Below are 56,109 nucleotides of genomic sequence, written 5' to 3' on the forward strand. Positions count from 1 at the left end.
ACCGATCGGACGGGATCTCGCCAACTCCCCAAGTTCCCTTGGAAAGTCGTTGCTGTGGACCTGAGGGGATTTGAACCCCTGGCCCCCTCGATGCGAACGAGGTGCGCTACCGGACTGCGCCACAGGCCCTTGCAACGAGTGAAACTTTAGCACCCCGATCGGGCTGCTTGGAAATCCGTTCCTGGTGGGCCGCACGGCCCACCACCGGCGCGACCGGCTACTCGTTCGCAGCGCGCGGCCGGTCGCCGTCCTCGTACTGGTCGAACAGTGGCGTACGGCCCCGCTCACGCGCCCGGCGGGCGGAGGCGGCGCGGCGGGCGTCGCTGCGGCCACCCCCGTCGCCCTTCTCATCACCGTGAGCCGCGTCCGCCTGCTCCGCACCCCGTGCGGCACCGTCGCCCGCGTCGGCGCCCGCGTCCCGGTCCCGGTTGACGGAGCTGGACCGGGCCGAGCTCCACGCGTCCGGCGCCCCGAGGTCCACGTCGGAGGTGGCCCGGGGAGCGACCGGCGCCGTCACATACGTCGGCAACGGCACCGGGACCGGGTCCCAGCTGTCCCCGTGCCCGGGCCGCCGCTGCCGCTCGCGCTGCTGGTCGACCCACTCGGCGTGGTCGGTCTGCTCGACGAGGGCGCGGCGGTCCGCGGCGAGCGCGGACGTCCCGGTGTCGGTACCTGGTTCGGGCCTCTCGTCGGGCTCGTCGACGCCGTCACCGGCGTCGGCGATGCCGCGTCGGCGCGACTGGCGGGCGTGCTCGCGCAGCCGCTGGGCGGCGGCCTCCGCCTGGCGCCGGTCCATCTGGTACGCGAAGCGGCGGCGCTCCTGGGAGCGCAGGTACGCGATGTACCCGCTGAGCAGCACGGCGGGAACGCCGGGCGCCCACAGGAACGCGAGCCCGCCGACCGCGGCGACGATCGCGCCGAGCGTGAAGGCGAAGAAGAGGACGACAGTGGTGCGCCTGCGGCGCGCGAGCGCCTTGGAGCGCCGCGCACGTGCCACGGCCGCCTCCTCCGCAGGGGGGCGCCGGGCGGCGGGCACCCGCCCCGGCGCCTTGCGGGCCGGGGCCGAGCCCTGTTCGGGGACGGGCGCCGTGCCGCGTTCGGGTGCCGGCCTGGACGCCTGTTCAGGCGTCGGCTCCGGGCGTCCCGGCGGTTGCGCCTGGACCGTTGCCTGGGTCTGCGGACGGGTCGGAGGCATGGCGAAGGCCCGGACGTCCACCGACTCGGTGACGTCGCCCGGATCATCGGCGCTGGGCTCCCCCTCCTCGGTGGAGCGCGCGCGCAGGTCCTTGGCGTACCGGCGCTCCATCCCCGCCCGTCCGGACAGCAACCGGATGGCAGTGCTGAAGCGTTCCGTCGGACGGGCCTCGTTCAGCTCGTCCTGCCTACGGAGCCACATCGGCACCAAGTAGGCGGCCCAGGCCCCGACAATGACTGCGTAGATGAGGCCGCTGCTGCTCACGCCTCACACGGTAGAGGGGTTTGCGTGAGGCCATCTGCCAATTGAGCCGGTGTGTCGCACGATCTGGCTGATATTTCGAACTTTTTTTGTGACGGATGCGATCAGCAGCCCACCGAGGGGGCGAATTTATTGCCCCGAGCCGGTCATCGGGCGATCAATTTCGAACACTTATTCAATTTCCGGGCTACGCGGGATTCCCCTGGGTGTTGTGCCGGGTGTTCGGTCGGGTGTCCTGCGGGTTCGTGCGCGGCGTCTTCTGCGAGCGTGCCCGCTGCCAACGGCTCAGCAACCCTTCCGGCACCTCTTCCGCCGTGAGCGCGAAGACGAGATGGTCGCGCCAGGCTCCGTCGATGTGCAGATAACGCGGACGCAGCCCCTCCTCGCGGAATGCGAGTTTCTCCACGACCCGGCGGCTGGGCCCGTTCTCGGGACGAATGCAGACCTCGATGCGGTGCAGACCGACGGTCCGGAAACAGTGGTCCACGACGAGCGCCACGGCGGTCGGCATCACCCCGCGGCCCGCGACCGCCTCGTCCACCCAGTAGCCGACGTGCCCCGAGCACATCGAGCCCCAGGTGATCCCGGCGACCGTCAACTGGCCGACCAGCCGCCCCTGGTACTCGATGACGAACGGCAGCATCCGGCCCGCGTTCGCCTCGGACCGCAGGTGGCGGACCATCTGGCGGTAGGTCGGCCGGTGCGCGATCGGCCCGCTGGGCGTGGGCGGCGGAATGGTCGCCTCCCAGGGACGCAGCCAGTCCCGGTTGCGTCGGTTGACCTCGCGCCAGGCCCGTTGGTCGCGCATCTTTATCGGCCTGAGGACGACATCGCCGTCCCTCAGCACGACGGGCCAGGATGGGCTGTTCAGCACGCACCCCCGCTGCTGGGTCTGGGGTGGTCGCCGCCGCGGATCTGGTCGACGGCGTGGATCAGGAGGGGTTCCAGGACGGCCAGTCCGTCCTTCACCCCGCCGCTGGAACCGGGCAGGTTCACGATCAGGGTGGCTCCCGCCACTCCGGCCAGGCCCCGGGACAGTGCGGCGGTCGGCACCTTCTCCCTGCCGAACGCCCTGATGGCCTCCGCGATGCCCGGCACCTCGTATTCGATCACCGAGCGGGTTGCCTCGGGTGTGCGGTCGGTGGGCGAGATGCCGGTGCCGCCGGTGGTGACGATGACGTCGTAGCCGGCTTCGACGCCCGCGCGCAGGGCGGTCTCCACAGGGTCGCCGTCGGGGACGACCTGCGGGCCGTCGACCGCGAAGCCGAAGCGCCTGAGGCCCTCGGCGATCAATGGGCCGCCCTTGTCCTCGTAGACCCCGGCGGCGGCCCTGTTGGACGAGGTGACGACCAGTGCGGCGTAAGGCGCGGTGAGCGCGAACAGCACACCGCCCGTCGAAGCGTCGGAAGTCATGCCCGGCTCCAGTCGCCCGACTTGCCGCCTGTCTTCTGCTCCACCCGCACGTCCGTGATGACCGCTCCCTTGTCGACCGCCTTCACCATGTCGATCACGGTGAGCGCGGCGACGGAGACCGCGGTGAGGGCCTCCATCTCGACGCCCGTACGGTCCGTGGTCTTCACGGTGGCCGCGATCTCCACGGCGTCGTCCGCGACCGACAGGTCCAGTTTCACACCGGACACCGACAACGGGTGACAGAGCGGGATCAGGTCGGGGGTGCGTTTGGCGCCCATGATCCCGGCGATGCGCGCGGTCGCGAGGGCGTCGCCCTTGGGAACCCCCTCGCCGCGCAGCAGCTCGATCACACGGGGCGAGACCAGGACGCGTCCGCTGGCGCGGGCCGTGCGCGCGGTGACGTCCTTCTCGGATACATCGACCATGCGGGCCGCGCCCGCGTCGTCGATGTGCGTGAGGCGGTCCTGGCTGGGTGGGTCCTGCGTGCTCATGCTGGTCTGGCGCTCCCGGTCCGGGCCCGTCGCGGTGCGGCGCACGGGCCTGCTGTGCGCGACACGGTACCGCCAACCAGGGCCGCTCAGCCGAGCAGGACCACCTCGACCTCGGTGCCGGGCTCGACGCTCTCCACGTCCTCGGGGACGACGATCAGCGCGTCCGCGTGCGCGAGGGCGGCGATGAGGTGGGATCCGGCGCCGCCGACGGGCCGGACCTCGCCCTCGGTGTACGTCCCGCGCAGGAACTGTCTGCGCCCCTTGGGCGAGCTCAGCGCCTTGTCGGCCGTCAGGGTCGCGGTCGTCCGCGTCCGGTGAACGTCCTCCAGGCCCATCAGCGTGCGGATGGCGGGGCGCACGAAGACCTCGAAGGAGACGTACGACGACACCGGGTTGCCCGGGAGCGCGAGCAGCGGGGTGTGGTCGGGGCCGATGGAGCCGAAGCCCTGGGGCTTGCCGGGCTGCATGGCGAGTTTGCGGAACTCGACGCCGCTGCCCGCCTCGTCCTCGTCGCCGACGTGGGACAGGGCTTCCTTGACGACGTCGTACGCCCCGACGCTCACTCCGCCGGTGGTGACCATGAGGTCGGCGCGGACGAGCTGGTCCTCGATGGTGGACCGGAGTGTCTCGACGTCGTCGGCGACGGCGCCCACGCGGTACGCGATGGCGCCGGCGTCACGGGCGGCCGCGGTGAGGGCGAAGCTGTTGGAGTCGTAGATCTGGCCGCTGCCCAGGGTCTCGTCGGGCTGGACGAGTTCGCTGCCGGTGGACAGCACGACCACACGCGGGCGCGGGCGCACCCGTACCGTGCCCCGGCCGATCGCCGCGAGCAGGGCGATCTGCGACGGCCCGAGGACCGTGCCGGCCTCCAGGGCCCGGTCGCCCGACTTCACGTCGCTGCCCTTCGCCCGCACATGCGCGCGTGCCTCGGCCGGCCGGTAGATGTGCACATCGCCCCGGTCGCCCTCGGGGGCCAGGCCGCGGGCGCGCATGCCGGTCACCGGGCCCTCCCCGAGCCCTCCGTCGGTCCACTCCACCGGAACGACGGTCTCGGCGCCGGGCGGCAGCGGGGCGCCGGTCATGATGCGGGCGGCCTGGCCGGGGCCCACAGGGAGCAGTTCGGCCTGGCCCGCCGCGACGTCCCCGACGACCTCAAGGACGGCGGGGAACTCCTCGCTCGCGCCCGCGACATCCGCGACCCGCACCGCGTACCCGTCCATGGAGCTGTTGTCGAACGGCGGCAGGGAGACCGGCACCGTGACGTCGTCGACCAGGACGCAGCCCTGGGCGTCGAGCAGTTGCAGCTCGATGGGTTCGAGGGGGCGGACGGTCGCGAGGATGTCCTCCAGGTGTTCGTCCACCGACCAGAGGTGGTCCTGGTCGGCCGGGCGGGTCGCGGCGGTGCTCACAGCGCTACATCTCCTCGGCTACGTAACTGCGAAGCCAGGTCCGGAAGTCCGGGCCCAGGTCTTCACGTTCGCATGCGAGTCTGACAATGGCACGCAGGTAGTCGCCGCGGTCACCGGTGTCATAGCGGCGGCCCTTGAAGACGACGCCGTGCACCGGGCCGCCGACCTTCTCGTCCTGCGAGAGCTGCTGGAGGGCGTCGGTGAGCTGGATCTCGCCGCCGCGGCCCGGCTCGGTCTTGCGCAGTATGTCGAAGATGTGCGGGTCGAGGACATAGCGGCCGATGATCGCGTAGTTCGACGGCGCGTCCGCCACGGCCGGCTTCTCGACCAGGTCGTGGACCTTGACCACGTCGCCGTCCTCGGTGGGGTCGACGGCCGCACATCCGTAGAGGTGGATCTGCTCGGGCGCGACCTCCATGAGCGCGATGACGCTGCCGCCGTGCTGCTCCTGGACCTCGACCATCCGCTTGAGCAGCGGGTCGCGCGGGTCGATCAGGTCATCGCCGAGGAGGACCGCGAAGGGCTCGTGGCCGACGTGCGGGGCGGCGCACAGGACGGCGTGACCGAGGCCCCTGGGGTCGCCCTGGCGGACGTAGTGCATGGTCGCGAGGTCGCTGGACTCCTGGACCTTGGCGAGCCGTTCGGCGTCGCCCTTCTTCTGCAGGGCGGACTCGAGTTCGTAGTTGCGGTCGAAGTGGTCCTCCAGGGGGCGCTTGTTGCGGCCCGTGATCATGAGGACGTCGTCGAGGCCGGCGGACACGGCCTCTTCGACCACGTACTGGATCGCGGGCTTGTCGACGACCGGCAGCATCTCCTTGGGAGTTGCTTTGGTGGCCGGCAGGAAGCGGGTACCTAGGCCCGCTGCGGGGATGACAGCCTTGCTGATCCGAGGGTGCGACTGAGTCATGCCCGCCACCTTATCCGGTGCCTTTGTAGGGAATCTGAGGCTCCGGTTATTTGGAACTCATATGAGCCCATTGGGAAGGGTACGGAAGCGACTGGTGAGTCACATCGGACGTCCGGGCGACACTGGCAAGCGAATGTTGCGGCGAGAGTTCCTCACGGTGAGAAGCAGGTTGACGCCGGATGACGTGCGGGCATCCGCGGCCGCGCTGGCCGAACGGGCCCTGGACCTGCCCGAACTGGCGCACGCGCGCGTGGTGGCGGCGTACGTCTCCGTCGGCACCGAACCCGGCACGCTCGCCCTGCTGGACGCACTGCGCGCGCGGGGCGTGCGCGTCCTGCTCCCCGCCCTTCTGCCCGACAACGACCTCGACTGGGGGGCGTACACCGGGGAGGACTCCCTCGCCCGGGTCCAACACGGCGGCAGGATGGCCCTCTTCGAGCCCAGCGGGGAACGCCTCGGCCCGGACGCCGTGACCGACGCCGACGTGGTGCTGCTGCCGGGCCTCGCGGTCGACGCGCGCGGGATGCGGCTGGGGCGCGGCGGTGGGTCGTACGACCGCGTTCTGGCCCGTCTGGAACGGACGGGCGCCCGTCCCTCTCTGGTGGTGCTGCTGTACGACTCCGAGGTCGTCGAGCGCGTCCCCGAGGAGCCGCACGACCGTCCGGTGCACGCGGTGGTGACGCCGTCGGGTGTGCGCCGCTTCCGGGAGCCCTGAGTCGCGTCCCGTCATGCGAACTCATGCGAAGGGGCCCTCACGCGTGCGCGTGGAGGGCCCCTTCGGTCGTTCGGCGTCAGCGGGTCACGGCCTGAGCACCAGGGTGTCCTCTGTGCTCTCGTCGACCGCGCCGTCCGAGAAGGACCAGTCGAGCAATTCGCCGTCGGCCCACTTGTCCGTCTGGTCGGTGTAGTGGGCGTTGTAGGCGTGCCCGGAGGCACCGGTGAGGTTGATCCACTTCGACTTGTCGAGGTCGCCGAGGTTGACCACCATCCGCATCGACGGCACCCAGACGACGCCGTAGCCGCCCGCGGCGTTCCAGCCGGTGGCGTTGACCGTGCCCTCGCCGCCGCTGAGCTTCCAGGGGCCGCGGTTGAGGGCGTACTGCAGGAAGCCGGGGCCCTCGGTGCCCAGGGTCTGGTTCTTCAGGAACAGGCGGTGCAGCCGGCCCCAGCTCCAGGTGTCGATGTCCTTGCCGAGCTTGGCGGTCAGCTCCCAGCGGGCGTCGATCATGGCGCGCTTGAACAGGTCGTCGCGGTTGGCGGCCCCGGGGCGGGTGCCGTTCTTCGGCGTCGTCCACCAGTCGCTCTTCTCGTCGTCCATGAGGCTGCGCACGACCTCGAACCAGCGGTCGCCGCCGTCCGGCTGCGCCTGGTCGGCCTCACGCTCGCCGCACTCGCGCACCTTGTCCCTCTGGTCCGCGGGACCGGTGGTGTTGACCGGGTCGACCCACAGGCACTGGCCCTTGACCCGCAGCTCCTTGGGGAGCTTGTTACCGAAGGCGAGCTTGAGGATGTTGCGCCAGACCGAGTTGAAGTAGGCGGCCGCCGCAGAGTCGGCGTCCTGGGTGTAGTCCCAGCCCTCCAGGAGCTCCTGCGCGTCCCGGACGTTCTTGTCCGCGATGTCGATCTTCAGCAGCTTGGGCACGAGCAGCTTGGCGATCTCGCTGCTGTTGTCGAGCTGCATCTGACGCATGTCCTCGGTGGAGATCTTGCCGCCGTCGTCGATCTTCGACTGGATCAGGTCGTTGATGCGCTGGCTGCGGCTGCCGTAGCCCCAGTCCGTGGTGAGCGTGTAGGGGTACTTGGTCCTGTCGACCACGGCCTGGTTGGCGGTGACGATGTAGCCGCGGGCCGGGTCGTACTCGTACGGCAGCTCGTCGTCGTCGATGTAGCCGGTCCAGCGGGACTTGGAGTCCCAGCCCGGCGCAGGCACGGAACCGTCGTAGCCGCTCGCGCGCGTGGGGATCTTTCCGGGCAGCGTGTAGCCGATGTGGCCCTTGGTGTCGGCGTAGACCAGGTTCTGCGAGGGCACGTCGAACAGGGTGGCCGCGGCACGGAAGTCGTTCCAGTCGGCCGCCTTGTCCATGGCGAACACGGCGTCCATGGAGGTGCCCGGGTCCAGCGCGGTCCAGCGCAGTGAGATGCCGTAGCCGTCGCCGCGGTCGGGCGCCGCGGTGTCGACGGAGGCCTTCTTGCCGACCTTCACGAGCTCGGGGCTGCGGTCGGACAGCAGGGGGCCGTTGTTGGTCTCACGGACGACGATCTTCTTCGGCTCGCCGCCGGCGACGTTGATGGTCTCCTCGCGCGTCTTGAAGGGCACCGTCTTGTCGTCGTACAGGTAGCCGTCGCCGGAGAGCTTCTCCAGGTAGAGGTCGGTGACGTCGACGCCGGAGTTGGTCATGCCCCAGGAGATGTTCTGGTTGTGGCCGATGATCACGCCGGGCATGCCCGCGAAGGTGTAGCCGCTGACGTCGTACTGGCACTTGCTGGAGACCGCGCGGCAGTGCAGGCCCATCTGGTACCAGACGGACGGCAGCGAGGCCGACAGGTGCGGGTCGTTGGCCAGCAGCGGCTTACCGGTGATGGTGTGCTTCCCGGCGACCACCCAGGAGTTGGAGCCGATGCCGTTGCCGTTCACGCCGACGGCGGTGGGGAGGTCGTCCAGGACGTCCTGGAGGCCCGCCAGCTGGCTCTGCAGGCCGCTGGTGGACGAGGAGGAGGCGGTGCCCGTCGAGCCGCTCGTGGAGCCGCCGGCGGACGAGCCCGCGGTGGACGCGGAGCCGCTCTGCTCGAACGTCTTGGTGACCTCGTCGTACTGGCCGGCCTGGACGATCGTCTTGTTACGGCTGTACGGATACCCCGGGTACAGGTCCGCGATCTCCTTGGGGCCGAGGCGGCTGGTCATCAGGGCGCGGTCGATCTCGTCCTGCATGTTGCCGCGCAGGTCCCAGGCCATCGCCTTGAGCCAGGCGACCGAGTCGACCGGGGTCCACTTCGCCGGCTTGTAGTCGTTGGCGAACCCGAGCGCCGCGTACTCCAGGGAGATGTCCTTGTTGTCCTTGCCGTCCAGGTAGGCGTTGACGCCCTTGGCGTAGGCCTGGAGGTACTTCTTGGTGGAGGCCGACAGCGTCTTGTCGTACTCCTCCTGCGCGATCCGGTTCCAGCCCAGGGTGCGCAGGAACTCGTCGTTCTCGACCTGGCCCTCGCCGAACATCTCCGACAGGCGCCCGGAGGTCATGTGCCGGCGCACGTCCATCTCGTAGAACCGGTCCTGCGCCTGGACGTAGCCCTGCGCCATGAACAGGTCCTCGTCGGAGGACGCGTAGATCTGCGGGATGCCGTAGTCGTCGCGCTTCACGTCGACGGGCCCGGACAGGCCGTCCAGCGAGATCGAGCCCTTGGTCTGCGGGAAGGAGGCACGGACGGTGCTGATGGACCAGTAGGCACCGCCGGTGACGCCTGCGATCAGGGCCAGCGCCAGCACCAGGACCATCAGACGGGCTCTGCGCCCCTTCTTCCTGCCGGACTTGCCGGGCTGCTGACCCGTGGAGGCGGTGGTATTCGGGGGCATCGCTGTCCTTGCTGTCCTAACGCGAGCGGCAGGGCTGGCTGTCCTTTTGAATGAGCGCTGGAGCAACCATAGGCGCAGGGCCTGGTCCCACTTGACGCGGAGTGGTGATCCAACGCGGACGGGCGTTCGATCATGCCTCGCCGATCGTCAAGAAATCGTCAAGAGTTAGGTAAGGTAACGAAGTAGTTGGGTGCGAAGAACGCTACTTCGTGTCCTATGTACGTGAGCCCACGCGCGCGTGTGCGCGGGCCAGGGAAGGGAACGGCCGCTGACTGTCCACGACCTCAACCAGCTCTTGCTCGTCTGCTCGCTCGTCCTGCTCGTCGCAGTCGCCGCGGTCCGGATCTCCTCGCGCAGCGGGCTCCCCAGCCTGCTCGTCTACCTGGGCATCGGCGTGCTCATGGGCCAGGACGGCATCGGCGGTATCCGCTTCGACGACGCCGAGCTGACGCAGGTCATCGGGTACGCGGCCCTGGTCGTGATCCTGGCCGAGGGTGGTCTCGGCACGAAGTGGAAGGAGGTCAGGCCGGCCCTTCCGGCCGCCTCCGCGCTGGCCCTGGTCGGGGTCACGGTGAGCGTCGGGGTCACGGCGACGGCCGCGCACTACCTGGTCGGGCTGGATTGGCGGCAGGCGCTCATCATCGGGGCGGTCGTCTCCTCCACCGACGCCGCCGCGGTCTTCTCCGTCCTGCGGAAGATCCCCCTCCCCTCGCGCGTGACCGGCACCCTGGAGGCCGAGTCCGGCTTCAACGACGCCCCAGTGGTCATCCTGGTGGTCGCGTTCTCCCAGTCCGGCCCCATCGAGCACTGGTACGCGCTGCTGGGCGAGATAACCCTGGAGCTGGCCATCGGCGCGGCCGTCGGCATCGCGGTGGGCTTTCTGGGCTCCTGGGGGCTCAGGCACGTGGCCCTGCCCGCCTCCGGGCTCTACCCGATCGCCGTCATGGCCATCGCCGTCACCGCGTACGCGGCGGGCGCGATGGCGCATGGCAGCGGCTTCCTCGCCGTCTATCTCGCCTCGATGGTCATGGGCAACGCCAAGCTGCCGCACTGGCCCGCCACGCGTGGATTCGCCGACGGGGTCGGCTGGATCGCCCAGATCGGCATGTTCGTCCTGCTCGGCCTCCTGGTCACCCCGCACGAGCTGGGCGACGACATCCTGCCCGCGCTGATCATCGGGCTGGTGCTGACCATGGTGGCGCGCCCGCTGAGCGTCGTCGTGTGCCTGTCGCCGTTCCGGGTCCCCTGGCGCGAACAGGCGCTGATGTCCTGGGCCGGGCTGCGCGGTGCCGTGCCGATCATTTTGGCGACGATCCCCATGGTGGGCGGCGTCGAGGACAGCCGCCGCATCTTCAACATCGTCTTCGTCCTGGTCGTCGTCTACACCCTGGTCCAGGGGCCGACGCTGCCCTGGCTCGCCCGCGTACTGCACCTCGGCAACGGCCCCGGGCCCGCCGACCTCGGCATCGAGTCGGCGCCGTTGGAGCAGCTGCGCGGACACCTGTTGTCCTTCGCGATCCCCGAGGGCTCGAAGATGCACGGCGTCGAGATCAACGAGCTGCGGCTGCCCGCCGGAGCCGCCGTCACCCTCGTCGTCCGCGACGGAAAATCGTTCGTTCCGCTGCCGACGACGGTGCTGCGGCTCGGCGACGAACTGCTCGTGGTCGCCACGGATCCGGTACGGGACGCCGCCGAGAGCCGGCTGCGGGCCGTGGGGGCCGGGGGCAAGCTGGCCGGGTGGCTGGGGACGAACGGGGCGAACTGACGGGGCCGGGCGGGGCCTGGAAGGGCTTGGAGGGGGCCTGGCGAGGCGCCCCATTCGCAGGTGATGCGCCGGGAAGTGCTCATTTTCACAGGATCATCAGGCGCTTCCCCCTGTACTATGCAGGCGTTACCCAGATCAAACCAACTCTGCCTGACGCAGAGCTGGCGCGACCGTATGGCGGCCGGGACGTCCTTCCTCAAGAGGCGCCGGCATCTACCGCAGTTCCGCGCAAGAGGACAGCTCTCGGCACCGCCCCTCCACCCGACGGGGCCGCGCTACCAGGCGGCAGAAAGGCACGGACCGTGGCGTCCACGGTCACCACCGAGCCGTCGAAGGACTCGCCGACCTCCTCCCGCCCCGGATACGGACAGCTGCTGCGCACCCGCGGCGCCTGGACGTTCCTGCTCCCCGGCTTCGCCGCACGCCAGCCGTTCGCGATGCTGACCATCTCCATCGTGCTGCTGGTGCAGCACACCACCGGTTCGTACGGTGCGGCGGGCGCCGCCGCGGCCGTCACCGGCGTCTCCATGGCGCTGTTCGCGCCCTACAGCGGCCGGCTCGCCGACCGTTACGGGCAGCGCGCCGTGCTGATCCCCGGCGTCCTGGTGCACGTCCTGTCCGGCCTGACCCTGACCGCGCTCGCGCTGGCCGACGCACCCCTGTGGGCGCTGTTCGCGGCGGCCGTCCCGACCGGTGCCTCGGTGCCGCAGATCGGGCCCATGGTGCGCGCCCGCTGGGGCGTGAAGCTCCAGGGCTCGCCTCTGATGACCACGGCGGCCGCCTTCGAGTCGGTCACCGACGAGCTGACCTTCGTCTTCGGCCCGCTGCTGGCCACCGCCCTGTGCACGGCCGTCGACCCGGCCGCGGGCCTGGTGACGGAGGCCGCGCTCACGCTGCTGGGCGGTCTGCTGTTCGCCGCGCAGAAGAGCACACAGCCCTCGGTCACCGCCGTCGGGCACGCGCGCGTGGAGCACGCTTCCGCGCTGCGCATCCCCGGGGTGCGCGTACTGATCGTGACCTTCCTGGGCATCGGTTCCGTCTTCGGCGGTATGCAGGTCTCGCTGGCCGCCTTCAGCGAGTCGATCGGCGAGCCCGGCCTGAACGGCGTCCTGTACGGCACGTTCGCGGCGGGCAACATGCTCTCCGGCATCGTCTGCGGAGCCATCGCGTGGAAGGTGGCCCCGCAGCGCCGCCTCCTCGTCGGATACGCCGCCCTCGCGCTGGCCGCGTCCGGGCTGTGGGCCGCGCACTCGGTGCTCGTCCTGGCCGCCCTCGGCCTGCTGGTCGGTATGTGCATCGCGCCCGCGCTGATCACCGGGTACACGCTGGTCGAGAGCCTGGTCCCGGCCGGCGCCCGCACCGAGGCGTTCACCTGGCTCACGGGTGCGGTGGCGCTGGGCCAGGCCGCCGCCGTCACGGCCGCCGGGCAGCTGGAGGATCGCTTCTGGGGCGGCGCCGGGTTCCTGGTGCCGATGGGCGGCACGCTGCTCGCCCTGGCGACCCTGGTGGCGCTGCGCTCACGGCTGGCGGCCCGGCCCCGCGGTCGTACCGTCGCACGTGGCGTCGGTCACCGCGTGCCGGTGGCGGTGGACTGAACGGCTGGAATACGACACACTTGACCGTCGTTAGCACTCATCGAGTGAGAGTGCCAGGAGGAAGACAGTGCCGACCTACCAGTACCAGTGCACCGAGTGCGGCGAGGGCCTCGAGGCGGTGCAGAAGTTCACCGACGACGCCCTGACCGAGTGCCCCAGCTGCCAGGGCCGCCTCAAGAAGGTGTTCTCCGCGGTGGGCATCGTCTTCAAGGGCTCCGGCTTCTACCGCAACGACAGCCGCGGCTCCTCGTCGAGCAGCTCGCCGGCGTCGTCGAAGTCGTCGACGTCCACGTCGTCCGACTCGACCTCCTCCGCCACCACCTCCTCTTCGACCTCGTCCTCCTCGGACTCGAAGTCGTCGAGCACCGGCACCTCCTCCAGCAGCTCGGCCGCGTAACACCCACGGCTCGCGGGACCCTGTCGTCTTACGGCGACGGGGTCCTCGGCGTTTTTCGGGTGCGGTTAGGGTGCGGGCATGGCGAACAAGGCGAACACCGAAATCGGCGTGATCGGCGGCTCCGGCTTCTACTCGTTCCTCGACGACGTCACCGAGATCCAGGTGGACACCCCTTACGGGCCGCCCAGCGACTCCCTCTTCCTCGGCGAGATCGCCGGCCGGCGGGTCGCCTTCCTGCCCCGGCACGGACGCGGCCACCATCTGCCGCCGCACCGGATCAACTACCGGGCCAACCTCTGGGCGCTGCGCTCGCTCGGCGTGCGCCAGGTCCTCGGCCCGTGCGCGGTGGGCGGTCTGCGTCCCGAGTACGGGCCGGGCACGCTGCTCGTGCCGGACCAGCTGGTCGACCGTACGAAGTCCCGGGTGGGGACGTACTTCGACGGGCTGCCGCTGCCCGACGGCACCGTGCCGAACGTGGTGCACGTCTCGCTGGCCGACCCCTACTGCCCCGCTGGGCGCGCGGCCGCGCTGAAGGCGGCGCGCGGGCAGGACTGGGAGCCGGTGGACGGCGGGACGCTGGTGGTCATCGAGGGCCCACGCTTCTCGACCCGTGCCGAATCGTTGTGGCACCAGGCCCAGGGCTGGTCGGTGGTGGGCATGACCGGCCACCCCGAGGCGGCGCTCGCCCGTGAACTGGAGCTCTGTTACACCTCGTTGACGCTGGTCACCGACCTCGACGCGGGCGCCGAGACCGGCGAGGGCGTCTCGCACGACGAGGTGCTGCGGGTGTTCGCGGCGAATGTGGACCGGCTGCGGGGGGTGCTGTTCGACGCGGTGGCGGGGCTGCCGGGGAACGGGGAGCGGGACTGTCTGTGCGCCAACGCGCTGGGTGGGATGGATCCGGGGTTCGTGTTGCCGTAGGGCCTCGCCGAGCAGCTGTCGCGCCTGGCCGAGGAGCGGAACTCCTCGTTCGGGTGGGGGAGTTTTCCACAACCGGCCAGTAGTCCACCGGCGTCTGCGGGCGGCGGCGAGATGCCTGATCGTGGCGTCGCAAGCCGTTCCGTCGTCGCAGGTGGTGGTCCTCATGTCCGTTGCTCCGTCGTCCCCCTTTTCGTCTGCTCCGTCGTCGCTTTCTTCGTCTTCTTCGTCGGTCGTTCCGCTCCCGCCGGGCTCGGGCTCGGACGCCCCGGCCACCTGCGAGGTGCCGCACTTCGCGCCGGTCCGGGTGCGCGGCGGGCGGTATCGACTACGTCGGCTCGTACGGCACCGGAGGCGGGCCGTGGCGGCGGGGCTCGCCGTGACCGCGGCGGCGCTCGTGGCAGCGGGGCCGCGGGAGGCCGACCGGGCGCGTGGGCATCCGGTGGCGGAGCCGGTGCGCCAGCAGCGGGCGGTCGAGCGAGTGTCCGCACCGGTGCGGATCGCCGACGGGGCCACGGTGCGGCTGCTGCGGCCCGGCGACCGGGTCGACGTGATCGCAGCGGAGGAGACGGCGACGGGCGGGGACGCCCAGGTGGTCGCGCGCGGGGCGCGGGTGACGAAGGTGCCGGAGCCGCTGGATGCCGCGACCGACAGCGGGGCGCTGGTGGTGCTGTCGGTGCCGCGTTCCACAGCGGCGCGCCTCGCGGGGGCGAGTGCTACGGCGCGGTTGGCGGTGACGGTGTGCTGAGCCGGCTCCAGCGTGCGGTGAATATCGCCCGAGATCTCCTGTCAAGCCCCTCGTTCAGGTGGCCCCATTGGACAGGATGGCCTAACCCTGCCGTAGGTTGCGGAGCTGTTCGTTCCACAACCTGTGCATGCGAGGAGAGGCTCCGCGGTGAGCGAGAAGAAGGAACCGAGCGTCTGGGACGGCTTCAAGGCCTTCCTGATGCGCGGGAACGTCGTCGATCTGGCAGTGGCGGTGGTCATCGGTGCCGCGTTCACCAACATCGTCAACTCGGTGGTGAAGGGGATCATCAATCCGCTGGTCGGAGCGATCGGCACCAAGAACCTCGATCACTACAGCTCGTGCCTGAGCTCGTCGTGCGCGGGCGATCAGGGCATTCGGATCCTGTGGGGTTCGGTCCTCGGCGCGGCCCTCAGCTTCGTGATCACCGCGGGCGTCGTCTACTTCCTCATGGTCCTGCCCATGGCGAAGTACCTGGCCCGAGTGGAGGCCCGCCGCAAGGAGAAGGAGGGCGCGCATGAGGTCATCGAGGTGACCGAGCTGGAGGTGCTGAAGGAGATCCGCGACGCACTGGTCGCCCAGCGCGGGTCGGGGCACAACGAGCAGTAACGGCTCAGATGTGGTGGGGCGGCTTCTCGTCGAGGAACCGCTTCAGGTCGGCCGCACTGTCGCCGCCGGTGCCCGGCCGCTCGCCCCATCCGCGGTCCGTGTCGTCCGAGGACTGCTGGTCCAACGGGTCGTCGAAGATCAGCACGGGCTTCGGCGCACCCGGCTCGGGGGCGGGGACGGGGGCGGTACTCATGCGTCCAGGGTACGGCCCTCGGGGCGGGGGCATGCCGGGCCACGGGCGTCGGGGCCATGGGCGTCGGGGCCACGGCCGCTCAGCCCCGGCTCCCCACCCCCCACCCGCCGCCCGCGGTCTTGCGCGCTTGTGAATCGTCGGGCAAGAAATTCCGCGCCTCATCTGCTGTGCTTGACACCATGACGTCCAGTTCGACTCCCGCGCCGGACTCACCCCGCGCACACGAAAGCCACCGCCCACTGCGCAGACTCACGGCCCGTGGCCGTGGTGAGGCGCACCGGACCGCCACCCCGCTCGAGCTCTTCTTCGACCTGTGCTTCGTCGTCGCCATCGCCCAGGCCGGGATCCAGCTGGTGCACGCCGTCGCCGAGGGACACGCGGGCGAGGGGATCCTCAACTACGCGATGGTCTTCTTCGCCATCTGGTGGGCCTGGATGAACTTCACCTGGTTCGCCTCGGCGTACGACAACGACGACGTCCTCTACCGAGTCGTCACCCTGGTGCAGATCGCCGGTGTGCTGGTCCTGGCGGCCGGGGTCTCCTCCGCGTTCGAGGACCACGACTTCCTGGCGGTCTGGCTGGGCTACGTGATCATGCGGCTGGCCATGGTCACGCAGTGGCTGCGCGCGGCCAAATCATGTGAGGGCGCGGAGAGAACGATGGCCCTGCGGTACGCCGGCGGCGTGCTGGTGTGCCTGATCGGCTGGCTGGGTCTGGTGGTCCTGCCCGAGGGAGCCAGAGTCTGGGTGTTCCTGGTGATGGCGATCCTCGAACTGTGTGTGCCGCCGTTCGCGGAGAAGGACCACCCGACGTCGTGGCATCCGCGCCATATCGCCGAGCGGTACGGCCTGTTCACCATCATCGTGCTCGGCGAGACCATCGCCGCGGCCACGGTGGCGATGAAGGCCGGCATCGACGAGAGCGACGAGCTGAGCGACCTGCTGCCCATCGCCATGGGCGGGCTGCTGATCATCTTCGCCGCGTGGTGGATCTACTTCGTGGTGCCGATCCACGGTCACCTGCGCTCCAACCGACAGGCGTTCCTCTGGGGTTACGGCCACTACCTCGTCTTCGCCTCAGCAGCCGCGATCGGCGCCGGACTGGAGGTGGCGGTCGAGCAGGTCGTCGGCAAGGCGCACATCTCCACGCTGGCCGCGTCGGCCGCGGTGACCCTGCCGACGGCGCTGTATCTGCTCACCGTCTGGGCACTGCACTCGCGCCACTTCAAGTTCGGCATCACCCAGCAGCTGGTGCTGCCGACCTCGGCCCTGCTGGTGATCTGCTGCACGTTCCTGGGCGAGTGGGCCGTGCTGGCGGCCGGCCTCGTGTCGGCACTGACGGTGGCGACCGGGACCACGCTGACGGCGCGCATGACGAGACGGGAGAACGGAAAGCGGATGAAGGTGCCGGTCACCTAGGGAGGGGTCTGCGGAACGGTCTATGAGGGGCAGAAGACGAGGGGCATAGGACGACGCCGGTCACTGGACGATGCCGGTCACTGGACGAGACTGGGCGCATGACAGTTGACGCTCTGACAGACGTCGCGGGACTGCGGGTGGGGCACGCGACGCGCACCGGCGGCGGTTGGCTCACCGGCACCACGGTCGTCCTCGCGCCCGAGGGCGGCGCCGTCGCCGCCGTGGACGTACGCGGCGGGGGCCCCGGCACCAAGGAGACCGACGCGCTCGATCCGCGCAACGTCGTGGAGAGGGTCGAGGCGATCGTGCTGACCGGGGGCAGTGCGTACGGGCTCGACGCGGCGTCCGGGGTGATGGCCTGGCTGGAGGAGCAGGGGCGCGGGGTGCGCGTGGGCGTGGATCCGACGCACGTCGTGCCGGTGGTGCCGGCCGCCTGCGTCTTCGACCTCGGGCGGGGCGGCGACTTCCGCGCGAGGCCGGACGCGGCCACCGGGCGGGCTGCGGTCGAGGAGGCCGCGGCGAGCGAACCCGGCGCGCCCGTGCGGGAGGGGTGCGTGGGCGCCGGTACGGGAGCGACGGTCGGGGCGGCGAAGGGTGGGATCGGCACGGCGAGCGTCGTGCTGGCCTCGGGGATCACCGTGGGCGTGCTCGTGGTGGCCAACGCGGCGGGGTCGGCGGTGGATCCGGAGACCGGCGTGCTGTACGGGGAGTTGTTCCAGGGGCGGGTGGAATACCCGGAGGCACACGTCCACGAGGCCGCGCGTCGACGCCTCGCCGAGAGCATGGCGAAGAACCCACTGCCCCCGCTGAACACCACGCTCGCGGTGGTCGCCACCGATGCCCGGCTGTCCAAGGCACAGGCGCAGAAGCTGGCCGGCGCGGCGCACGACGGGATCGCGCGCGCCCTGCGGCCGGCGCATCTGCTCAACGACGGGGACACGGTCTTCACCCTGGCCACCGGGGACCGCCCGCTCGAAGCAGGGCAGCCTCTCGCGCTGAACGACCTCCTCGCGGCGGGCGCGGACGCCGTGACGCGCGCGATCGTGCGCGCCGTACGTGCGGCCGAGTCGGTGGACGGGCCGGGTGGAGCGTGGCCCTCGTACGGGGAGTTGTACGGGGAGTTGAACGGGCAGGTGAACGGGGAGCGCTGATCAGAGAGCCGGCCGGGCGGAACTTGGAGCCGGCCGGCCGGACCTGGAGCTGACGGGGCGGCAGCTGCCCGGCGCGGGCGATTGTCGCGGTTCTGTCACGTGATGGCGTTCACCGCGCACAGCGGGAACCCGGGTCGGTGGCGGTGGCCTCTTCCACCGTGGAACGGAACGGATCTCGCAGATCACACGAAGATGGAGCAGCTCGTGACAACGCCGGACATAGCAGCGCGGCGCGCACTCGGGGCCTGTGCCGCCCTGATGATCGGCGCTTTGACCCTCACAGCCTGTGGTGGGAGCGCCAATGCCGACAACGGGAACGGGAAGGGCGGCAAGGACTCCGGGGCGTCCGCCGCGAAGATCGTGATCTCGGCGAAGGACGGCTCGACAGGGGCATCGATCAACACGACCGGCGTGAAGGTCAGCGACGGGAAGCTGACCGACGTGAAGATGACGCTGGCGGGGAGCGGGCAGGCGGTGCCGGGCTCCGTGGCCGGCGACGGGGGCAGCTGGAAGCCGGCGGAGCAGCTGGAGCGGGGGAAGAAGTACCGGATAGCGGCCAGCGCGAAGGGCGCGGACGGGCGCACCGTCGCCGCCGACTCGACCTTCACCACGGTCAGTTCGGCCAACAGCTTCATCGGGACGTACACGCCCGACGGCGGTACGACGGTCGGCGTCGGCATGCCGGTGTCGTTCACCTTCGACAAGGCGATCAGCGACAAGAAGGCCGTGCAGTCGCACATCACGGTCTCCTCCAGCAGTGGCCAAAAGGTGGTCGGGCACTGGTTCGGGGAGCAGCGGCTCGACTTCCGGCCCGAGGAGTACTGGAAGACCGGTTCCAAGGTCACGATGAAGATCGACCTGGACGGCGTCGAGGGCGCGAACGACGTCTACGGCGTACAGAACAAGACCGTCAACTTCACCGTCGGGCGCTCGCAGGTCTCGACCGTCGACGTCAACACGCAGACGATGACGGTCGTGCGGGACGGCAAGACGATCAAGTCGGTGCCGATCTCGGCGGGCAGCTCCGAGTTCTCCACCTACAACGGGCAGATGGTGATCTCGGAGAAGTACAAGCAGCTCCACATGGACAGCCGCACGGTCAATCTCGCCGACGCGTACGACATCAAGGACGTGCCGAACGCGATGCGACTGACGACGTCCGGGACGTTCATCCACGGCAACTACTGGTACAACAAGGGCAACCCGCCCTTCGGCAGCCAGGGCACCAGCCACGGCTGCGTCGGCCTGCGGGACGTGCAGGGCGGACAGGGGGACACCCCTTCCAAGTGGTTCTACGACAACTCGCTCATCGGCGACGTGGTGATCGTGAAGAACTCCCCCGACAAGAGCGTGACCCCGGACAACGGGCTCAACGGCTGGAACATGGCGTGGGACGAGTGGGTCGCGGGCAGCGCCGCGTGATCCACTGAAGTACCGCCCCAACAGGGATTACTGACGGTTCGTCGGGCCGCGCGGGAACCTCTCGCGCGGCCCGTGCGTATTACCGGACGTACGTTTTCTCGGTTCCCGGACATGATGTCCGACCGAGGGGCTACGGTATGCACCCACAAGGTGACATGCAGCAACGCCGGGAGAAACCTTGAGCGTTCCGTACGAGACGGCAGCGTACGAACCACCCGAGTCGCCGGAGTCTCCGGAGGAGCACCTCGCGCGACTCCTCGGCCGCGCCCTGAACTCCTTCGAGTTGCCCGACGAGACGTTGCGGCTGCTCGACTGTGCGCTGGCTCATGACAGCTCGCTGCACTCCGCGCACCACAGCGCGGGGCGGCACCGCGAGACGTATCGGCACACCTGGCTGCTCGCCGACGGCTCGGCGCTCACGCTGTGGGAGCTCGTGCACAACACCGCGCGGGACGGGGCGGCCCAGCACGAGGTGTACGTCGACGAGGAGGAGCTGCGCGCCGCGACCGCGCGGTTGCCGCTGCCGCCGGACGCGCCGGACTTCGAACTGCCGGTGACGGTGCAGGTGTCGCCGATCCCCGCGCCCCGGCACGCGTATCTGTCGGACGATTCGGCGGACCACGCGCGCCGGCTGCTGCGCCGGGCGGAGAACGCCGACCGGCCGGACGCGGAGACGGCCGCGTTGCTGGCCACGGCGTGCGCGCACCAGATCACGCAGGCCTTCGGGCGCCCGTGCCGTGCGCGGCGCGCCGGGCTCTGCTTCTCGCTCTACGAGCACGCTTTCCTGCTGCGCGACGGCAGCGAGGTCTCCCTGTGGGAGGTCGAGCACACGGCGACGCCGGACGGGCGGCACATGTGCGAGGTGTACGTCGACGAGGACGCGGCGCGCGATGCGATGGAGCGCCGGGCGACGCAGCTGTCGTAACGCCGGTCCCGCTGTTCGGCACAGGTGCGGTGGTTCCGGCCGCGCCATTCGGCACAGGTGCCGCAGCCCTGGCCGCGCATCTGCCGTAACGCCGTCTCCGCCGTTCAGCGCCCGTCGCTGAGCTGTCGTACGAGTCCCGCGAACGCGTCCCGTTCCGCCGGGGACAGTTCCACGGCCTCCAGTTCGGGGGGCGTCTGCCGTTGGTGCGGGAGCGCGGAGAGGGCCGAGCCGCCCGGGTGCCACGGCGACCGCTCGGGGCGGACGCCGCGCAGGACGCGGATCAGGCCGGTCACCCAGAGCACGGCCGCCAGGGTCAGGACTACCGGGCCCAGCAGTTGGAGGAATGTGACGTGCTCAGGCATGGGCCCAGTAGACACCACGGTCCGGGCCATTAGGCCCGGACCGTGACGTATCTCGCAGGTGCCGTGAACAACTCACAGCGCCCCAAAGGGACAAGCGGGAGGCCTGCCCGGCGGAGGGCTTACGCCGCCACCGGCTGCTTCGCCTCCGCGGCCGTTGTCGCCGGGGACTCGGCGGCGGGGGTGCCGTCCGGGGCCGTCTTGCGCATGCCCTTCAGGAGGATGACCAGGCCGGCCGTGACCGCCGTACCGGCCGCGATGGCCAGCAGGTAGAGGAACGGCTTGCCGATCAGGAAGGTGACCCAGATGCCGCCGTGCGGGGCGCGCAGGGTCGAGCCGAAGGTCATGGCCAGCGCGCCGGTGACCGCGCCGCCCGCCATGGAGGCGGGGATGACGCGCAGCGGGTCGGCCGCGGCGAACGGGATCGCGCCCTCGGAGATGAAGGAGGCGCCCAGGACCACGGCGGCCTTGCCGTTCTCGCGCTCGGCCTGGGTGAACAGCTTCTTGCGCAGGAAGGTCGCGAGAGCCATGCCCAGCGGGGGCACCATGCCGGCCGCCATCACGGCCGCCATGATCTTCATGGCCGAGTCGCTCGGGGCCGCGACCGTGATGCCGGCCGTCGCGAAGGTGTAGGCCACCTTGTTGACCGGGCCGCCGAGGTCGAAGCACATCATCAGGCCGAGCAGGACGCCGAGCAGGATGGCGTTGGTGCCGGAGAGGCTGTTGAGCCAGTCGGTCATGCCCTTCTGTGCCTCGGAGATCGGCTTGCCGATCACCACGAACATCAGGAACCCGACGACCGCCGAGCCGACCAGCGGGATCACCACCACCGGCATGATGCCGCGCATCACCGGCGGGATGTTGATCCGCTGGATGCCGATGACCACACCACCGGCGATCAGACCGGCGACCAGACCGCCGAGGAAGCCGGCGCCGATCGTGACCGAGATCGCGCCGCCGACGAATCCGGGCACGAGTCCTGGCCGGTCGGCCATGCCGTAGGCGATGTAACCGGCGAGGACCGGGACGAGGAAGCCGAAGGCCGCGGCGCCGATCTGGAACAGCAGCGCGCCCCAGCTGTCGACCTGGCCCCAGTCGAAGTGCTCGGTGACGGACTTGGCCTCGTTGATCTGGTAGCCGCCGATCGCGAAGCCGAGGGCGATCAGCAGACCGCCGGCCGCGACGAACGGGACCATGTAACTCACGCCGGACATCAGCCACTTGCGCAGCTTGGTGCCGTAGCCCTCGCCGGGCTCGCCGGCCCGCTCCACGGGGGTGCCGGGCCGGGCGGCCGCGGTGGCCTCGCCGCGCTCCGCCTTGGCGCGGACCTCGGCGATGAGTTCGGCGGGGCGGTTGATGCCCGCCTTCACCCCGGTGTCCACGGTCGGCTTCCCCGCGAACCGGTCCTTCTCCCGTACGGCCACGTCGTGGGCGAAGATCACGCCGTCCGCCGCCGCGATGACGGCCGGGTCGAGCCGGGTGAAGCCGGCCGAGCCCTGCGTCTCGACGACGAGCTCGACGCCCGCCTCGCGGCCCGCGTTCTCCAGCGACTCGGCCGCCATGTAGGTGTGGGCGATGCCGGTCGGACAGGAGGTGACGGCGACGATACGGAAGGGACGCTCACCGTCGGCGGCAGCCGCGGCGGGGGCGCCCGGCGCCGGGGCGTCCGCGCCCTCGGCGTGCGCACCCGGCGCCGGGGCCGTGGTGCCCGTGGCGGCGTCGGCGGAGGCCGCCACCGACGACGCCACGGAGTCTTCGGAATCGGCGGTGGCGGCAACGGCCGCGTCAGCCGCCGGGGGCTCCTCGCCCCGGATCAGCGCCGCCGTCGACGCCGCGTCGCCCGCCGCCCGCAGCGCGTCCGTGAACTCGGCGTTCATCAGCTGCCGGGCCAGCGACGACAGGATCGTCAGGTGGGCGTCGTCCGCGCCCGCCGGGGCGGCGATCAGGAAGATCAGGTCCGCGGGGCCGTCCGCCGCGCCGAAGTCGACGCCGGCGGCGCTGCGCCCGAAGGCGAGCGTCGGCTCGGTGACGTGCTCGCTGCGGCAGTGCGGGATGCCGATGCCGCCGTCGAGGCCGGTCGGCATCTGTGCCTCACGGGCGGCCACGTCGGCGAGGAAGCCCTCCAGGTCGGTCACCCGGCCCAGGGCGACCATGCGCTCGGCGAGGGCACGTGCCGCCGCTTCCTTGGTGTCGGCGGACAGGTCGAGATCGACCAGGTCCGCGGTGATCATGTCGCTCATCGCGGGCTCCTTCGCACGCGTATCGCCCGGGGAGTCTGGTGGGCGGTGAAGGGGACGGGGGTGCCGTGGGGGGCGGCATGGATGCGGTGGGGGGAGGTGGGGGTGGAAGAGGGGGTGGAGGGGGCGGGGTCGGGGAAACCTCGCCCCCTCCGGGCGGCAGAGCGGCTCAGGAGGCCCTGCCGTCCGTCGGCGGCCGTGAGTAACAGCGAGCTTCGCCGCTCAGGGAGCCGATCGGCAAGAACTGTGACAACCGAGACATTCCTCATGACACCGGCTCCTTCAGTACGCGATCCACCGGCACCTCGGCCGTGACCGTCACCGCCGCCAGGTCCAGGTCGGCCGGGGACGGCATCACGCTGCCGGGAAGCTGTACGGCCGCCGCGCCATGGGCGACCGCCGAGGCGAGGGCCTCCGGGCCGCTGCCGCCGGCGATCAGGAAGCCGGCGAGGGAGGAGTCGCCGGCGCCGACATTGCTGCGTACGACGTCCACGCGCGCGCTGCCGAACCAGGCTCCCGAGCCGTCCACCAGCAGTTGTCCGTCGGCGCCCAGGCTCGCGAGCACGGCGCGCGCGCCCATCTCGCGCAGTTCCTCGGCCGCCTTCACCGCGTCGCCCACGGTGGCCAGGGGGCGCCCGATCGCTTCCGCGAGCTCCTCGGCGTTCGGCTTCACCACGTCGGGCCGCGCGCGCAGGGCTTCGAGGAGGGCACGCCCGGAGGTGTCCAGCGCGATCCGCGCGCCCCCTGCGTGCGCCCGGGCGACCACATCGGCGTACCAGGACGGGGCGAGCCCGCGCGGCAGGCTCCCGCAGCAGGCGATCCAGTCCGCGTCGCGCGACTGCTCGCGCACCGTCTCCAGGAGCAGCTCCTGCTCGGCCGCCGACAGCTCGGGGCCGGGCGCGTTGATCTTCGTCAGTACCCCGTCCGACTCCGCGAGCGCGATGTTCGAGCGGGTGGCGCCCGCGACCGGCACCGGCGCGACCTCGATGCCCTGCGCGTCGAGCAGGTCGGCGACGAGCGCGCCGGGCGCACCACCCAGGGGCAGGACGGCTATCGTGCGCTGCCCTGCCGCCGCGACCGCGCGCGAGACGTTCACGCCCTTGCCGCCCGGGTCCATGCGCTCGCCGGTGGCGCGGATGACCTCGCCGCGGTCGAGGGAGGGGACCTCGTAGGTGCGGTCCAGGGACGGGTTCGGGGTGACGGTGAGGATCATGCGCGCACTACTTCCGTGCCGCCGCGCTCGATCGCGGTGGCGTCTTCGGGGCTCAGCCCGCTGTCGGTGATCAGCAGGTCCACGTCGCCCAGGTCGCCGAAGCGGGCGAAGTGCTCCTGACCGTGCTTGGAGGAGTCGGCGAGCAGCACCACCCGGCGGGCCGCGGCCACCGCCGCGCGCTTCACCGCGGCCTCGGCGAGGTCGGGGGTGGTCAGACCGTGCTCGGCGGAGAAGCCGTTGGCGGCGACGAACAGGACGTCGGCGCGGATCTCGCCGTACGCGCGCAGCGCCCAGGCGTCCACGGCGGCGCGCGTACGGTGCCGTACGCGCCCCCCGACCAGATGGAGCTGGATGCCCGGGTGGTCCGCGAGGCGGGCGGCGATGGGCAGGCTGTGCGTGACGACGGTGAGGGACGTCTCCAGCGGCAGCGCGGCGGCCAGGCGGGCCACCGTCGAACCGGCGTCGAGGATCATCGTGCCCTCGGTGGGCAGCTCGGCGAGGGCCGCCTTCGCGACCCGGTCCTTCTCGTCGGCCGCGGTCGACTCGCGCTCGGCGAGGTCCGGCTCGAAGTCCAGTCGCCCGGCCGGGATCGCGCCACCGTGCACACGGCGCAGGAGCCCTGCCCGGTCGAGGGCCTTCAGGTCCCGGCGGATCGTCTCCGCGGTCACCTGGAACTCCTCGGCCAGCGACAGGACGTCCACACGGCCGCCGTCACGGGCGAGCCGGAGGATCTCCTGCTGCCGCTCCGGTGCGTACATGTCCGTTCGCCTCCGAACTGTGCCCGAACTTGTGGTTTCGCTGGGAGGCTACGCCCGGATTTCCAGAAAGTAAACAGGTTCGGATCCAATCGGGCATGAACGGGCTTCCGACATGGAGAAATACGGAGAGACCAGAGAGACCGGAGAGATACGGAAACGACGAAGGGCCCGGCACCGAAGTGCCGGGCCCCTCCCCCGCTCTCAGCCCACCAGCGCGGGCTCCTTCCGCGGCGTCGGCGACGGATCCTCCGTCGCTCCCTCCACGTGCTCCGCCGACCGCCTGGGCAGCGCGAACATCAGCAGGAAGATGACGCCCATCACCGCGGCCACCCACCCCAGCGCATGCTGGAAGCCGTCCGCGAAGGCCGCGCCCGCCGCCGCGCCCCGCGCATCTTCCGCGCCGCCGGCCAGCCGGTCGTCGATGACGCCGAAGAAGACCACGGAGACCAGACCCAGCCCGAGCGCGTTGCCCATCTGCTGGACGGTGCTGATCAGGCCGGACGCCGAACCGGCGTGCTCTCGCGGCACCTCCGAGAGGATCGCGTCCGTCAGCGGCGCCACGATCAGGCCCATGCCGACGCCCATGACGACCAGGGGCAGCGCCATCTGCCAGGGGGCGATGGTCAGGCCGTAGTGGCCGGACTCCCAGATGTAGAGCAGGACGCCGATCGCCATCACCAGCGCGCCCGCCTGGAGCACCTTGCGGCCGAAGCGCGGGACCAGCTGCTGGACGGACAGGCCGGCCGCCACCGAGACGGCGATCGAGAACGGGATCCCGGTCAGGCCTGCCTTCAGCGCGCTCCAGCCCAGGCCGTACTGCATGTACAGCGTCCAGACCAGGAAGAAGATGCCGAGCGCGACACCGAAGACCGTCTGCACGGCGATACCGGCCGCGAAGCTCTTCACCTTGAACAGCGACAGTTCGACGAGCGGGGAGCCGTCGCGGGCCGCCTTGCGCCTCTCGTACGCCACCAGCGCCCCGAGGACCACCAGTGCGCCGCCCATCGACACGTACCCCCACAGCGGCCAGCCCAGCTCACGGCCGCGGGTCAGCGGGTAGAGCAGCATCAGCAGGCCGAGCGTGACCAGGGCGACGCCGACCAGGTCCAGCTTCAGCGCCTTCGGTGCCTTGGACTCGGTGATGAAACGGCTGCCGAGGATCAGGCCCGCGATGCCGACCGGAAGGTTGATGAGGAAGATCGGGCGCCATTCGAGGCCGAAGAGGTTCCACTCCGTCAGCAGGGCGCCGAGCAGCGGTCCGGTGACCGCTCCGAGTCCGACGACCGCGCCGAACAGGCCGAAGACCTTGCCGCGTTCGTGCGCCGGGAAGGTGGCGTGCACGATCGACAGGACCTGCGGGACCATCAGCGCCGCCATGCCGCCCTGCAGAATGCGGGACGCGACCAGCATCTCCGGGTTCGCGGCGAACCCGCACAGGGCCGAGGCCAGGGTGAAGCCGCCGATGCCGATGAGGAACAGCCGCTTACGGCCGTGGATGTCACCGAGGCGGCCCCCGGTGATCAGGCCCGCGGCGAAGGCGAGGGCGTAGCCCGCGGTGATCCACTGGATCTGGCTGAAGCTCGCGCCGGCGTCCCGCTGGATCGAGGGGATCGCGACGTTGACGATCGTGACGTCGACGAGGTCCATGAAGGCCGCGGTCATCACGATCGCCAGGGCGAACCAACGGCGGCGGTCGCCCGGGGTGGGCTCGGCGAGCGGTGCGCTCTGGTGGGTCACGGGGTCGGTCCCCGCTGAGGTCCTTGAGGTCATGGAAGGAAGCTACGGCCTCATTAGGTCAGATCGTGTCCTACTTATACGGCATCCTCGGATTCATGACGACGGACACTCCGGCACGGCTGCTGACGCTCCTCTCCCTCCTCCAGACGCCCCGCGAATGGCCCGGCGGCGAGCTAGCCGAGCGGCTCGGGGTGTCCCGGCGCACGGTGCGGCGGGACGTCGACCGGCTGCGGGAGCTCGGTTATCCCGTGCAGGCGAGCAAGGGGGCCGACGGCGGCTACCGGCTCGTCGCGGGCAAGGCGATGCCGCCGCTCGTGCTGGACGACGAGGAGGCCGTCGCGATCGCGGTCGGGCTGCGGGCCGGGGCGGGGCACGCCGTCGAGGGGGTGGAGGAGGCGTCGGTGCGGGCGCTGGCGAAGCTGGAGCAGGTGCTGCCGTCGCGGCTGCGGCACCGGGTGGCCACTCTGCAGGCCGCGACGACGCCGCTGACCAGTGGGGACGGGGCGAGTATCGCGCCCGAGACGCTCACCGTGATGGCGTCGAGCGTGGCGGGTCAGGAACGGCTGCGGTTCGCGTACCGGGCGAAGGACGGGACCGAGTCTCGGCGGCTGGTGGAGCCGTATCGGCTGGTGTCGACCGGGCGGCGCTGGTACCTAGTCGCCTACGACCTCGACCGGGCCGACTGGCGGACCTTCCGGGTCGACCGGGTGAGCGAGCCGTTCGCGACGGGGGCTCGGTTCACTCCACGGGAGTTGCCGTCGGGGAGTGCCGCGGAGTATCTGCGGCAGTCGATGTGGCGGCGCCAGGAGACGTACGACTTCTCGGTGACGTTCGATGCGCCCGCGGAGTTCGTCGCGGCTCGGTTGCCGGGGTGGCTGGGGGCGCCCGAGGCGGTCGGGGACGGCCGGCGGTGTCGGCTGCGTGGGACGGCGGGGGATGCGGTGGAGTGGATGGCGGTGCGGCTGGCGATGGTGGACTGCGAGTTCGTGGTGGAGTCGCCGGAGGAACTGGTGGTGTGTGTGCGGGAGTTGGGCGGGCGGTTGCGTCGGGCCGCGGGGTGAGCCCCGGGGCCGGGCGGCCCCATGGGATCACCACGCCGAGCGGAGACGCCGTGCCCCATGTGACAGAATCTGCCCCTTGGTGGGCCACCCCGTGGTTCAGGTACGGGGTGGCCCACCGGCCCGGCGTCCGAAAAGAGCCGGGCCCCGGCACCCAGGGGGGATAGGCGCCGAAGCCCGGCTCGGGGAAAGTCCCGGCGCCGGGGGGAGTGCGTCGGGACTTGGTCTGGTGGTGTGTGGTGCGCCCGTGCTGCGGTCGGTGGGGCCCGTTGGCCTTCGTCCGGGCCCGAGGACAGTCGCCTCAGGCCCTGAACTCCCTTGCCCGCAGGTCTTGTTCCCGGTGGCCCGCCAGTTGAAGCGGCGTTACATCGCCATGTTTGCGCGGTCTTTCGCCACCCGGCGTACGCCGCCCGCGGCCACTTGCCCCCGGCCCCTCCGCCGGAGGCACTACGCGGCCGCGTCGAACCCCGTGCTCCGCGCCAGCTTCTTCAGCTCCAGCAACGCGTGCTTCTCGATCTGCCGGATCCGCTCCCGCGTCAGCCCGTGCTCCTTGCCGACCTCGGTCAGCGTGCGCTCGCGGCCGTCCTCGATGCCGTAGCGCATCTTGATGATGGACGCCGTGCGCTGGTCGAGCCGGCCGATGAGGTCGTCCAGTTCCTCGCTGCGCAGGAGGGTCAGGACGGACTGCTCGGGAGAGACCGCCGACGTGTCCTCAAGGAGGTCACCGAACTGGGTGTCGCCGTCGTCGTCCACCGACATGTTCAGGGAGACCGGGTCGCGGGCCCAGTCCAGGACGTCCGTCACCCGGTCCGGGTTCGAGCCGAGCTCGGCGGCGATCTCCGCGGGCTCCGGGTCGCGGCCGTGCTCGCGGTTGAACTCGCGCTGGACGCGGCGGATGCGGCCCAGCTCCTCCACGAGGTGGACGGGGAGGCGGATGGTGCGGGACTGGTCGGCTATCGAGCGGGTGATGGCCTGACGGATCCACCACGTCGCGTACGTCGAGAACTTGAAGCCCTTGCGGTAGTCGAACTTCTCCACCGCGCGCACCAGGCCGGCGTTGCCCTCCTGGATCAGGTCGAGCAGGGGGAGGCCGCTGCGCGGGTAGCGACGGGCCACCGCGACGACCAGGCGGAGGTTGGAGCGGATGAAGACGTCCTTGGCCCGCTCGCTCTCGTCGACGAGGGCTTCCAGTTCTTCACGGGTGGCGTCCGCCCTGGCCTCCTCGTACCCGTCGAGGACCTGCCTTGCGAACACACCCGCCTCGATGATCTGCGACAGCTCGACCTCTTTGGCCGCGTCGAGAAGCGGCGTGCGCGCGATCTCGTCGAGGTACATGCCGACCAGGTCGCGGTCCGCGATCTCGCCGCCATGGGCGCGAACACTGCTGGCCGCGTCGGTCCCGCCGGTGGCGGACTTACGACGGGCGACGGCACGGGTTGCCATGCGTGCTCCCTTGCGATGTGGGGCGGGCGGGTGATTCCTGAACGCTTGGGACTCTCCTCGAGTGCCCTGCATCCGATGGAAACAACGACTGGAATCAGGACAGAATTCCCAACCCGCCCCTCTATTTTTCTGATCTTGCAGTACCCTGTCCGGCCACGTCCGGCCACACGAGGAGGCCCGATGCCATCGGAACGTAGAGAGGTGCAGGTCAGACCGGGAGTCGAGAGTGACCTCGAAGCCCTCACCGACCTCTACAACCACTACGTACGTGAGACGCCCATCACATTCGATACGGCGGTCTTCACGCCGGAGGAGCGACGTCCTTGGCTGCTCTCCCACCCTGAAGACGGACCGCATCGGCTGATGGTTGCCGAGGAGCGCCACTCCACGGGGAACTCACAGCGGATTCTCGGCTACGCCACATCCAGCGCCTTCCGGCCGAAGCCCGCCTACGAGACCTCCGTGGAGGTGACGGTCTACCTCGCGCCGGACGCCGGGGGGCGCGGTGTCGGCACGCTCCTGTACAAGGCCCTGTTCGAGGCCCTCGCGGAGGAGGATCTGCATCGGGCCTACGCGGGGATCGCGCAGCCCAACGAGGCGTCGGTCCGCCTGCACGAGCGCTTCGGCTTCCGGCACGTCGGGACGTACCGCGAGGTGGGCCGCAAGTTCGGCCGCTACTGGGACGTCGCCTGGTACGAGAAGGAGCTCTGAGGCCCCGCAGGGGCCGGAGCACCCGGCCTCCAGGGCCCGGAGCACCCGCCGGCGGCCTCAGCCGAACTGCACCGACCGCTTCGCCAGCCCCATCCAGAACCCGTCGATCACCGACTTCTGGCCGTCGAGCTCACCGGCCGCGTCCGCCGCGCCCATCGTCACGAACAGCGGGGCGAAGTGCTCGGTGCGCGGGTGGGCGTAGTGGCCGGCCGGGGCCTTGTGGAGGAAGTCCAGCAGGGCGTCCCAGTCGCGGTTCTCCAGCGCGCGGCGGCCCCAGTCGTCGAACTCCACGGACCAGGCGGGGATGCCGCCCTGCCGCAGGGCGGCCAGGTTGTGGGTGAAGAAGCCGGAGCCGACGATCAGCACGCCCTCGTCGCGCAGCGGCGCCAGCTTCCGGCCGATCTCCAGCAACCGCAGCGGGTCGAGGGTCGGCATGGAAATCTGGAGGACGGGGATGTCGGCCTCGGGGTACATCTCGACGAGCGGTACGTAGGCGCCGTGGTCGAGGCCGCGGTCCGGGATGTCCTGCACGGGTATTCCGGGGGCGCGCAGCAGCTTCCGTACGGACTCGGCGAGTTGGGGCGCGCCGGGGGCCGTGTACGTCACCTTGTAGTAGTGCTCGGGGAATCCCCAGAAGTCGTAGACGAGAGGAACGGACTCGGTGGCACCGATGGCGAGCGGGGCCTCCTCCCAGTGGGCGGAGACCATGAGGATCGCCTTGGGCCGCGGCAGGCCGGCGGACCAGGCGGCGAGCTCACCGGGCCAGATCGGGTCGTCCGCGAGAGGCGGGGCGCCGTGGCTGAGATAGAGGGCGGGCATGCGCTCCTGCGCGGCGGCGGACATGGTGATGACTCCCTCCGGAGAGCTGAAGCCATGTGCTTCAAATCTAAAGCTTCTCTCTTCGAAGACAGTACGCCCGGGTAGTTAAAAATTCAAGGAGAGCTCTCGTACAGTGGAGTACATGAATACGGCATCGACCTCCGCGCCACCCGCGGCCGAACCCGAACCTGAATCCGAACCCGCGCCCACGGGCGAACCGCGCTGGCTCACCCACGAGGAGCAGCTCGTCTGGCGCTCGTACATGGAGGCGTCCACGCTGCTCTGGGACCACCTGGACCGCCAGCTCCAGCGGGACGCGGGCATGCCGCACGTCTACTACGGCCTGCTGGTCAAGCTCGGCGAGGCTCCGCAGCGCAGGCTGCGGATGACCGAGCTGGCGATGCTCGCGAAGATCACCCGCTCCCGTCTCTCGCACGCCATCGCGCGGCTGGAGAAGAACGGCTGGGTACGGCGCGAGGACTGCCCCGACGACAAGCGGGGCCAGTTCGCGGTGCTGACCGACCAGGGCGTGCGGGTACTGCGGGACACCGCGCCCGGCCATGTGGAGGCCGTACGCCAGGCGATGTTCGACCGGCTCAGCCGCGAACAGCAGCAGGCCCTCGGCGAGATCATGCAGATCGTCGCCGAGGGCCTGCAGCCGAGCGAAGCGGGTGCGGACCTGCCCTGGCTCCGCTGAGCCGCTCATTCAGCGAGAGCCGGGGCAGGTCCTTCGAGGCGGTACGTACGGAGCGTCCCCATCCCCGTACGTACGCCCGGTCCCAAGGGGTACGGAGGGTACGGCCCTACGGTCGTCGTCGCCGGTGTCAGTGCGCGACGACCGGCACCCGCACCTCGTCCTCGGCGCCCTCCTCGGAGGACGCCACCGCCGTACCGTCCGGGCGGCCGGCGTTGACGAAGGTCAGGGCGATGGCCGCGGCCGCGACCAGGATGCCGACCGCGAACCAGATCGCGCTGGTGTAGCCCTGCACCATGCCCTCCAGCTGGACCAGCTGCTGCTGGGACCGGCTGGACGCGCCGCCGATGTGGTCGGCGATGTAGGACGTGGTCGCCGAGGCGGCGATCGTGTTCAGCAGGGCCGTACCGATCGCGCCGCCCACCTGCTGCGAGGTGTTGACCATCGCGGAGGCGACACCGGCGTCCTGCGGCTTGACGCCCTGGGTGGCCAGGGACATGGCCGGCATGAAGGCCGTACCCATACCGAGGCCGAGCAGCACCATCGCGGGCAGCAGCAGCGCGGTGTACGAGGAACCGATCTCCAGCTGGGTCAGCAGCAGCATGCCGAGGGCGGCGACCACGAAGCCGGGACCCATCAGCAGCCGCGGCGCGACCCGGGTCATCAGGCGGGTGCCGATCTGGGTGGACCCGACGATCATGCCCACGATCATCGGCAGGAAGGCGAAGCCGGTCTTGACCGGCGAGTAGCCCTTCACGATCTGCAGGTAGTAGGTCAGGAACAGGAACAGGCCGAACATCGCGATGATCGCGAGGCCGAGCGAGAGGTACACACCGCCGCGGTTGCGTTCGGTGACCACGCGCAGCGGCAGCAGCGGCGCCTTGACCTTGGCCTCGACGAGGACGAAGGCCGCCAGCAGCACGCCGGAGGCGACGAACATGCCGACCGTCAGCGAGTCGCCCCAGCCGTTGGACTCGGCGCGGGTGAAGCCGTAGACCAGCGCGACCAGACCGAGGGTGGACAGGATCACACCGGGGATGTCGAGCGAGGAGCGGTTGCGTCCGCCCTCCGGCTCACGGATGACGTACCAGGCGCCGGCCGCCGCGACGATGGCGAACGGGATGTTCACGAAGAACGTCCAGCGCCAGTCCAGGTACTCGGTGAGGAAACCGCCGAGGATCAGACCGACGGCACCGCCACCACCGGCGATGGCGCCGTAGATGCCGAACGCCTTCGCGCGCTCCTTGGCGTCGGTGAACATCACCGCGAGCAGCGAGAGCGCGGCCGGCGCGAGCAGCGCGCCGAACGCACCCTGGAGGGCGCGGGCGCCGAACATCATGGCCTCGTTGGTGGCCGCCCCGCCCAGCGCGGAGGCCGCGGCGAAGCCGCCCAGACCGATGACGAAGGCACGCTTGCGTCCCCACAGGTCGGCGATACGACCGCCGAACAGGAGCAGACCACCGAAGGCGAGGGCGTAGGCCGTGACCACCCACTGCCGGTTGCCGTCGGAGATGCCCAGGTCCTGCTGGGCGGAGGGCAGGGCGATGTTCACGATGGTCGCGTCGAGGACGACCATGAGCTGGGCTATCGCGATGAACGCGAGCGCTTTCCAGCGGTTGGGATCGACGGCGCCGAGGGCGCTGCCGGGAGCCTTTGCGGCCGTTTCAGACATGGGGATACCCACTTCGGGACTTCGTAACGGAAAAAGCGAAAGGTAAGGGGACGGCTCGTCGGCTGTGACGGCCGGTGAGATTGGGGTGGTGACCTGAGATTCGGTGTGGTGACCTGAGATTCGGTGTGGTGACCCGAGATTCGGTGTGGTGACTGCGGTCGCGCTCTGAACTGATCGGTACTGATCGGTACTGGTTGGCCAGGTCGGTACGGGTTGGTCAGGCTTGGCGCAGGTCCTCCATGGTCATCGCCGTGCCCGGCAGGACCGAACGGGCCGGGGCCCGCAGTCCGTCCAGGAACAGCTGCAGATGGCGGTGGACGTAGCGGTCGGCGATGTCGCATCCGGTCCCGGCCGGGGGCCGGCTGAGCTGGGCCGCGACGAGCATGACGTCACCGACGTCCACGTCGGAGCGCAGCTGGCCGGCCGCCTTGGCGCGGTCCATGATCTCCCCGGCGAGCTGCTCGACCCGCTCGCGCGCCGCCTCCAGGTCCGGATGGTTCTTGTCGAAGGTGCTCTGGACCATCGGGCACAGCGCGCTGATCCGCTCGTCGGCGGCGGTGTGCACGAAGCGCTCCAGCGCCTCGAAGGCATCCCCGGTCTCCGCGAGTGCCGCCTCGGCCGCCGCCGCCGTACGGTCCATGACCGAGCAGACGACCTCGCGGACCAGTGCGTCGCGGTCGGGGAAGTTGCGGTACACCGTGGCGTTGCCGACGCCGGCCCGGCGGGCGATCTCGTCGAGCGGCACGTCGGGGCCGAACTCGACGAACATCTCCCGGGCGGCGGTGACGATCCGCTCCCGGTTGCGCAGGGCGTCGGCGCGCGGCCGGGTCGCCTTGCGCGCTACGGGGGTTGCGGTCTGCACGGCGTACTCCTGAGGTCAGTGAGTTCCAGTGAGTGGCGATCCGGGGAAGGTCTCCCCGTTTCGCTCGGACACATGGCTAAACGGGGAAGAGCTCCCCGGTTATTTCCCGCTCCGGAGATGTTTTCTTGTGACCTGAGTCACAAGGCTCTGATTCAAGGACCCACGTTCGGTCTCATCCAGCGCGCGCCCGCGCACCCCTCGACACAGGGTGATCGAGAGGGCGCAGCGCGCGGTCGGCGGGCTGCCATGGACTGAAGGGCCCATGCATGCAGCCAAGCCGCCGGATACGCCCCCGCCGTTTGGTCGCCCTCGTCTCCGTGGCCGCCCTGACCCTGGCGGTCAGCACCTCGGCAGGCACCGGGCACCACACGGCGGGCACCCTGACGGCGACGGGAGCGGGGCCGATCGCGCTCTCCCGCTCCTCCCCCCTCGGCCCCTGCATGATCAGTGGCCGGCCGACGGTCCAGATGTCGGAGGGCGTACCGACGACCCACGGCTACTCCCGCTCGACCGGCACCGTCCACGCCCTCACCGTGATGGTCGACTTCCCCGACGCACATGGTCAGGGCCGCGCGCTCGACCGCTACGCGGAGTTCTTCCCGCAGACCCAGGACTGGTTCCGCACCAGTTCCTACGGCCGCCTCGACTACCGCCCCCGGACCCCGATCCCCGGCTGGCTGCGCATGCCCAAGTCCTTCAAGGCGTACGGCATAGAGCGCGGCGCGCCCTTCGATCCCGGGTACCGGCAACTGGTCCAGGACATCGTGGCCGCGGCCGATCCCAAGGTGGACTTCAAGTCGTACGACTTCCTCAACGTGCTGGTGACGCCGAACGCCGGCCCCTCGGCCCTGGACACGGTCCTGTCGGTGTCCTTCGCGGGCAACACGGAGGCCCCGGTGGCCGACGGCGTCTCCGTCGCCAACGCCTCCTTCGTCTACTCCCGCCAGGACGACGGCTCCGGCACCTACCACCGCACCGGCTACCGGGTCCTCCCCCACGAGAACGGCCACGTCTTCGGCCTGCCCGACCTGTACACCGCGGAGGGCGGCGGCGCGGTGGGCCACTGGGACATCATGAGCGAGGACTGGGGGGCCAACAACGACTTGCTCGGCTGGCACAAGTGGAAGCTGGGCTGGCTGGACGCGACCCAGGTACGGTGCGCGACCACCACCGACACCGCCGAGTACGAGCTGACGCCGCTGGCCCGCGAGGGCGGCCCGAAGCTGGTTTTCGTCCCCCTGGACCGCCGCAGCGGCTACGCCATCGAACTGCGCACCCGAGAGGGCAACGACGAGACCGTGTGCCGCCCCGGCGTCCTGATCTACCAGGTCGACGCGGACGTGGACACCGGGATGGGCCCGGTCAAGGTCCACGACTCCCACCAGAACAGCGGCGGCTGCACCCGGAGCCCGAACGTCCACGCCGAACTTTCGGACGCGACGTTCGCGCCCGGGGAGGAGTTCCGGGACGAGAAGCGGGGGGTGCGGGTTGCGGTGGCGGGGGCGGATCTTACGGGGAGTTATCGGGTGCGGGTTACTCGGGAGTGGTAGGGGGTGGGGGGTGGCTGTGAGGAGGGGGTGGGCTGGGGCAGGGTGGGTGCGAGGGCGGGGCGAGGGCGGTACGCGCGCGTGGGGCGAGGTCGCCGTACGCGCGCGTGGGGCGGATTACGGTTAGGGCTGCCTCGAACGCCGTACGGAGAGCCGATGCCCGCGAAGACGACCCTGGACGACGACGACCGTGCCGTGCCGGCGGAGGCGGTCACGCCGCTGATCCGGGGGGTGGCGGTGCTGCGGCGGCTGACGGAGTCCGGCGGGACGCTGAGCGCGAGCGGGCTGGAGCGGAGCACCGGGCTGGCGCGCTCGACGGTGGACCGGATCGCGTCCACGCTCGCGCGCATGGGGTACGTCCGCCTCGACGGCCGCGACGTGGTGCTGGCCCCCCGCGTGATGGAACTCGGCAACGCCTACCTGGCCGCCCTGGGCCTGCCCGCCCTCCTCGCCTCCCACGCCGACGCGCTCGCCGACGAGTTGGACGAGTCGGTGTCCCTGGCGGTCGCCGACCGCGACGGCATCCGCTTCATCCACCAGGCGACCCGCCGCCGAGCGATGTCCCTCAGCTTCCGCATCGGCGACCTGCTCCCCGCCGAACGCACCGCGCCGGGCCCGCTGTTCGCGACGGAGTGGACGGACGCGCAGTGGCAGGCGTGGCGCGAGCGCCGGGCGGCGGACCCGCAGGACCGGAACTTCCCCGCCGTACCGCCCCGGGAGCACACGTCACCCGGCACGGACGACGAAGACGACGAGGACTTCGCACGCCGTGCGGAGCGGGCCCGCAGGGACGGCTGGGCGCTGGACGACCAGTTGATCGAGCCGGGGCTTGTGGCGGTGTCCGTACCGGTGAAGGACCCCCGCGCGGGCGGCCGTATCGCCTGCGTGGCGAACGTGGTGAGCCACACCAGCCGCCACACGGCCGCGAACCTGCGCGACACGCTCCTCCCCCGCCTGCGCACGGCGGTGGCGGAGATGGAACGCGAACTGCGCGAGGCGCCCGAGCCCGCGCCCGGCCCGGCACCGGCGGGCCTGGCGACCTGGACGGGCGCCTCCAAGCAGGAACTGGGCAGGGAGTTCGTCGAGTCGCTGGCCCGCGGACTGACCGTACTGACCGCCTTCGGCGCGGGACGGGCCGAGCTGACCCTCACCGACGTGGCACGGGCGACGGGCCTGTCCCGGGCCACGGCACGCAGGGCGCTCATCACCTACGAGCACCTGGGCCTGGTACGCCAGTCCGGCACCCGGGGCTTCGCGCTCACCCCCCGCGTCCTGTCCCTGGGCTTCCCACCCCTGTCCCGCACCTCCTTGGCCCAGATCGCCACCCCCCACCTGGCCGAACTGGCCGACCGCGTCCACGAGTCGGCGTCCCTGGCGGTACTGACCCCCTCGGGCGAGGAGATCCAGTACACGGCCCGCGCCGCCACCAGCCGCGTGATGAGCGTCAACGTGACGGTCGGCACGCGACTCCCGGCCCACGCGACGTCGATGGGCCGGGTACTCCTGGCGGCTCTCCCGCCCGGGGAACGCCAGTTGGGGCACCTCTCCCCCCTGACACCGCGCACGACCACCGACCCCACGACCCTGACAACCACACTGGAGAACGTCCGCGCCCTCGGATACGCCCTGGTCGACGAGGAGTTGGAAGAGGGCCTGCGCTCGGTGGCGGTCCCGGTCCGCGACCGCACGGGCCGGGTGGTCGCCGCGGTGAACGTGGCGATGCATGCGGCTCGGCGGTCGGTGGAGGAGTGCGTACGGGAGGTGCTGCCGGAGGTGGTGGAGACGGCTGGGCGAGTGGAGGGGGATTTGGGGGTGGTGGGGCGGTTTGCTCGGGTTTTGGTGGAGTGAGGAGTCGGGGGTGAGGGGTGGCCTCGGGGGCGCTCGGGGCGACCTCAGCCGTCGTACGGCCTGGCGGCACGCCCCTCGCGCAGGGTAAGTCCCCACCAGGCGAGTTGGTCCAGCAGCACGGAGGCGGCCTTGGACGTGCCGTCCGTGTCGTGCGGACGGCCCGCGTCGTCGAACTGCTCCCACGCCATGTGGAAGCTGACGGTGTCGCGCAGGGTGACGGCGTGCAGCTCGGCGAAGACCTGGCGCAACTGCTCCACCGCGCGCTGGCCGCCGGCCATCCCGCCATAGGAGACGAAGCTGACCGGCTTGGCCCGCCACTCCCCGTAGACGTAGTCGATGGCCAGCTTCAGGGAGGCCGGGTATCCGTGGTTGTACTCGGGCGTGACGACGACGAACCCGTCGAGCCCAGCGATCCGCTCGGCCAGGGTCGGGGCGGCGTCCGGAGCACCGTCCGGGGCGGCAGACCGCTCCAGGGTGAGCTTGAGCTCGTCGGCGAGGGCGGGTTCCGACAGGTCGATGACGTGCGTCTCCATGTCGTCACGCCGCCCGATCTCGGAGACGAACCACTGCGACACCTTGTCGGCGAAGCGGCCGGGGCGGACGCTGCCGATGAGGACGCCGATCTTGAGCGGGGGCTGGGACGTGGATCGAGACATGGGTGTACCTCGGTTCTGAGACGTAGGTCGGGAGAGATCGCGAGCCGCCTCCGGGCGGGGCCCACCCAGGCAACGTAAAATCTCAAGCTAACTTGAGGTCAAGCGGACCCGGGGCGCCCCGAAGAAGATCACCGGACCACGCCACCGATCACCGACAACCGAGGCGAACGACGAGGGACGCATCCGCTACGCTGTCAGGGCACCTTTCGCCTTCGTAGCTCAGGGGATAGAGCACCGCTCTCCTAAAGCGGGTGTCGCAGGTTCGAATCCTGCCGGGGGCACACGACAAAGGGCCAGTTCAGAGGCTTGATCCTCTCGAACTGGCCCTTTCGCATGATCACGGCCGTGCCAGACCCGTGCCACAAAGTCCGCTAAGAGTCCACATCGCCCCGCGTCTTGCGGATCATCGAGCCGAGGCGATCGGCGATCTCGCGGTCACGTCCGCTGACCACATGCTGATAGATCAACGCGGCGCGCGGGGTGCTGTGGCCCATCCTGGTCATCAGCTCACGCAGGCTCGCACCGGACGCGGCAAGGGTGTTCCCCGTGTGGCGAAGATCGTGGAAGTGCACGTCTGCCGTGATCTTCGCCTTGGTCCGCGCATTGATCCAGTCATCCCGGAAGTTGCTCCGCCGCAGCCGACCACCCTGGGGGCCGAGGAAGACATGACCATCACGGCCAGCCCCGGCGAAGCTGTCGAGATGCCCCTTCACGTCCGGCAGGAGTTCGGTCGGGAAGGCCACCGGCCGGACACCGGCATCGGACTTGGGCGCCTTGTCGAAGAGCGCGCCCGTCTGCATTTCCGCCTGTGATCGCCGGACCATGAGCACGGCGTTCTCCGTATCGACGTCCCGCCGACGGAGCGAGGCCAGCTCCCCGAAGCGCAGTCCGGTGAACGCGGCCAGGAGGACGAGCAGCCGGTAGCGCGGCGCGATCCCGTCGGCCACGGCGAACACCTCGACCACCGTGAGGGTGGGACGCTCGGGCACGTCGTAGCGGTCGGCACCCTTGATCCGGCACGGGTTGCGGCGGATCAGCTCGTCATCAACGGCCGTGTTCAGAATCGCCCTCATGATCTGGTACGCCTTGACCACGGTCGGCTCACCGGTCCGCGTGAGGCAGGCCGTACGCCAGGCCCGAACCTGAGCCGTTGTGATCGAGGACAGCGGACGCTCACCGAAGGTGGGCAGCAGATGCAGCCTGATCACCGACTCATGCCGCTCGCGCGAACGGGCAGCAAGCTTGCGATCCTTGAGCCACGCCGTTGCGTACTCACCAAAGTGGACCTTGCCCGCGTCGGGGTCGGCCCACTGGCCACGGGTGATGTCCGACTCGATGAGGGTCAGCGCCACCTCGGCGTCGGTCTTGGTGGCGTACGTCTCCTCTGCGCTGCGAAGCTGCCCCGTGGCGGGATCACGGTAACGAGCCTGCCAGCGTCCGGACTTGAGCTGCCGGACAGATCCGAACCGGCGACGCCTGCCCTGGTTGTTCGCCATCAGGCCACCCTCCGCAGCACGCCAGGCCGAACGGTCACCGGCTGCACAGTGTTCGCGGCGATGTACTCATCCAGCACACGCTCCGAGATCCGGACGTTGCGACCGACCTTGACGAAGGCGATTCGGCGTTCTTCGATCAACCGACGAGGGAAGCGGACGCCTGTACCGAGGCGAACGGCGACCTGCTTAACGTCCAAGAGTTGATCAGCCATCACCACTCCCCCGTTGCCTCAAGATCGGTCATGTCGGCTCGCACCTCGCGGGCGATCTCGCGGCTGTGCTGGATGTCGCGGTGGATGTTGGCAGCGAGCCAGGATTCGCCGGGAGTGTGGCCGTGTCCGGCGTAGGTCCAGTGGGCGAGGGTGAGCGTGGTTGCCTCCGGGTTGTCGTCGGGGTCGGGCAGGCCGAGGGCTTCGCGTTGCTGCTGTGCGCGGTAGTCGGCTCGGACCCGGCGGAGGGCGCCGAGGGTGGTCGAGTAGCGGCGGGACTTGGTGGAGAAGTGGCCGCGGAAGCCGAGCATGTGAGCCCAGTCCCGGAGCTTGCGCTCGGGGTAGAGCGGGTGCAGGTCCAGGCAGGCTTCAATCAACCGGCGAGGGTGGTCCGGCACCCCGAGCAGCACCAGGGCTTCCTTGTTGCCGACCCGGCGGTCGACGGTGCCGGTGGTCTCAGCCGCCTTGGTGGCGTACTTGGCGACGTAGGAGGCAACGGCCGCTTCGGTGATCTCCTCACCGTGGCCGAAGGCGCCGATCGGCTGCACGTCGAGCTGTGTGCCCCACCGCAGGGTGCGGGCCGGTTGGTCTCCGGCCGGGTCGACGTCGACCGCGACACGGGCCGCAGCGGCGCGGATGGCGTCGTCGAGCAGGTCGAGGGTGGCCCAGGCCGGAGGCGGATCATCGGGACCGTCAGGCCCGTCGAAACGGATCACCGCATGGAAGTGGACGGCCCCGCGCTTCTGGTACTCAGCGACCTTGCCGAAGGCGACGCGGGACTGTTCGCGGGCGGCTGTCTGGGTGAGTCCGGCGCGGCGTGCGATCTCGCGGCGGAGGTAGATCGTGAAGTAGCGCCACAGCTCGGAGGCATGGTTGTTCCACAGCACCGCACCGGCGTAGTCGTACGTCGCCGCATCCAGCGGGGTGCCGAGTTCGGGAGCGTCCTCGGAGTGCCGGACTCCGCAGCGGCAGGGCCGGTTGCCGGGGCGGTTGTGGACCGGTCCGAAGGAGGGGGCGGTGAGCGTGGCGAAGACCCGGGGGTGGTCGCGGACGGTGGGCGGGGTGCCCTTGTCGGGGTCTCCGACGAGTCCGGCGCGGATGAGGTGGTAGGTGTCTCCGGCGTAGGTCCAGGCGCAGGCCGGGCAGCGGGAGGCGCGGCGGTTGCCGCAGGCGATGCGGAGCATGCCGCCCGGCTCGTGCTCGGTCGTGTACGCGTGCATCACGGTCTTGGTCGCCGGGTCGATGGTCTTGGTGCCGCCGGTCAGGCGGATCGGGTCGGAGCAGCCGCCCGTGCGCTTGATCTGTTCTTGCCAGCGGTCGAAGCCATCCGATGCGGCCACCCTCAGCACGTCGGCGAGGGTGGCCGCATCGAGACCCGCCAGAGTGGCGGTGTCGGTCACACGATCACTTCCCCACCAGGGCGAGGGCGGCGGCGGGCGAGTGGCTGTGGCCGGTGCCCTGGCAAACGGGGCAGATGACGGTGAGGGTCACGCGGGAGCCGTTGCGGTGCCGGACGCCGGTGGTGATCGCGACGACCGGGAAGCCGTCGCAGTAGTGGCAGACCGGACGGTTCGAGAGACGGACAGGCATGATGGACAGAGCCCTTTCGGATTGGAAGATCGGGAAGTGGTGAGCCGTCCGGGGCGGCGGATACTTGGCGGTTGAGGCCGCCCCGGGGGGCGCTACTTGCGGTAGCGGCGCGTCGAGCGGACGGACCGGCGTACGGGGTGCTTGCGCGGCGCGCGGGAGCGCCGACGGGTGCCCGCACGGGATAACTCCCGCTTCTGCTTCGACGCCCGGTTGATCGTGTAGCCGAGTCCGCCGGAGGCCGAGAGGACCGCGACGGCCGCACCGGCGACGATCTGGGCGACGAAGGCGATCACGAGCAGGACCACCACGGAGCAGGTGGCGATGACCAGGGTGAGGACGATCGGGCCCTTGTAGGAGCGCGGTGCCTCTTGGACGATCACGACCTTGCGGACGTCGGTGCCGTACGGGATCTGCCGGTAGAGGTCGGCGGGGATGTGACCGGCACGAAGCTGGTCCTCGGGTAACTGCACAGGTCAGCCCTCCCAGTCAGGCGGTGCAGCGGTGGGTACGGGCGGCGAGTTCGGCAGCCGAGCGGTCACCGTGCTCGGTCGAGAAGCCGCACTTCGGTGCCGTGCACGCGGCGGTGTGCTTGGTCTGGCCACGGCCGTTGTTGAACGTGCCGACCTTGACCGGTCCGATGCGGATCACCTCGTAGAAGCGGTTCGGGCGCACGGGGTGAACCTCCTTGTCTGCTAGGCGAGTTGGGCGACGATCGCGCCAGCGAGGCCCTCAGGGATCCCGAGGCGGGCGCGCAGGGTGGCGGTGTCGATGTCAGTGCCGGTGCGGGTGCGGTGCTCGGCAGCGACCTTCCGGGCGTGGTCGACCAGCGCCGGGGGCACGCTCGGGGCGGCTTCCGGCAGCGCGGGGGCAGGCTGCGCAGTAGGGATCGGCTCGGGTCCGGAGTCCGGCTCGGGAGCGGGTGCGGGGGCCGGGGCTGCGGGCGCCGGCGGAACCGGCACCCGGTCCCCGGCCGAAGTCGGCGCATGGGCCAGCAAGGTGCCGCCCAGGAACGCAAGCGCAGGCCATCCGGCGACGAGGATGCGCAGCCAGGATGGGACGTGGTCGAGGTCGAGGAGTCCAGCGGTGGCGATGTTGGCGCCGAGCGAGGCGACCAGGGCGACCAGGAACCAGAACCAGGCCAGCGTGGAGCGGTCGGTGCGCAGCCTGCGCCACACGGCGACCAAGAGCAGGTCGACGGAGACCGGGTAGGCCCAGGCCTTCCAACCGGTCTGCCCGGCGGCTGCGGCGAGGTCGTGCAGGTGGGCGAAGGACAGCGCGCCAGCGATCACGGCTTGGATGATTACGGCGTCCACGCGGAGTGAGCGGGCCATGTCTTCACCTCCTTCGGGGAGTTGGGCCAGGGGCGGGGCGGGGAACGCTGTCCGGCCGCCCGGCCCCGGCAGGTTCAGTCGTCGGCGGGGATCTCACAGGCGCCCAGGCAGCCCAGGCAGATGCCGGTCTGCTGTCCGGCCACCCGTTGCTTGCGGCCGACGCGGACGGTGCGGGAGACCTCGCCGGTGCCCTTGCAGGCCGGGCACGGCTTGACCTTGGGCTTGGAGGTCTTGCGCGGGGCCATGAGCGATCTCCTTCCGGTTTTCGGCATGGCTCGGGTAGGGACCTGGCGCGAGGCGGTCGCGCCGACCGTGGAGCAGGGGGTGTTACTCGCCGACAGGCTGCGCCGGTACGAGCGGCGGCACGGCGGGCATCGGCGGCACGGCGATCTGTCCGACCGGCCGGAACGGGGCCAGGAACGGCAGGACCGGGGTCAGGTGGGCGAACTCCCGGCACACGGCGGCGGCTTCGTCCGGAGTGGTCTCGGGGGTGCGGATGCGCGACCAGCCGCCGGAGGTGTCACCGGCCACCGCCACACCCGGACGGTCCGGGGCGATCGCAGTCACGGCCATCACCGCGTCCGGGGCGATGTCACCCAGGCCCATTTCGGCGGTCTGCTTGTCGTTGACGCGGTGCACCACCCGGCCGGTGAGCTGAGCCCGCAGCGCGGTCGCACCGCGGCCGAGGTCGGAGCCGAACCGCTGCCCGCACACCTCCAGGTAGATGCCGATCGCACGGGCCATCTGCCCAAGGCGCACCAACTGCATGACCGTACGGTCACGAGCCGGTTCGTCCTTCTTCGAGGTCACCAGGAACAGTTCAGCGATCTCGTCGACCAGGACGACCAGCGGCACCGGCCGCACCTCATCGGGCAGTTCCCACAGGTCCGATACGCCGTACAGGGCGAGGAGATCGAAGCGCTCTTCCATCTCCGCAACGAGCGCGTCGATCAGGAGCCCGGCGCCCTCCGGGTTGGTGACCAGCGCCGACAGACGGGACGCGTAGCGGCCTTGCTCGACACCGCGCTTGCAGTCGATCCCGATCAACCCAACCGGCAGCTGAGCCAGGCCCTTGATCAGGTTGCGCTGATACACCGACTTGCCGGACCCGTTGGCGCCCAGGGTCAGCGCCATCGGAGCCTTGCGGTAGTCCCGCTCGAAGACTGTGCCGTCTTCCCGCAGCGCCACCGGTACGACCAGGTCACGGGGCTGCGCCTTGCGTGGCAGTGTGACCTTGCTGAGCACGTCGTAGCCGGTCATCCGCAGCTCGACATAGCCGGGCTTGGTCTCCGCCACGGTCACCGACCGCACTCCCCACGCATGGCGGAGACGTTCGGTCGACGCGGCGAGGTCGGCAGGCTCCAGACCGGCCGGAAGCCGGAGCGTGACCCGCAGGCCGGTCGAGGTCGGGCGGACCCGGCGAACCTTCGGCGCCACCGGCCGGACCTCGCTGCGGACCACGCTGCGCTTGACGAAGGCACGGAAGCCGGACGGCCGCACCGTCAGCCCGCACACCTCCATCGTGTCGCGGTAGGTCCAGGTGAACCGGCCCCAGGTGACCGGCAGGCCGACCAGCGACCAGTACACGCGCGGAGCGCGGTACTTGGCGTAGCCGAGCCCACCGGCACCGGCCGCAAGGCCGCCCAGCTCGAACCAGGTCCCGAGGTCAGCCACGATCAGGCCCCCAATGCGGTGACCGCGACCGCACGGAAGCTGATCCCGTGCCGCTTCTGGCCGTTGAACTCGTTCTCCCAGTCACGGGCCTTGAGCCCGGTGACCGCCACCGGCGTACCCGGCACGAGGCTCGCGGGAAGACCGGTCTCCGGAACGGTGACCTGGTAGAGGTTGCCCTCCCCCTCGTCCGAGACCAGCAGGCCCACCGTGGACATGCCCACGTCCGGGTTGTCACGGTCCACGGCCCGCTCACCGGTCCGCTTGTTGATCATCTTCGGTTCCGGCGCGGTCGCCACGAACACCACAGCGGTCGAGAGGTCGATCTTGAACGACGGCATACCTGCCTCTTTCCACGTAGGGAGGCGTACTAGATCGCACACCTTCATCGCGTACTAGCTTACGTCGATGATGCGCGTACTAGTACGCGCCTGTCAAGCCTGTGACGGACCGATATCCAGCGGGACCTCAAGGAGGTTCGCGGCTTACCATTGAGATGCGTGCTAGGGCGCGAAGGCTTCGGGCGCTAGCACGCTGACAAGGAAGGCGCGAGGCGCCGTGGAGGAGACATGACACCGAAGGTGCAACGAGCTGCACCACCGTTCGTGCAGATCGCGGACCACTTCCGCGCAAAGATCAAAGACGGAGAGCTGCCCCAAGAATCCAAGCTGCCCTCAATCGCGGACGTCGCTCGGGAATGGGGAGTCGCCACAGCCACAGCGGCAAAGGCGATCAAGCAGCTTCAGGACGAGGGCTACGTACGGTCGTCGTCACAGGGAACGTTCGTCGACCTCGGCAGGAAGCTGACGAGCGGTCCGGACCGCCTTCAGATGCTGCGAGCAACTGGTAGTGGCTTCCGCGACAGGGAAACCGTCGAGATCTTGAGCGCCGAGTTGGTTCCAGCGCCAGCGCATGTCGCCAACGGGTTGAAGATCAACGAGGGTGACCAGGTGGTTGAACGTCGACGGGTCTACCGCGACGATGACGGAGTTGTGGCCGTGTCCACGTCGTATCTGGCCAGCGACCTAGCCGAAGCGGCCCCGGAGTTGCTTGAGACTGGACCACTCCCCAAGATGACCTTCGGCTTGATCGAAGAGCGGACAGGCCGTCGAGCAGTTCGACGACGCGACGTAGTAGCTATGGCGCCAGTTCCCGGAGACATTGCCGAGGTACTCGGTGCAGAAGTCGGGACTCCGGCTCTGACCTTGACCAACCAGTACACAGACCAGCACGGCGAGCCGACCGAGTATGCCCAAGACTTCCTTGGAACCGGGCGTGAACTCTCCGCTGAGTACAACATCGATTGACCGACCGGGCGGCGCGGCACCTGTTACAGGTTTCTCTACCTCATCAAGGGCCCGCGCAAAGCGCGGGCTGGCCCCTTGGGCTCGGCCCCCTGCGCCTTCGGCGCTGGGGCCGGCCCCTGGGGCCGCAAGCATGTTACGGCCCGGACGGTAGAGCCCGAGACGGGCAAGCCACGGTCAGAGCACGCCTCCGGCGGGGGATCGGCCTGCACCGGGATGGAGGGGGCGCCGTTCGCGACCGCGGGTCCGTAGTGGCGTGCGCGGGGTGCTCCCATCCCGTCCACCATCGACCCAGGCAGAGCCGAGCAGACGCGGCCCATGGCGTCCAGGTCGTTCGTACAGTGGCGCGCTCCACCTGGACGCCATGAACCACGCCCGCTCCACGGTGTGTGGGTCGACGGCGGACGGGATGGGAGCTGGGGAGAGTGGTGGGCTCGGAACTGCAAGCACCTGGAGGCGTGGACCTTCACCTGATGCCGGTTGAAGAAAGTGCAGGAGTCCAGGAGGAATGATCGGCACCACCCACACGCCACGTGCGTGTATCCCGACCGACCGCCGGGATACACACCTTTTGAACCGTCGCAGGCAAGGACGCGCACGGTCTCACCGAGCGTCCCACTCGCCTGGCCCAGTTGACGATCCTGGTGACGACCGGGGTGCAGATCGTAGATGGGCGAACCTGCTTATGCGCGAGGCCGACGTACAAGCCCTGACTGGCCGTCAGCGAAAGCTGATATTAGTTGATTCGATGACATCTTGTGCGAGTTTCGATTCGCGCCGAGATGTGTTTCCCTGGTAGAGGGTGGCGATTACAGACACTGCACCACCTTCCACGGATCTCTAAATCTTCAACCAGTCCTACCGGGACACCCGAAGGCAGTTCCATCCTCAACTATCGCTCCCTGGAGGCGTCATGAGCGTGGAGCCGAAGAGTGACAAGTCGCTGGACCTGCTCACAGCAATCGTGAAAGGCGATGCCGAGATAGAAGACGGCATCGCAGAACTCAAGCGAGAGGGTATCACCTCTCTTGAGGAAGGCCTGCACATACTCAAAGAAGAAGCGGAGGCTAACGGGTCGGAAGGCGCCGTTGCAGGACCGGACTTTGCGAGTATGCGACGCAAAGCCGATCCATCAGTGGTCGCGAACATCAAGCATGTAGTCCCAGAGGTACCGTTCGTTCTTGACGGTACCTTCTACGACCCCGCGGCCATCGAGCGCTTCAACGGCCAGGAGCTTCACTTCTTCACATCACCCGGCAAAGATCACATGCTGGTCGTAGACGATCGAAACCTCATGGTTGATTGGCTGCAGTTCGAGTACTTCCAGAGGTACCGCGACATACCCAGCCTTCCGCGGAATCAGCGAATGAATCCCGGCGCTATTTGGTTCGAAGACGACGACTTGAAAGGCGGCCGCATTGGCTGTGGGCCGAATAGGGGGTTCTGGCGCCTGTCAAAGGTGAAATATGACCCCCTCTTCGGGGGCGACTGGAACGACAGAATCTCGTCATTCGAGATGTGGTCGATCGGCGTGGTCCAATTGTCCGACGCGAAGAACTTCGAGGGACCGCTCTGGTACCACGTCGTGCCGGCAGGGACAGGGTATGCCAGCGTTCGTAGCCTGAGGCCCTATGGATGGAATGACCGCACTTCCTCCTGCGGAGACTGGTAGCAGATTCAACGGCAGTACGTCGATCCCGCCGTGTCCACGCTGCTGCGCTTTCCTGGAGGCGTGCGGGCATTCGGGACCTGGCGGCGTGGACCTTCACCTGGTGCCGGTTGAAGAAGATGCAGGAGTCCAGGAACGAATGATCGGCACAACCCACACGCCCTCTTCGCGCCGGGACAACCCACTGACGCGGGCGACGTCGCACGCGGGCTGAGGCCTAGGCGATTGGTCGACCCTGAAGAGACCCCGTGATCGACCTGACAGAGATGAGGCCCGATCTCAAAGTCGGCGCTCCATCGATCATCCGGTAGCCTTCTTGTCCAGGCAGGTTAAGGCTGGACATGGCTCGGCTCTGCATGACAGGGCAGGCCACGGCTTGGGGCGGGTGGTTCCCTCGGGACCGCCCGCCATTGTCTTTCAAGGACCGCCTCCGTGCCACTCTCGTGCCAGAACAGGCGGGGAGCAACGGGGAATCACGGTGAGCAAGAGGCCGACACCCGCAATCGGCCTGAGGTCGGTAAGCAGCAGGTCAGTGGCATGATCACCTAACCTCGCTCCTAAAGCGGGTGTCGCAGGTTCGAATCCTGCCGGGGGCACAACGCTTTACCGCTCTGACCTGGGGTTTCTCCCCCAGGGAGGGCTCCTATTCGGCCTCGGACTCCTCGTCCGGGGCCGTTTGCGTGAGCGGTGCGTGAGCGGACGGAGAGTTGATCTCCGGAATTTCTCCCAACCGATCAGCATCATCCAGCACGGACTTCGGGCCGGGATGTTCCGTGTCGTGGGGCTCGGGCTCCGCTTCGGGGGCGGTGTTCTCGGAGGTGGCGCGGGCGCGCGGGACGAGCCGGGCTGCGGCCTCGGCGATCGCCAGGTCCGCTTCGGGGAGCAGGCTCGTGTACGTGTCGGCCGTGATGGTGATCGAGGAGTGGCCGAGCATCTCCTGGATGTCCTTCAGGTCGGCCCCGGCCGCGTGGGCGAGGGTCGCGGCGCCGTGGCGGAGGTCGTGGAGCCGGACCGGTGGGAGGCCGATCTTCTCGTACAACTCGATGAACCGCCGTGTGACGTTGGCGGGATGGAGCATCTCGCCGTTCTCCTGGGTGAAGACGCGTCCGGTCTCCACCCAGGCGCTCCCCCACTCCTTGCGGTCCTTGTCCTGCTGGGCGCGGTGCCGCTTTAGAGCCTGGACCGTGTCGGAGTCCAGCGCGATGGTGCGCGCGCCAGCGTCGGTCTTGGGGTCGTCCTCGTACACCTCCCAGCCGTCGACGACGAGTTGCTTGGCGACGGTGATGAGACCAGCGTCCAGGTTGGTATCGGTCCACTTCTGGCCGCACGCCTCGCCCCGCCGCAGCCCGCGGAACGCGATCAGGTGGAAGAGCGCGTACAGGCGGTCCTCCGCGACGTGGTCGAGGAAGAGGCCGGTGTGCTCCGGCGTCCAGACCATCACCGGCGACGGCTTCTCGCCGGTGCGCTTCCAGTGGAGGATGCGCTCCTCGGTCCACACGAGAGCCTTGGGCCGCTTGCCCGCGTCCAACTCGACGTGGGCCGCCGGGTTGAAGGTGATGAGCTGCTGGGCGATCGCAGCGTTCAGCGCGGCCCGCAGGGTGGAGCGGACACGCTGCCGCGTGGCCGGGCCCACGATGCGGCGATAGGGCTCCATCTCGGCGATGGCTGCCTTCATCGCCTTGCGGCGGGCGCGGTGCTCGCGCCCCTTCCAGGCGATCTGGGCGAGGTCCTCGAACGCCTTGCGACGAGCTGCGTTGCCCTCGGCGATCTCGACGTTGGCCTCGGCGATGGCCTCGAACATCTCCGACAGGTGGGTAACCCGGAGGCGGTCGAGCCGCAGGTGCCCGATCCGCGGTTTGAGGTGCACCCGGATGTTGCTCTCGTCGCGACTGATGGCGCTCTGCCGCCCCTTCTTGCCCGCCAGCCACATGTCCAGCCATTCGCCGACCGTGAGTCGGCTCGTCAGGTCCAGGCCGTGGCTGAGACGCCTGCGGGTCGCCTCGATGTCCGGCAGCGGGGCCTTCTCGTCGGCCACCTTCTCCAGCAACTCGGCTATCTGGGCCAGGCCCTCGGCGTCGTCGGCGTCGGCCAGGCCGACGAGCGCGCGCACGTGGTCGAGGTCCGCCTGTGCAGCCTTGAGGGAGTCGTAGCCGGCGCGGCTGAAGGAGCGGCGGGTGCCGTCCTCGCGGGGCGGGAGCTCCTGGCGTATGGAGTACGAGCCGTGCTTGCGGCTGGAGAGCTTGGGGCACTTCTTGCCGAGCGGCTTGCCGGTGTGGGGGTCGCGGCAGTAGCAGCGGCGGTGGGTGGAACCCTTCAAAGATCGTTCTCCTCGGTGGGGTCGGTTTCGGGCGGGTCGACGTCGTCGAGCTGCGGGGGCAGGTGGGGTGGGGTACCGCCGGCTTCGCGGATGGCGTCGCGGTGGCGGCGCAGTTCATGTTTGGCGTTGGTGGCCTGGTCGGCGTACCGGGCCAGAGCGCGTTCGGCTGCTTCCCGTTGGACGCGGTTGGGGGCGGTCTTGACCTTCCAGCGCTCGTAGTCCTCGCTCTCCACGGCGGCCAGGGCCGAGCGGACGTCGAGGTCGTGGGCCAGGAAGTGGTCGAGCATGTGGTCGGTGGCGTCTTCAGCCGGTGAGTTGCCGGTGAACCACTGCAACGCGTCCCAGGCCGGTTGCGGGTCTTCGTAGGGGAGTTGGCGGACTTCGTCGACGTAGCCGACGGGGTAGATCAGGCTGATCGGGGACATGCGCAGGGCCTTCGCGAGGACCATGATCTCGACCAGGGGCAGGTTGGCGCGGCGGCCGGACTCCATGTTGGCGATCACGTTGCGGGGGATGGGGTAGCCGATCTCCTCGCACCTGTCGGCCAGATCCTGTGCGCTCCACCCCAGTTCCTTCCGTCGTCTGCGGACCTCGCCGGCCACGGTGGCCATGACGTGGTCCTCCCATTCGAGGTCGTCGACCTCGGTGTCGTCCTCGTATCCATGGTCGGAACGGCGTTGTGCCATGAAGACACATTAACTTGCCTAGCGTTGATTCCATGGCCTGGAGACGAGCGCGATCGTCGTGTTCGCCGAGGGCTCAGTCATGGATGGAGCGCGTATGCGCGAGTACGAACCCGTTGGCCGGGTGAAGGGCATGAGCCGTGAGGAGCTGCTGGAGCTTCCCGCTGCCGTTGACCTGGAGACGGGCAACCGGGCGTTGGGGCTTGGGCGGAGTAAGGGGTACGAGCTGGCGAAGCGCGGCCAGTACCCGTGCAAGGTGCTGCGGTTGGGCAATGCCTACCGGGTGGTGACTGCAGACCTGTTGGCCTTGCTGGGCTTGGCCGCGTGAGAGCGGGGGACCGTAGCAGACCATTCTGCGCTGAGCTGACACAGAAACGCTGGACTGTTGCCGGGCGTGGACGTACGGTCCGTGTTCCCTCGCGCTGGCCTGGTGCCCGCGAGAAAGGGGTGGGCCCCCGGCGGTGCAACGCCGGAGGCCCGAGCAACCCCGAACGGCCCTGGAAGAACCAACCCGGCGGCAAGGGCGTGCGAGCCCGCCACCGCCAGACGAGGAGCTGCCGAGTGCAACCCGAGAACCCCGAGCCCTATTCCACCCCCGCGCAGGCCATCTGGCCCGCAGCGGCCATCCCCGGCCGACCCGGCGCCCACCTGCGCGCCACGAAGGCTGACAGCGCCGATCCGAGCCCTAGCGGTGATGCGGACGCCCGCAGCGCCGACGAGGCCAAGACGTCGAGCGAACTCGTGGAGATGCCCGATGCGGAGCCGACGCACGGCTCGAAGCTGCTGGACGAACTGCGCGCACGGATAGCCCAGTTCGTGATCCCGCCCTCGCCGGAGGCGCTGGACGCGATCACCTTGTGGGTGGCGGCGACGCATCTGCAGCCAGCGTGGCAGCACGCCCCTCGGCTGGCGGTGGTGGGACCGGCGAAGCGGTGCGGTAAGTCGCGTCTCCTGGACGTGCTGACTGAGACGGTGCACGAACCGATGCTCACCATCAACACCACACCGGCGGCTATCTTCCGCTCGATCACCGAGGACAACCCGCCCACGCTCCTGGTGGACGAGGCGGACACCATCTTCGGCCCGAAGGTCGCGGAGAAGAACGAGGAGACGCGCGGCCTGCTCAACGCCGGTCACCAGCGGGGCCGTTACGTGACCCGGGTTGTGGGCAACGACCACACCCCGCACCGCTTCGCGACCTTCGCCATGGCGGCCATCGCGGGAATCGGTGACCTGCCCGACACGGTCATGGACCGGGCGGTGGTGATCCGTATGCGGCGCCGGGCCGAGGGCGAGAAGGTCAAGCCCTTCCGTTCTCGCCGTGACATCCCGGCCCTGCATGATCTGCGCGACCGCATTGCCGCGTGGGCCAGGCCGCTGCTGGACGAGGCCGCGGACCTGGAGCCGGACATGCCGGTCGAGGACCGTGCCGCGGACACCTGGGAGCCCCTGGTCATCGTCGCCGACCTGGCCGGCGGGCGCTGGCCCCGGCTGGCGCGGGTGGCGTGTGCGCGGATGGTCGCCGCCGAAGTGGCGGCCGAGGAGGACCACCCCAGCGGGGCGCGGATCCTCGCCGACATCCGCCGGGTCTTCTACGCCCAGCGCGAGGTGGACAGCCTGTCCACCGAGGAACTCCTCCACCACCTGCGCCAGGACCCCGAGGCTCCGTGGGCCGAGTGGGGACGGGGCGGGCTCACCGCGCGTGAGCTGAGCAGGATGCTGCGCGCGTACGAGATCAAGCCTGGCAACGTGCGCATGGCCGACCGGACCCAGCGCAAGGGCTACATGCGCAACAAGTTCCTCGACGCCTGGCGCCGGTACTGCCCCACCGTCCACCCCGTCGACGCTGACACCACTCGCGGCAAGGACTGAGGCCCGCCCCCTGGTTGCCGTACTTGCCGTCCCTGCCGTGATCTCGCAGGTCACACGGCCTACAGGCAAGACGGCAACCGGGGCCAAGACGGAAACGCGATCATCAATCGCACCCCTGCCGCCAAGACGCCGCCCGTATCCGTCTTGTGCCGTCCGCCGCCGTCCTGCCGTATCGCCGCAGGTCGCAGCCCTGCCCACCGGGACGGAAGACGCAACGCCACCGTCCCGACTCAGGGCACGGCCACATCGACACCAGGCCCGCCAGGACGTCCCGCGCTTGTTCCGTCTCGGAACAGGACGCATGCAGCGCTCGCAAGACGGAGGGCCGAGGCGGTTGCCGTACCCGCTGTGACCTGCGCCTGCAACGGCCAAGACGCCAAAGACGCCAAAGACGCACCACACCACCACCCCAGGAGTATCCCGCTTGAGGCTCCCTCTCATGTCCCGTCGCCGAGACCGCCCGCCGCGCGGCGACCAGCCCGGTCAGGAGCAACCAGCGAAGACGAAGCTCACTGCGGAGCAGTACGTGCTCCGCACGGCCGGCATCGTCATCGTGGCCCTGACCGCCGGGGCGTTCTGGCTCTCCTACGCACACCTGGCCGAGGTCGCCGCCCAGCACGGACTTCGCGACTCGCCGACCCGCCGATGGGCGTGGCCCGCGACGCTGGACGCGTTCATCGTCGCGGGCGAGCTCCTCATGCTCCGTGCGGGCCTGCGCCGCGTCACTGACAAATGGGCCATCGGCGTCACCGCCATCGGATCATTCGGCTCCATCGGGCTCAACGTGGCCGGGGTGACCGGCACACGCGACGTCGGCAGTGTCCCGTTGCTCGACTACGTGGTCGCCGCGGTTCCCCCGGCCGCCGCGATGGTGGCCTTCGGCGTGCTGATGCGGCAGATCCATGAGCTCGTCGCGCGGCCTGTCGTCGACCATTCGGCCCCCGGTTACGCGCAGATGCCGCAACCACCGGCCACCACATCCGTCCACCCCGCCGAGCCGTCGGCCACCACGGTCGGCCAGTCCGGCGAGGCTCCGGTCGAGCACGTCCGGCCTGCCGGTCTGCTGGTTCAGCCCGGCCCGGCCGCTGAGCCGTCGGCTGCCGTATCCGTCCAGTCGCGGGAATCGCCGACCGACGCTGCAGCGGGCAAGGTGCGCGGTGGCCGTCCGCCCGGCGCCCCACTCCAGGCACTCGTGGAGATCGGCCGGGCTGCTGCCGCTGAGCAGGGCAAACTCACCCGGGCCGTCGTCCGAACGGCAGTCGAGGACAAAGGGCTGACGGTCGGCAGCAAGCGGCTGACCGAGGTGATGGCCATCCTCCGAGCCGAACTCGAAGCCGCAGCCGAGACCCATCGGCCCAGCGGCTGACCGGAACCGCCGCCGGGTGACCGGAACCCTTCCGGTCACCCGACCCGCCGGTCACCGCCCCCACGTATCGCGTGATCGTCCACACCTGTGGATGAGGTGGCAGCCGTCCGAACTCCGTCTGATCTTCGCGCTGCCCCGCGCGCCCTCCCCACGCCTTTCTGGAGAACCGTCCATGACGCACGACCCGCTCCACCCCGAGAACGCCCCGGACGAGCTGCCGCAGCTGACGAAGTCCCCTACGCTGATGGACCGTTGGCGCCGTGCGTTCGGACGGGCAGCCCCGGGCGGAGCAAGTTGTCGGGTAAGGAGTCCTTACCCGGCCTCCGCCCCTGGGGTGGCGGAGGCACCCGTCGCCGAGGGGGCGCCGGAGTCGGCCGGCCCGGGGGAGCCGACCGAGGGAGGGGCCGTCGAGCCGTCGTCGAACGCGCCGCAGACTTCCGCGCCGCGTCGTCGTCTGCGTGACAAGCAGCTGCGTGAGCGCCGCGTTCATCCCCGCTACAACGACGACGAGTTCGAGCTCGTCCAGAAGGCTGCTGCCCTGAGCCGCATGAAGCCCGGCGGCTACGTCGCCGAGTGCGCGCTCGCCGCCGCCCGCGCCGACGACCCCACCGCAGCCGTCGCCGACTACCGCACCATGGTGAAGACCCTGATGGCCGCCAACCGGCAGCTCGCCTGGCTCGGCAACAACCTCAACCAGCTCACCTGGCACCTCAACAAGGACGGCGCCTGGCCCCACCCCGACACCGTCCAACGGCTCCTGGACCGCGTCGAGGCGTCCATCGCCGCGGTGGACACCGCCGTCGCCCAGATCACAGAGGCGCGGTGAACCATTGATCCCGAAGATCATCCTCGGCAAGGGGCCACACGCCACCCGCCGCACGATCGGCTACCTCTTCGGCAAGGGCCGGGCCAACGAGCACATCGACCCACACCTGGTGGCTTCCTGGAACGACTTCGCCCCCGACCCTGGCCGCAGCCCCCACCGCGACCCGAAGGAGGTGGAGGCCCAGCTCGCCGCTCAGCTCGACCAGCCCGTGAAGATGCTGGGCGACAGGGCACCCAAGTACACCATGTGGCACTGCCCCGTCCGTGCCGCACCCGAAGACCCGATACTCACAGACGACCAGTGGGCCGACATCGCCCGCCGGATCGTGGCCGCCGCCGGCATCGCCCCCGAAGGCGACGCCGAAGCGTGTCGCTGGGTGGCCGTCCGCCACGCCGACGACCACATCCACATCGCCGCCACCCTCGTCCGCCAGGACGGCCGGCGCCCCCAGCGCGACTACGACCAGCGGGCCGTTCAGCGCGAAGCCCGCCAGATCGAAGTCGACTACCGGCTGAGGCGGTTGAAGCCGGGCGACGGCACCGCTGCCAAGCGCCCCACCAGCAAGGAGCACTTCAAGGCCAAGCGCCTGGGTCAGGAAGCGGCCACCCGCGATGTACTGCGCCTGCGGGTCCGCCGTGCCGTCGCCGCAGCAACGGACGAGGCCGAGTTCTTCGCCCTGCTGGAGGCCACTGGCGTGACCGTGCGCCTCAAGCGCGGCCCCTCCGGCGACGCGCTCGGCTGCAACTTCGCCCTGCCCGGTGACATCAACGACAAGGGCGAGCCCGTGTTCTACGCCGGTTCCACCCTCGCCGGCGACCTCTCCCTGCCCAAGATCCGCCAACGCCTCACCAACACGACCCCCGAACCGAAAGCCGTCCGGCCGGGCAACCCCTGGCACCAGGCCACCGCCGCCACCGAACGCATCCCCCACCACCTCACCCGCAGCAGCGACGAAGTGGCTCAGGGCCAGCTGGCCGCGCTCGGCGCAGCATTCGATCTGCTCCCGCTCACCGCCCCCGCCACGGTGCGGGCCGAACTCGAACGCGCCGCCGTCGCCTTCGAGCGCGCCACCCGCTCCCGCATCGCTGCCGACGACGCCAGTGCCTGCGCCCTGCGCCGCAGTGTCCAGGCGATCTGGAAGGACCCTGCACGACATGGAGACGGTGCCGGCCTGGCGCTGCTGCTGGACGTCGCGCTCACCGCGGTCGCCTACGCGATGCACTGGCACCGCACCCGTCAGCACACCCAGCAGCAGGCGGCGGCCGAGCAGACCCTCATCTACCTGCAGGCCGCGTACGTGCAGATCGCCGGACCGGTACTGGCTGGCCTCGCCAGCCGGGCACCCAGCCCGCAGACCAAACGCCGCTACGCCCACCACGTGCAGCAGGCAGCCCCCGAGCACGCCGAAGGCATCCTGACCGACCCCGTCTGGGACGCCCTTGCCACCGTGCTCGCCGAGGCGGAAGCAGCCGGGCACAACGCGGCCACGGTCCTCGACCGCGCAGTCAGCCAGCGCACCCTGGACGACGCCCTCAGCCCCGCCCGCGCCCTTACTTGGCGCGTCCGCCGCCTCGGCGAACGCCACGCGCCGGGACCGAGAGCGCAGGCAGCAAATGCCCGTCATGTGCCAGAACACCCAGCCGTACCGCCTGCGCAGGAGCATCAGGCTCGGCGGCGTTGATCACGAGGGTGGAAGCGGCCATTGAGGGCCGTTCGGGTTCCCGAGCCAGACCATCTGCGCATCGCGGGAGGCCGTCACCCCGAACGCGGCGGTACTCG

At 70.0% G+C, this 56,109-nt stretch carries 54 protein-coding genes and 2 tRNA genes (1 of these 56 cut by a window edge); 24 read left to right on the plus strand and 32 right to left on the minus strand.

The features are described from left to right. Positions 1–55 precede the first annotated feature (55 nt). The 7 genes from ACIA8X_RS29145 to galU all read right to left on the minus strand — a co-directional run bounded on the left by ACIA8X_RS29145 (position 56) and on the right by galU (position 5,676). Positions 56–129, minus strand: a tRNA-Ala gene (locus ACIA8X_RS29145). A gap of 88 nt (positions 130–217) precedes the next feature. Beyond that, complete coding sequence (gene glpR / locus ACIA8X_RS29150; RefSeq protein WP_399459471.1) at positions 218–1,459, minus strand: gephyrin-like molybdotransferase receptor GlpR; 1,242 nt, start codon at positions 1,457–1,459, stop codon at positions 218–220. 184 nt (positions 1,460–1,643) lie between these two features. Further along, positions 1,644–2,303: a GNAT family N-acetyltransferase gene (locus ACIA8X_RS29155; RefSeq protein WP_393455551.1), complete on the minus strand. Its 660-nt coding sequence runs from the start codon at positions 2,301–2,303 to the stop codon at positions 1,644–1,646. Positions 2,304–2,323: 20 nt separating this feature from the next. Next, positions 2,324–2,869 (minus strand): molybdenum cofactor biosynthesis protein B, encoded by a 546-nt coding sequence (locus ACIA8X_RS29160; protein WP_393455017.1) that lies wholly within the window; start codon positions 2,867–2,869, stop codon positions 2,324–2,326. Next, on the minus strand, positions 2,866–3,360 hold the full coding sequence (moaC, locus tag ACIA8X_RS29165; protein WP_393455014.1) for a cyclic pyranopterin monophosphate synthase MoaC: 495 nt from the start codon (positions 3,358–3,360) through the stop codon (positions 2,866–2,868). Before moaC ends, ACIA8X_RS29160 begins: the two co-directional genes overlap by 4 nt. 86 nt (positions 3,361–3,446) lie before the next feature. Then, positions 3,447–4,769, minus strand: a complete 1,323-nt coding sequence (gene glp / locus ACIA8X_RS29170) for a gephyrin-like molybdotransferase Glp (protein WP_399459472.1) — start codon at positions 4,767–4,769, stop codon at positions 3,447–3,449. Positions 4,770–4,773: 4 nt separating this feature from the next. Further along, on the minus strand, positions 4,774–5,676 hold the full coding sequence (galU, locus tag ACIA8X_RS29175; protein ID WP_393455008.1) for a UTP--glucose-1-phosphate uridylyltransferase GalU: 903 nt from the start codon (positions 5,674–5,676) through the stop codon (positions 4,774–4,776). A 133-nt stretch (positions 5,677–5,809) separates the two neighbouring features. Between galU and ACIA8X_RS29180 the strand changes: the two genes are divergently transcribed. Further along, positions 5,810–6,391: a 5-formyltetrahydrofolate cyclo-ligase gene (locus tag ACIA8X_RS29180; RefSeq protein WP_399459473.1), complete on the plus strand. Its 582-nt coding sequence runs from the start codon at positions 5,810–5,812 to the stop codon at positions 6,389–6,391. A gap of 84 nt (positions 6,392–6,475) precedes the next feature. On the opposite strand, the gene ACIA8X_RS29185 is transcribed toward ACIA8X_RS29180, so the two are convergent. Continuing rightward, a complete protein-coding gene (locus tag ACIA8X_RS29185) occupies positions 6,476–9,244 on the minus strand; it encodes a penicillin acylase family protein (protein WP_399459474.1) in 2,769 nt (922 codons plus the stop codon). Positions 9,245–9,482: 238 nt separating this feature from the next. Between ACIA8X_RS29185 and ACIA8X_RS29190 the strand changes: the two genes are divergently transcribed. From ACIA8X_RS29190 to mscL, 6 genes are all read left to right on the plus strand, one after another. Beyond that, a complete protein-coding gene (locus ACIA8X_RS29190; protein WP_393454999.1) occupies positions 9,483–11,009 on the plus strand; it encodes a potassium/proton antiporter in 1,527 nt (508 codons plus the stop codon). A gap of 302 nt (positions 11,010–11,311) precedes the next feature. After that, positions 11,312–12,604, plus strand: coding sequence for an MFS transporter (locus ACIA8X_RS29195; protein WP_399459476.1), 1,293 nt, complete (start codon positions 11,312–11,314; stop codon positions 12,602–12,604). Positions 12,605–12,671: 67 nt separating this feature from the next. Beyond that, on the plus strand, positions 12,672–13,001 hold the full coding sequence (locus tag ACIA8X_RS29200) for an FmdB family zinc ribbon protein (RefSeq protein ID WP_393454995.1): 330 nt from the start codon (positions 12,672–12,674) through the stop codon (positions 12,999–13,001). 78 nt (positions 13,002–13,079) lie between these two features. Continuing rightward, positions 13,080–13,922, plus strand: coding sequence for an S-methyl-5'-thioadenosine phosphorylase (locus tag ACIA8X_RS29205; protein ID WP_393454992.1), 843 nt, complete (start codon positions 13,080–13,082; stop codon positions 13,920–13,922). A gap of 163 nt (positions 13,923–14,085) precedes the next feature. Then, positions 14,086–14,667, plus strand: coding sequence for a hypothetical protein (locus ACIA8X_RS29210; protein WP_399459478.1), 582 nt, complete (start codon positions 14,086–14,088; stop codon positions 14,665–14,667). A gap of 147 nt (positions 14,668–14,814) precedes the next feature. Beyond that, on the plus strand, positions 14,815–15,273 hold the full coding sequence (gene mscL / locus ACIA8X_RS29215; protein ID WP_393454985.1) for a large conductance mechanosensitive channel protein MscL: 459 nt from the start codon (positions 14,815–14,817) through the stop codon (positions 15,271–15,273). 4 nt (positions 15,274–15,277) lie between these two features. Here the strand turns inward: mscL and ACIA8X_RS29220 are convergent, their stop codons facing one another. Beyond that, on the minus strand, positions 15,278–15,466 hold the full coding sequence (locus ACIA8X_RS29220) for a hypothetical protein (RefSeq protein ID WP_393454982.1): 189 nt from the start codon (positions 15,464–15,466) through the stop codon (positions 15,278–15,280). A gap of 179 nt (positions 15,467–15,645) precedes the next feature. Here ACIA8X_RS29220 and ACIA8X_RS29225 point away from each other — a divergent pair, with 179 nt between their 5' ends. From ACIA8X_RS29225 to ACIA8X_RS29240, 4 genes are all read left to right on the plus strand, one after another. Beyond that, on the plus strand, positions 15,646–16,884 hold the full coding sequence (locus ACIA8X_RS29225) for a low temperature requirement protein A (RefSeq protein WP_393454979.1): 1,239 nt from the start codon (positions 15,646–15,648) through the stop codon (positions 16,882–16,884). A gap of 98 nt (positions 16,885–16,982) precedes the next feature. Further along, on the plus strand, positions 16,983–18,035 hold the full coding sequence (locus ACIA8X_RS29230; RefSeq protein WP_393454976.1) for a P1 family peptidase: 1,053 nt from the start codon (positions 16,983–16,985) through the stop codon (positions 18,033–18,035). A gap of 204 nt (positions 18,036–18,239) precedes the next feature. Beyond that, positions 18,240–19,457 (plus strand): Ig-like domain-containing protein, encoded by a 1,218-nt coding sequence (locus ACIA8X_RS29235; protein WP_393454973.1) that lies wholly within the window; start codon positions 18,240–18,242, stop codon positions 19,455–19,457. 178 nt (positions 19,458–19,635) lie between these two features. Then, positions 19,636–20,382: a DUF6227 family protein gene (locus ACIA8X_RS29240; protein WP_393454970.1), complete on the plus strand. Its 747-nt coding sequence runs from the start codon at positions 19,636–19,638 to the stop codon at positions 20,380–20,382. A gap of 104 nt (positions 20,383–20,486) precedes the next feature. Here ACIA8X_RS29240 and ACIA8X_RS29245 read toward each other — a convergent pair whose 3' ends face one another. The 5 genes from ACIA8X_RS29245 to ACIA8X_RS29265 form a co-directional block, all read right to left on the minus strand. Next, positions 20,487–20,744 carry a hypothetical protein gene (locus ACIA8X_RS29245; RefSeq protein WP_393454967.1) on the minus strand — a complete coding sequence of 86 codons (258 nt, stop codon included), beginning with the start codon at positions 20,742–20,744 and terminating at the stop codon, positions 20,487–20,489. Positions 20,745–20,863: 119 nt separating this feature from the next. Further along, the gene (locus ACIA8X_RS29250) at positions 20,864–22,981 is read right to left on the minus strand and encodes a fructose-specific PTS transporter subunit EIIC (RefSeq protein WP_399459479.1); all 2,118 of its coding nucleotides are present in this window, start codon (positions 22,979–22,981) and stop codon (positions 20,864–20,866) included. 262 nt (positions 22,982–23,243) lie between these two features. After that, a complete protein-coding gene (pfkB, locus tag ACIA8X_RS29255) occupies positions 23,244–24,191 on the minus strand; it encodes a 1-phosphofructokinase (RefSeq protein WP_399459480.1) in 948 nt (315 codons plus the stop codon). After that, complete coding sequence (locus ACIA8X_RS29260; protein WP_399459481.1) at positions 24,188–24,949, minus strand: DeoR/GlpR family DNA-binding transcription regulator; 762 nt, start codon at positions 24,947–24,949, stop codon at positions 24,188–24,190. The genes pfkB and ACIA8X_RS29260 overlap by 4 nt, the downstream gene beginning before the upstream one ends. Before the next feature lie 201 nt (positions 24,950–25,150). Further along, positions 25,151–26,719, minus strand: a complete 1,569-nt coding sequence (locus tag ACIA8X_RS29265) for an MFS transporter (protein WP_399459482.1) — start codon at positions 26,717–26,719, stop codon at positions 25,151–25,153. A gap of 62 nt (positions 26,720–26,781) precedes the next feature. Between ACIA8X_RS29265 and ACIA8X_RS29270 the strand changes: the two genes are divergently transcribed. Beyond that, positions 26,782–27,747: a helix-turn-helix transcriptional regulator gene (locus ACIA8X_RS29270; RefSeq protein WP_393454953.1), complete on the plus strand. Its 966-nt coding sequence runs from the start codon at positions 26,782–26,784 to the stop codon at positions 27,745–27,747. Between the two features lie 444 nt (positions 27,748–28,191). On the opposite strand, the gene ACIA8X_RS29275 is transcribed toward ACIA8X_RS29270, so the two are convergent. Next, positions 28,192–29,187 (minus strand): RNA polymerase sigma factor RpoD/SigA, encoded by a 996-nt coding sequence (locus tag ACIA8X_RS29275; protein ID WP_393454950.1) that lies wholly within the window; start codon positions 29,185–29,187, stop codon positions 28,192–28,194. A 180-nt stretch (positions 29,188–29,367) separates the two neighbouring features. Here ACIA8X_RS29275 and ACIA8X_RS29280 point away from each other — a divergent pair, with 180 nt between their 5' ends. Then, a complete protein-coding gene (locus ACIA8X_RS29280) occupies positions 29,368–29,898 on the plus strand; it encodes a GNAT family N-acetyltransferase (RefSeq protein ID WP_399459484.1) in 531 nt (176 codons plus the stop codon). A 57-nt stretch (positions 29,899–29,955) separates the two neighbouring features. Here ACIA8X_RS29280 and ACIA8X_RS29285 read toward each other — a convergent pair whose 3' ends face one another. Then, a complete protein-coding gene (locus ACIA8X_RS29285) occupies positions 29,956–30,741 on the minus strand; it encodes a dioxygenase (protein WP_393454944.1) in 786 nt (261 codons plus the stop codon). Between the two features lie 118 nt (positions 30,742–30,859). Between ACIA8X_RS29285 and ACIA8X_RS29290 the strand changes: the two genes are divergently transcribed. Continuing rightward, entirely contained in the window at positions 30,860–31,414 is a 555-nt protein-coding gene (locus tag ACIA8X_RS29290; RefSeq protein ID WP_393454941.1) for a MarR family winged helix-turn-helix transcriptional regulator, read from the plus strand. A 127-nt stretch (positions 31,415–31,541) separates the two neighbouring features. Here the strand turns inward: ACIA8X_RS29290 and ACIA8X_RS29295 are convergent, their stop codons facing one another. Together ACIA8X_RS29295 and ACIA8X_RS29300 are read right to left on the minus strand one after the other, a co-directional pair. Continuing rightward, positions 31,542–33,083: an MFS transporter gene (locus ACIA8X_RS29295; protein WP_393454938.1), complete on the minus strand. Its 1,542-nt coding sequence runs from the start codon at positions 33,081–33,083 to the stop codon at positions 31,542–31,544. Between the two features lie 217 nt (positions 33,084–33,300). Continuing rightward, positions 33,301–33,945: a TetR/AcrR family transcriptional regulator gene (locus tag ACIA8X_RS29300; protein WP_393454935.1), complete on the minus strand. Its 645-nt coding sequence runs from the start codon at positions 33,943–33,945 to the stop codon at positions 33,301–33,303. A 266-nt stretch (positions 33,946–34,211) separates the two neighbouring features. Between ACIA8X_RS29300 and ACIA8X_RS29305 the strand changes: the two genes are divergently transcribed. Further along, complete coding sequence (locus ACIA8X_RS29305; RefSeq protein WP_393454932.1) at positions 34,212–35,495, plus strand: M6 family metalloprotease domain-containing protein; 1,284 nt, start codon at positions 34,212–34,214, stop codon at positions 35,493–35,495. A 153-nt stretch (positions 35,496–35,648) separates the two neighbouring features. After that, entirely contained in the window at positions 35,649–37,340 is a 1,692-nt protein-coding gene (locus tag ACIA8X_RS29310; protein WP_393454930.1) for an IclR family transcriptional regulator C-terminal domain-containing protein, read from the plus strand. A gap of 44 nt (positions 37,341–37,384) precedes the next feature. Here ACIA8X_RS29310 and ACIA8X_RS29315 read toward each other — a convergent pair whose 3' ends face one another. Next, on the minus strand, positions 37,385–37,996 hold the full coding sequence (locus tag ACIA8X_RS29315; RefSeq protein WP_393454927.1) for an NADPH-dependent FMN reductase: 612 nt from the start codon (positions 37,994–37,996) through the stop codon (positions 37,385–37,387). Positions 37,997–38,204: 208 nt separating this feature from the next. Between ACIA8X_RS29315 and ACIA8X_RS29320 the strand changes: the two genes are divergently transcribed. Then, positions 38,205–38,277 (plus strand) — tRNA-Arg (locus ACIA8X_RS29320). A 90-nt stretch (positions 38,278–38,367) separates the two neighbouring features. Here ACIA8X_RS29320 and ACIA8X_RS29325 read toward each other — a convergent pair. The 10 genes from ACIA8X_RS29325 to ACIA8X_RS29370 form a co-directional block, all read right to left on the minus strand. Continuing rightward, positions 38,368–39,492: a tyrosine-type recombinase/integrase gene (locus tag ACIA8X_RS29325; RefSeq protein WP_399459485.1), complete on the minus strand. Its 1,125-nt coding sequence runs from the start codon at positions 39,490–39,492 to the stop codon at positions 38,368–38,370. Further along, positions 39,492–39,704, minus strand: a complete 213-nt coding sequence (locus ACIA8X_RS29330; RefSeq protein WP_399459486.1) for an excisionase family DNA-binding protein — start codon at positions 39,702–39,704, stop codon at positions 39,492–39,494. The genes ACIA8X_RS29325 and ACIA8X_RS29330 overlap by 1 nt, the downstream gene beginning before the upstream one ends. Further along, the gene (gene repSA / locus ACIA8X_RS29335) at positions 39,704–41,101 is read right to left on the minus strand and encodes a replication initiator protein RepSA (RefSeq protein ID WP_399459487.1); all 1,398 of its coding nucleotides are present in this window, start codon (positions 41,099–41,101) and stop codon (positions 39,704–39,706) included. The genes ACIA8X_RS29330 and repSA overlap by 1 nt, the downstream gene beginning before the upstream one ends. Before the next feature lie 4 nt (positions 41,102–41,105). Next, the gene (locus tag ACIA8X_RS29340) at positions 41,106–41,291 is read right to left on the minus strand and encodes a hypothetical protein (protein WP_399459488.1); all 186 of its coding nucleotides are present in this window, start codon (positions 41,289–41,291) and stop codon (positions 41,106–41,108) included. A gap of 92 nt (positions 41,292–41,383) precedes the next feature. Further along, on the minus strand, positions 41,384–41,761 hold the full coding sequence (locus ACIA8X_RS29345) for a hypothetical protein (RefSeq protein ID WP_399459489.1): 378 nt from the start codon (positions 41,759–41,761) through the stop codon (positions 41,384–41,386). A 16-nt stretch (positions 41,762–41,777) separates the two neighbouring features. Continuing rightward, positions 41,778–41,963 (minus strand): mobile element transfer protein, encoded by a 186-nt coding sequence (locus ACIA8X_RS29350; protein ID WP_399459490.1) that lies wholly within the window; start codon positions 41,961–41,963, stop codon positions 41,778–41,780. Between the two features lie 20 nt (positions 41,964–41,983). Next, on the minus strand, positions 41,984–42,622 hold the full coding sequence (locus ACIA8X_RS29355) for a DUF2637 domain-containing protein (RefSeq protein WP_399459491.1): 639 nt from the start codon (positions 42,620–42,622) through the stop codon (positions 41,984–41,986). A gap of 74 nt (positions 42,623–42,696) precedes the next feature. Next, positions 42,697–42,867, minus strand: coding sequence for a hypothetical protein (locus ACIA8X_RS29360; protein WP_399459492.1), 171 nt, complete (start codon positions 42,865–42,867; stop codon positions 42,697–42,699). A gap of 82 nt (positions 42,868–42,949) precedes the next feature. Continuing rightward, positions 42,950–44,296 carry an FtsK/SpoIIIE domain-containing protein gene (locus tag ACIA8X_RS29365; protein WP_399459493.1) on the minus strand — a complete coding sequence of 449 codons (1,347 nt, stop codon included), beginning with the start codon at positions 44,294–44,296 and terminating at the stop codon, positions 42,950–42,952. 2 nt (positions 44,297–44,298) lie between these two features. Continuing rightward, positions 44,299–44,634 carry a hypothetical protein gene (locus tag ACIA8X_RS29370; protein WP_399459494.1) on the minus strand — a complete coding sequence of 112 codons (336 nt, stop codon included), beginning with the start codon at positions 44,632–44,634 and terminating at the stop codon, positions 44,299–44,301. 228 nt (positions 44,635–44,862) lie between these two features. Between ACIA8X_RS29370 and ACIA8X_RS29375 the strand changes: the two genes are divergently transcribed. Beyond that, positions 44,863–45,600 carry a GntR family transcriptional regulator gene (locus ACIA8X_RS29375; protein WP_399459495.1) on the plus strand — a complete coding sequence of 246 codons (738 nt, stop codon included), beginning with the start codon at positions 44,863–44,865 and terminating at the stop codon, positions 45,598–45,600. A gap of 910 nt (positions 45,601–46,510) precedes the next feature. After that, complete coding sequence (locus ACIA8X_RS29380) at positions 46,511–47,269, plus strand: hypothetical protein (protein WP_399459496.1); 759 nt, start codon at positions 46,511–46,513, stop codon at positions 47,267–47,269. Between the two features lie 640 nt (positions 47,270–47,909). Here the strand turns inward: ACIA8X_RS29380 and xerC are convergent. Both xerC and ACIA8X_RS29390 read right to left on the minus strand, forming a co-directional pair. Further along, entirely contained in the window at positions 47,910–49,583 is a 1,674-nt protein-coding gene (gene xerC, locus ACIA8X_RS29385; protein WP_399459497.1) for a tyrosine recombinase XerC, read from the minus strand. Next, positions 49,580–50,269 carry a helix-turn-helix domain-containing protein gene (locus tag ACIA8X_RS29390; RefSeq protein WP_399459499.1) on the minus strand — a complete coding sequence of 230 codons (690 nt, stop codon included), beginning with the start codon at positions 50,267–50,269 and terminating at the stop codon, positions 49,580–49,582. The genes xerC and ACIA8X_RS29390 overlap by 4 nt, the downstream gene beginning before the upstream one ends. A 94-nt stretch (positions 50,270–50,363) precedes the next feature. Between ACIA8X_RS29390 and ACIA8X_RS29395 the strand changes: the two genes are divergently transcribed. From ACIA8X_RS29395 to ACIA8X_RS29415, 5 genes are all read left to right on the plus strand, one after another. Then, complete coding sequence (locus tag ACIA8X_RS29395; RefSeq protein WP_399459500.1) at positions 50,364–50,594, plus strand: hypothetical protein; 231 nt, start codon at positions 50,364–50,366, stop codon at positions 50,592–50,594. A 233-nt stretch (positions 50,595–50,827) separates the two neighbouring features. Next, on the plus strand, positions 50,828–52,138 hold the full coding sequence (locus ACIA8X_RS29400) for a DUF3631 domain-containing protein (protein WP_399459501.1): 1,311 nt from the start codon (positions 50,828–50,830) through the stop codon (positions 52,136–52,138). Between the two features lie 439 nt (positions 52,139–52,577). After that, a complete protein-coding gene (locus tag ACIA8X_RS29405) occupies positions 52,578–53,504 on the plus strand; it encodes a DUF2637 domain-containing protein (RefSeq protein ID WP_399459502.1) in 927 nt (308 codons plus the stop codon). Positions 53,505–53,838: 334 nt separating this feature from the next. Beyond that, positions 53,839–54,330, plus strand: a complete 492-nt coding sequence (locus tag ACIA8X_RS29410; protein ID WP_399459503.1) for a plasmid mobilization protein — start codon at positions 53,839–53,841, stop codon at positions 54,328–54,330. A 4-nt stretch (positions 54,331–54,334) separates the two neighbouring features. After that, positions 54,335–56,011, plus strand: coding sequence for a mobilization protein (locus ACIA8X_RS29415; protein WP_399459504.1), 1,677 nt, complete (start codon positions 54,335–54,337; stop codon positions 56,009–56,011). Here ACIA8X_RS29415 and tgmC read toward each other — a convergent pair whose 3' ends face one another. Further along, positions 56,012–56,109, minus strand: partial view of an ATP-grasp peptide maturase system methyltransferase gene (tgmC, locus tag ACIA8X_RS29420; protein WP_399459505.1) — the final stretch only. The gene runs 1,093 nt beyond the window's last position; only the last 98 of its 1,191 coding nucleotides appear in the window; its start codon lies off the right edge, out of view — the gene reads right to left on this strand; it ends in the stop codon at positions 56,012–56,014. It abuts the gene before it with no gap.

The sequence above is a fragment of the Streptomyces sp. NPDC051738 genome (assembly GCF_044453205.1).
Taxonomy (GTDB): Bacteria; Actinomycetota; Actinomycetes; order Streptomycetales; family Streptomycetaceae; genus Streptomyces.

Coding starts and splice junctions, on each gene's coding strand:
- ACIA8X_RS29160 (WP_393455017.1), bottom strand. CDS start 2,869: ATGACTTCCGACGCTTCGACGGGCGGTGTGCTGTTCGCGCTCACCGCG.
- moaC (WP_393455014.1), bottom strand. CDS start 3,360: ATGAGCACGCAGGACCCACCCAGCCAGGACCGCCTCACGCACATCGAC.
- galU (WP_393455008.1), bottom strand. CDS start 5,676: ATGACTCAGTCGCACCCTCGGATCAGCAAGGCTGTCATCCCCGCAGCG.
- ACIA8X_RS29180 (WP_399459473.1), top strand. CDS start 5,810: ATGTTGCGGCGAGAGTTCCTCACGGTGAGAAGCAGGTTGACGCCGGAT.
- ACIA8X_RS29185 (WP_399459474.1), bottom strand. CDS start 9,244: ATGCCCCCGAATACCACCGCCTCCACGGGTCAGCAGCCCGGCAAGTCC.
- ACIA8X_RS29205 (WP_393454992.1), top strand. CDS start 13,080: ATGGCGAACAAGGCGAACACCGAAATCGGCGTGATCGGCGGCTCCGGC.
- ACIA8X_RS29210 (WP_399459478.1), top strand. CDS start 14,086: ATGTCCGTTGCTCCGTCGTCCCCCTTTTCGTCTGCTCCGTCGTCGCTT.
- ACIA8X_RS29220 (WP_393454982.1), bottom strand. CDS start 15,466: ATGAGTACCGCCCCCGTCCCCGCCCCCGAGCCGGGTGCGCCGAAGCCC.
- ACIA8X_RS29225 (WP_393454979.1), top strand. CDS start 15,646: ATGACGTCCAGTTCGACTCCCGCGCCGGACTCACCCCGCGCACACGAA.
- ACIA8X_RS29230 (WP_393454976.1), top strand. CDS start 16,983: ATGACAGTTGACGCTCTGACAGACGTCGCGGGACTGCGGGTGGGGCAC.
- ACIA8X_RS29245 (WP_393454967.1), bottom strand. CDS start 20,744: ATGCCTGAGCACGTCACATTCCTCCAACTGCTGGGCCCGGTAGTCCTG.
- ACIA8X_RS29250 (WP_399459479.1), bottom strand. CDS start 22,981: ATGAGCGACATGATCACCGCGGACCTGGTCGATCTCGACCTGTCCGCC.
- pfkB (WP_399459480.1), bottom strand. CDS start 24,191: ATGATCCTCACCGTCACCCCGAACCCGTCCCTGGACCGCACCTACGAG.
- ACIA8X_RS29260 (WP_399459481.1), bottom strand. CDS start 24,949: ATGTACGCACCGGAGCGGCAGCAGGAGATCCTCCGGCTCGCCCGTGAC.
- ACIA8X_RS29265 (WP_399459482.1), bottom strand. CDS start 26,719: ATGACCTCAAGGACCTCAGCGGGGACCGACCCCGTGACCCACCAGAGC.
- ACIA8X_RS29270 (WP_393454953.1), top strand. CDS start 26,782: ATGACGACGGACACTCCGGCACGGCTGCTGACGCTCCTCTCCCTCCTC.
- ACIA8X_RS29275 (WP_393454950.1), bottom strand. CDS start 29,187: ATGGCAACCCGTGCCGTCGCCCGTCGTAAGTCCGCCACCGGCGGGACC.
- ACIA8X_RS29280 (WP_399459484.1), top strand. CDS start 29,368: ATGCCATCGGAACGTAGAGAGGTGCAGGTCAGACCGGGAGTCGAGAGT.
- ACIA8X_RS29285 (WP_393454944.1), bottom strand. CDS start 30,741: ATGTCCGCCGCCGCGCAGGAGCGCATGCCCGCCCTCTATCTCAGCCAC.
- ACIA8X_RS29290 (WP_393454941.1), top strand. CDS start 30,860: ATGAATACGGCATCGACCTCCGCGCCACCCGCGGCCGAACCCGAACCT.
- ACIA8X_RS29295 (WP_393454938.1), bottom strand. CDS start 33,083: ATGTCTGAAACGGCCGCAAAGGCTCCCGGCAGCGCCCTCGGCGCCGTC.
- ACIA8X_RS29305 (WP_393454932.1), top strand. CDS start 34,212: ATGCAGCCAAGCCGCCGGATACGCCCCCGCCGTTTGGTCGCCCTCGTC.
- ACIA8X_RS29310 (WP_393454930.1), top strand. CDS start 35,649: ATGCCCGCGAAGACGACCCTGGACGACGACGACCGTGCCGTGCCGGCG.
- ACIA8X_RS29315 (WP_393454927.1), bottom strand. CDS start 37,996: ATGTCTCGATCCACGTCCCAGCCCCCGCTCAAGATCGGCGTCCTCATC.
- ACIA8X_RS29325 (WP_399459485.1), bottom strand. CDS start 39,492: ATGGCGAACAACCAGGGCAGGCGTCGCCGGTTCGGATCTGTCCGGCAG.
- ACIA8X_RS29330 (WP_399459486.1), bottom strand. CDS start 39,704: ATGGCTGATCAACTCTTGGACGTTAAGCAGGTCGCCGTTCGCCTCGGT.
- ACIA8X_RS29340 (WP_399459488.1), bottom strand. CDS start 41,291: ATGCCTGTCCGTCTCTCGAACCGTCCGGTCTGCCACTACTGCGACGGC.
- ACIA8X_RS29355 (WP_399459491.1), bottom strand. CDS start 42,622: ATGGCCCGCTCACTCCGCGTGGACGCCGTAATCATCCAAGCCGTGATC.
- ACIA8X_RS29360 (WP_399459492.1), bottom strand. CDS start 42,867: ATGGCCCCGCGCAAGACCTCCAAGCCCAAGGTCAAGCCGTGCCCGGCC.
- ACIA8X_RS29370 (WP_399459494.1), bottom strand. CDS start 44,634: ATGCCGTCGTTCAAGATCGACCTCTCGACCGCTGTGGTGTTCGTGGCG.
- ACIA8X_RS29375 (WP_399459495.1), top strand. CDS start 44,863: ATGACACCGAAGGTGCAACGAGCTGCACCACCGTTCGTGCAGATCGCG.
- ACIA8X_RS29380 (WP_399459496.1), top strand. CDS start 46,511: ATGAGCGTGGAGCCGAAGAGTGACAAGTCGCTGGACCTGCTCACAGCA.
- ACIA8X_RS29390 (WP_399459499.1), bottom strand. CDS start 50,269: ATGGCACAACGCCGTTCCGACCATGGATACGAGGACGACACCGAGGTC.
- ACIA8X_RS29395 (WP_399459500.1), top strand. CDS start 50,364: ATGCGCGAGTACGAACCCGTTGGCCGGGTGAAGGGCATGAGCCGTGAG.
- ACIA8X_RS29405 (WP_399459502.1), top strand. CDS start 52,578: ATGTCCCGTCGCCGAGACCGCCCGCCGCGCGGCGACCAGCCCGGTCAG.